Origin of the sequence: Microbacterium phoenicis (assembly GCF_047302325.1) — a bacterium.
GTDB lineage: Bacteria > Actinomycetota > Actinomycetes > Actinomycetales > Microbacteriaceae > Microbacterium.
This window is the reverse complement of sequence record NZ_CP154849.1, coordinates 1,239,011-1,294,603: the sequence shown is the minus strand read 5'-3', so window position 1 is coordinate 1,294,603 and position 55,593 is coordinate 1,239,011. Positions and strand designations below refer to the sequence as shown.

The 55,593-nt window shown below is 69.7% G+C and carries 53 protein-coding genes and 1 tRNA gene (2 of these 54 only partly in view); 25 read left to right on the top strand and 29 right to left on the bottom strand.

The features are described from left to right. The 3 genes from ABCU91_RS06315 to ABCU91_RS06305 form a co-directional block, all read right to left on the bottom strand. Positions 1-79, bottom strand: a tRNA-Ser gene (locus ABCU91_RS06315) (it extends 13 nt beyond the left edge of the window). Between the two features lie 74 nt (positions 80-153). After that, complete coding sequence (locus ABCU91_RS06310) at positions 154-930, bottom strand: isocitrate lyase/PEP mutase family protein (protein ID WP_413355194.1); 777 nt, start codon at positions 928-930, stop codon at positions 154-156. Positions 931-1,004: 74 nt separating this feature from the next. After that, a complete protein-coding gene (locus ABCU91_RS06305; protein WP_133398401.1) occupies positions 1,005-1,451 on the bottom strand; it encodes an SRPBCC family protein in 447 nt (148 codons plus the stop codon). Positions 1,452-1,594: 143 nt separating this feature from the next. Between ABCU91_RS06305 and ABCU91_RS06300 the strand changes: the two genes are divergently transcribed. Next, a complete protein-coding gene (locus ABCU91_RS06300) occupies positions 1,595-2,398 on the top strand; it encodes a hypothetical protein (protein WP_406922412.1) in 804 nt (267 codons plus the stop codon). Between the two features lie 6 nt (positions 2,399-2,404). Here ABCU91_RS06300 and ABCU91_RS06295 read toward each other — a convergent pair whose 3' ends face one another. Next, a complete protein-coding gene (locus ABCU91_RS06295) occupies positions 2,405-2,923 on the bottom strand; it encodes an N-acetyltransferase family protein (protein ID WP_413355193.1) in 519 nt (172 codons plus the stop codon). 95 nt (positions 2,924-3,018) lie between these two features. Here ABCU91_RS06295 and ABCU91_RS06290 point away from each other — a divergent pair, with 95 nt between their 5' ends. From ABCU91_RS06290 to ABCU91_RS06270, 5 genes are all read left to right on the top strand, one after another. Further along, positions 3,019-4,251, top strand: coding sequence for an ROK family transcriptional regulator (locus tag ABCU91_RS06290; protein WP_413355192.1), 1,233 nt, complete (start codon positions 3,019-3,021; stop codon positions 4,249-4,251). Between the two features lie 112 nt (positions 4,252-4,363). After that, entirely contained in the window at positions 4,364-5,725 is a 1,362-nt protein-coding gene (locus tag ABCU91_RS06285) for an extracellular solute-binding protein (protein WP_413355191.1), read from the top strand. A gap of 4 nt (positions 5,726-5,729) precedes the next feature. Next, positions 5,730-6,674, top strand: coding sequence for a carbohydrate ABC transporter permease (locus tag ABCU91_RS06280; RefSeq protein WP_413355190.1), 945 nt, complete (start codon positions 5,730-5,732; stop codon positions 6,672-6,674). Then, positions 6,671-7,546, top strand: a complete 876-nt coding sequence (locus ABCU91_RS06275) for a carbohydrate ABC transporter permease (protein WP_413355189.1) — start codon at positions 6,671-6,673, stop codon at positions 7,544-7,546. The genes ABCU91_RS06280 and ABCU91_RS06275 overlap by 4 nt, the downstream gene beginning before the upstream one ends. 47 nt (positions 7,547-7,593) lie before the next feature. After that, the gene (locus ABCU91_RS06270) at positions 7,594-10,587 is read left to right on the top strand and encodes an alpha-mannosidase (protein WP_413355188.1); all 2,994 of its coding nucleotides are present in this window, start codon (positions 7,594-7,596) and stop codon (positions 10,585-10,587) included. Positions 10,588-10,593: 6 nt separating this feature from the next. Here the strand turns inward: ABCU91_RS06270 and ABCU91_RS06265 are convergent, their stop codons facing one another. The 3 genes from ABCU91_RS06265 to ABCU91_RS06255 are packed head-to-tail and all read right to left on the bottom strand — an operon-like array spanning position 10,594 to position 13,481. Continuing rightward, a complete protein-coding gene (locus ABCU91_RS06265) occupies positions 10,594-11,673 on the bottom strand; it encodes a DNA glycosylase AlkZ-like family protein (protein WP_413355187.1) in 1,080 nt (359 codons plus the stop codon). Positions 11,674-11,705: 32 nt separating this feature from the next. Continuing rightward, positions 11,706-12,437 (bottom strand): sulfurtransferase, encoded by a 732-nt coding sequence (locus ABCU91_RS06260; RefSeq protein WP_413355186.1) that lies wholly within the window; start codon positions 12,435-12,437, stop codon positions 11,706-11,708. A gap of 36 nt (positions 12,438-12,473) precedes the next feature. Beyond that, positions 12,474-13,481, bottom strand: coding sequence for an SDR family NAD(P)-dependent oxidoreductase (locus ABCU91_RS06255; protein ID WP_413355185.1), 1,008 nt, complete (start codon positions 13,479-13,481; stop codon positions 12,474-12,476). A 78-nt stretch (positions 13,482-13,559) separates the two neighbouring features. Here ABCU91_RS06255 and ABCU91_RS06250 point away from each other — a divergent pair, with 78 nt between their 5' ends. Beyond that, positions 13,560-14,210 (top strand): hypothetical protein, encoded by a 651-nt coding sequence (locus tag ABCU91_RS06250; protein WP_406922422.1) that lies wholly within the window; start codon positions 13,560-13,562, stop codon positions 14,208-14,210. A 21-nt stretch (positions 14,211-14,231) separates the two neighbouring features. On the opposite strand, the gene ABCU91_RS06245 is transcribed toward ABCU91_RS06250, so the two are convergent. Beyond that, positions 14,232-15,170: an aldo/keto reductase gene (locus tag ABCU91_RS06245; RefSeq protein ID WP_413355184.1), complete on the bottom strand. Its 939-nt coding sequence runs from the start codon at positions 15,168-15,170 to the stop codon at positions 14,232-14,234. Between the two features lie 48 nt (positions 15,171-15,218). Then, complete coding sequence (locus ABCU91_RS06240; protein WP_406922424.1) at positions 15,219-15,581, bottom strand: winged helix-turn-helix transcriptional regulator; 363 nt, start codon at positions 15,579-15,581, stop codon at positions 15,219-15,221. Between the two features lie 109 nt (positions 15,582-15,690). On the opposite strand from ABCU91_RS06240, the gene ABCU91_RS06235 reads away from it, so the two are divergent. The 3 genes from ABCU91_RS06235 to ABCU91_RS06225 all read left to right on the top strand — a co-directional run bounded on the left by ABCU91_RS06235 (position 15,691) and on the right by ABCU91_RS06225 (position 18,417). Then, positions 15,691-16,551, top strand: a complete 861-nt coding sequence (locus ABCU91_RS06235; protein ID WP_413355183.1) for an NmrA family NAD(P)-binding protein — start codon at positions 15,691-15,693, stop codon at positions 16,549-16,551. Positions 16,552-16,628: 77 nt separating this feature from the next. Continuing rightward, entirely contained in the window at positions 16,629-17,669 is a 1,041-nt protein-coding gene (locus ABCU91_RS06230) for an LLM class flavin-dependent oxidoreductase (RefSeq protein ID WP_413355182.1), read from the top strand. Between the two features lie 94 nt (positions 17,670-17,763). Next, positions 17,764-18,417, top strand: coding sequence for a dihydrofolate reductase family protein (locus tag ABCU91_RS06225; RefSeq protein WP_413355181.1), 654 nt, complete (start codon positions 17,764-17,766; stop codon positions 18,415-18,417). Between the two features lie 19 nt (positions 18,418-18,436). Here the strand turns inward: ABCU91_RS06225 and ABCU91_RS06220 are convergent, their stop codons facing one another. The 5 genes from ABCU91_RS06220 to ABCU91_RS06200 are packed head-to-tail and all read right to left on the bottom strand — an operon-like array spanning position 18,437 to position 23,051. Continuing rightward, positions 18,437-19,282: a siderophore-interacting protein gene (locus ABCU91_RS06220; protein WP_413355180.1), complete on the bottom strand. Its 846-nt coding sequence runs from the start codon at positions 19,280-19,282 to the stop codon at positions 18,437-18,439. After that, positions 19,279-20,094, bottom strand: coding sequence for an ABC transporter ATP-binding protein (locus tag ABCU91_RS06215; RefSeq protein WP_413355179.1), 816 nt, complete (start codon positions 20,092-20,094; stop codon positions 19,279-19,281). The genes ABCU91_RS06220 and ABCU91_RS06215 overlap by 4 nt, the downstream gene beginning before the upstream one ends. Further along, on the bottom strand, positions 20,087-21,133 hold the full coding sequence (locus ABCU91_RS06210; protein ID WP_133398418.1) for a FecCD family ABC transporter permease: 1,047 nt from the start codon (positions 21,131-21,133) through the stop codon (positions 20,087-20,089). The genes ABCU91_RS06215 and ABCU91_RS06210 overlap by 8 nt, the downstream gene beginning before the upstream one ends. Then, the gene (locus ABCU91_RS06205) at positions 21,133-22,137 is read right to left on the bottom strand and encodes a FecCD family ABC transporter permease (RefSeq protein ID WP_133398419.1); all 1,005 of its coding nucleotides are present in this window, start codon (positions 22,135-22,137) and stop codon (positions 21,133-21,135) included. Before ABCU91_RS06205 ends, ABCU91_RS06210 begins: the two co-directional genes overlap by 1 nt. Next, positions 22,134-23,051: an iron-siderophore ABC transporter substrate-binding protein gene (locus ABCU91_RS06200; RefSeq protein WP_240741230.1), complete on the bottom strand. Its 918-nt coding sequence runs from the start codon at positions 23,049-23,051 to the stop codon at positions 22,134-22,136. Before ABCU91_RS06200 ends, ABCU91_RS06205 begins: the two co-directional genes overlap by 4 nt. A 114-nt stretch (positions 23,052-23,165) precedes the next feature. On the opposite strand from ABCU91_RS06200, the gene ABCU91_RS06195 reads away from it, so the two are divergent. Then, positions 23,166-23,990, top strand: a complete 825-nt coding sequence (locus ABCU91_RS06195; RefSeq protein ID WP_091351940.1) for an HAD-IIA family hydrolase — start codon at positions 23,166-23,168, stop codon at positions 23,988-23,990. Here ABCU91_RS06195 and ABCU91_RS06190 read toward each other — a convergent pair whose 3' ends face one another. After that, positions 23,991-24,488, bottom strand: a complete 498-nt coding sequence (locus tag ABCU91_RS06190) for a DUF427 domain-containing protein (protein WP_091351938.1) — start codon at positions 24,486-24,488, stop codon at positions 23,991-23,993. It lies immediately after the preceding gene. Between the two features lie 73 nt (positions 24,489-24,561). Here ABCU91_RS06190 and ABCU91_RS06185 point away from each other — a divergent pair, with 73 nt between their 5' ends. Beyond that, positions 24,562-25,185, top strand: a complete 624-nt coding sequence (locus ABCU91_RS06185; RefSeq protein WP_091351936.1) for a helix-turn-helix transcriptional regulator — start codon at positions 24,562-24,564, stop codon at positions 25,183-25,185. A gap of 35 nt (positions 25,186-25,220) precedes the next feature. Here ABCU91_RS06185 and ABCU91_RS06180 read toward each other — a convergent pair whose 3' ends face one another. Beyond that, complete coding sequence (locus ABCU91_RS06180) at positions 25,221-27,434, bottom strand: serine hydrolase (protein WP_413355178.1); 2,214 nt, start codon at positions 27,432-27,434, stop codon at positions 25,221-25,223. 106 nt (positions 27,435-27,540) lie between these two features. Here ABCU91_RS06180 and ABCU91_RS06175 point away from each other — a divergent pair, with 106 nt between their 5' ends. The 4 genes from ABCU91_RS06175 to cydC are packed head-to-tail and all read left to right on the top strand — an operon-like array spanning position 27,541 to position 33,331. Then, positions 27,541-28,968: a cytochrome ubiquinol oxidase subunit I gene (locus ABCU91_RS06175; RefSeq protein WP_091351934.1), complete on the top strand. Its 1,428-nt coding sequence runs from the start codon at positions 27,541-27,543 to the stop codon at positions 28,966-28,968. 9 nt (positions 28,969-28,977) lie between these two features. Beyond that, positions 28,978-30,012, top strand: a complete 1,035-nt coding sequence (cydB, locus tag ABCU91_RS06170; RefSeq protein WP_091351932.1) for a cytochrome d ubiquinol oxidase subunit II — start codon at positions 28,978-28,980, stop codon at positions 30,010-30,012. Between the two features lie 20 nt (positions 30,013-30,032). Beyond that, the gene (gene cydD / locus ABCU91_RS06165; protein WP_413355177.1) at positions 30,033-31,670 is read left to right on the top strand and encodes a thiol reductant ABC exporter subunit CydD; all 1,638 of its coding nucleotides are present in this window, start codon (positions 30,033-30,035) and stop codon (positions 31,668-31,670) included. After that, on the top strand, positions 31,667-33,331 hold the full coding sequence (cydC, locus tag ABCU91_RS06160) for a thiol reductant ABC exporter subunit CydC (protein ID WP_413355176.1): 1,665 nt from the start codon (positions 31,667-31,669) through the stop codon (positions 33,329-33,331). The genes cydD and cydC overlap by 4 nt, the downstream gene beginning before the upstream one ends. 3 nt (positions 33,332-33,334) lie before the next feature. On the opposite strand, the gene ABCU91_RS06155 is transcribed toward cydC, so the two are convergent. Beyond that, on the bottom strand, positions 33,335-34,873 hold the full coding sequence (locus ABCU91_RS06155; protein WP_413355175.1) for an SDR family oxidoreductase: 1,539 nt from the start codon (positions 34,871-34,873) through the stop codon (positions 33,335-33,337). A gap of 190 nt (positions 34,874-35,063) precedes the next feature. Here ABCU91_RS06155 and ABCU91_RS06150 point away from each other — a divergent pair, with 190 nt between their 5' ends. Beyond that, positions 35,064-36,515, top strand: a complete 1,452-nt coding sequence (locus tag ABCU91_RS06150; protein WP_413355381.1) for an MFS transporter — start codon at positions 35,064-35,066, stop codon at positions 36,513-36,515. Here the strand turns inward: ABCU91_RS06150 and ABCU91_RS06145 are convergent. From ABCU91_RS06145 to ABCU91_RS06135, 3 genes are read right to left on the bottom strand one after another with little or no spacing between them, the layout of a single operon-like run. Beyond that, positions 36,489-37,094, bottom strand: a complete 606-nt coding sequence (locus tag ABCU91_RS06145; RefSeq protein WP_133398424.1) for a GNAT family N-acetyltransferase — start codon at positions 37,092-37,094, stop codon at positions 36,489-36,491. The genes ABCU91_RS06150 and ABCU91_RS06145 overlap by 27 nt on opposite strands. Then, positions 37,091-39,013: a helicase HerA-like domain-containing protein gene (locus ABCU91_RS06140; protein ID WP_413355174.1), complete on the bottom strand. Its 1,923-nt coding sequence runs from the start codon at positions 39,011-39,013 to the stop codon at positions 37,091-37,093. The genes ABCU91_RS06145 and ABCU91_RS06140 overlap by 4 nt, the downstream gene beginning before the upstream one ends. A 4-nt stretch (positions 39,014-39,017) precedes the next feature. After that, a complete protein-coding gene (locus tag ABCU91_RS06135) occupies positions 39,018-39,674 on the bottom strand; it encodes a phosphatase PAP2 family protein (protein ID WP_413355173.1) in 657 nt (218 codons plus the stop codon). Between the two features lie 176 nt (positions 39,675-39,850). On the opposite strand from ABCU91_RS06135, the gene ABCU91_RS06130 reads away from it, so the two are divergent. Both ABCU91_RS06130 and ABCU91_RS06125 read left to right on the top strand, forming a co-directional pair. Then, the gene (locus tag ABCU91_RS06130; protein ID WP_406922445.1) at positions 39,851-40,561 is read left to right on the top strand and encodes a DUF3105 domain-containing protein; all 711 of its coding nucleotides are present in this window, start codon (positions 39,851-39,853) and stop codon (positions 40,559-40,561) included. Further along, the gene (locus tag ABCU91_RS06125; protein ID WP_413355172.1) at positions 40,558-41,244 is read left to right on the top strand and encodes a DUF305 domain-containing protein; all 687 of its coding nucleotides are present in this window, start codon (positions 40,558-40,560) and stop codon (positions 41,242-41,244) included. The genes ABCU91_RS06130 and ABCU91_RS06125 overlap by 4 nt, the downstream gene beginning before the upstream one ends. A gap of 67 nt (positions 41,245-41,311) precedes the next feature. Here ABCU91_RS06125 and ABCU91_RS06120 read toward each other — a convergent pair whose 3' ends face one another. The 3 genes from ABCU91_RS06120 to ABCU91_RS06110 all read right to left on the bottom strand — a co-directional run bounded on the left by ABCU91_RS06120 (position 41,312) and on the right by ABCU91_RS06110 (position 45,056). Continuing rightward, positions 41,312-42,283: a carbohydrate ABC transporter permease gene (locus ABCU91_RS06120; protein WP_307468125.1), complete on the bottom strand. Its 972-nt coding sequence runs from the start codon at positions 42,281-42,283 to the stop codon at positions 41,312-41,314. After that, positions 42,283-43,620, bottom strand: coding sequence for a carbohydrate ABC transporter permease (locus tag ABCU91_RS06115; protein ID WP_406922447.1), 1,338 nt, complete (start codon positions 43,618-43,620; stop codon positions 42,283-42,285). Before ABCU91_RS06115 ends, ABCU91_RS06120 begins: the two co-directional genes overlap by 1 nt. A gap of 110 nt (positions 43,621-43,730) precedes the next feature. Further along, positions 43,731-45,056 carry an ABC transporter substrate-binding protein gene (locus ABCU91_RS06110; protein ID WP_172824639.1) on the bottom strand — a complete coding sequence of 442 codons (1,326 nt, stop codon included), beginning with the start codon at positions 45,054-45,056 and terminating at the stop codon, positions 43,731-43,733. A gap of 267 nt (positions 45,057-45,323) precedes the next feature. Here ABCU91_RS06110 and ABCU91_RS06105 point away from each other — a divergent pair, with 267 nt between their 5' ends. Next, complete coding sequence (locus ABCU91_RS06105) at positions 45,324-46,364, top strand: LacI family DNA-binding transcriptional regulator (protein WP_413355171.1); 1,041 nt, start codon at positions 45,324-45,326, stop codon at positions 46,362-46,364. An 81-nt stretch (positions 46,365-46,445) separates the two neighbouring features. Here ABCU91_RS06105 and rplL read toward each other — a convergent pair whose 3' ends face one another. The 3 genes from rplL to ABCU91_RS06090 all read right to left on the bottom strand — a co-directional run bounded on the left by rplL (position 46,446) and on the right by ABCU91_RS06090 (position 48,751). Then, entirely contained in the window at positions 46,446-46,826 is a 381-nt protein-coding gene (gene rplL, locus ABCU91_RS06100) for a 50S ribosomal protein L7/L12 (RefSeq protein WP_018186979.1), read from the bottom strand. A 51-nt stretch (positions 46,827-46,877) separates the two neighbouring features. Continuing rightward, positions 46,878-47,366: a 50S ribosomal protein L10 gene (gene rplJ, locus ABCU91_RS06095; protein WP_091351904.1), complete on the bottom strand. Its 489-nt coding sequence runs from the start codon at positions 47,364-47,366 to the stop codon at positions 46,878-46,880. A gap of 401 nt (positions 47,367-47,767) precedes the next feature. Beyond that, positions 47,768-48,751, bottom strand: a complete 984-nt coding sequence (locus tag ABCU91_RS06090; RefSeq protein WP_413355170.1) for a type IV toxin-antitoxin system AbiEi family antitoxin domain-containing protein — start codon at positions 48,749-48,751, stop codon at positions 47,768-47,770. 251 nt (positions 48,752-49,002) lie between these two features. Between ABCU91_RS06090 and ABCU91_RS06085 the strand changes: the two genes are divergently transcribed. The 5 genes from ABCU91_RS06085 (at position 49,003) to ABCU91_RS06065 (ending at position 53,432) form a co-directional block, all read left to right on the top strand. Then, positions 49,003-49,680: a YqaJ viral recombinase family protein gene (locus tag ABCU91_RS06085; protein ID WP_413355169.1), complete on the top strand. Its 678-nt coding sequence runs from the start codon at positions 49,003-49,005 to the stop codon at positions 49,678-49,680. Between the two features lie 135 nt (positions 49,681-49,815). Further along, positions 49,816-51,489 carry an MDR family MFS transporter gene (locus ABCU91_RS06080; protein WP_413355168.1) on the top strand — a complete coding sequence of 558 codons (1,674 nt, stop codon included), beginning with the start codon at positions 49,816-49,818 and terminating at the stop codon, positions 51,487-51,489. 10 nt (positions 51,490-51,499) lie between these two features. Beyond that, positions 51,500-51,976: a MarR family winged helix-turn-helix transcriptional regulator gene (locus ABCU91_RS06075; RefSeq protein ID WP_307468096.1), complete on the top strand. Its 477-nt coding sequence runs from the start codon at positions 51,500-51,502 to the stop codon at positions 51,974-51,976. A gap of 146 nt (positions 51,977-52,122) precedes the next feature. Continuing rightward, positions 52,123-53,154, top strand: coding sequence for an NADP-dependent oxidoreductase (locus tag ABCU91_RS06070; protein WP_091351885.1), 1,032 nt, complete (start codon positions 52,123-52,125; stop codon positions 53,152-53,154). After that, positions 53,154-53,432 carry an acylphosphatase gene (locus ABCU91_RS06065; protein ID WP_133398433.1) on the top strand — a complete coding sequence of 93 codons (279 nt, stop codon included), beginning with the start codon at positions 53,154-53,156 and terminating at the stop codon, positions 53,430-53,432. Before ABCU91_RS06070 ends, ABCU91_RS06065 begins: the two co-directional genes overlap by 1 nt. A gap of 3 nt (positions 53,433-53,435) precedes the next feature. Here ABCU91_RS06065 and ABCU91_RS06060 read toward each other — a convergent pair whose 3' ends face one another. The 3 genes from ABCU91_RS06060 to ABCU91_RS06050 all read right to left on the bottom strand — a co-directional run. Further along, positions 53,436-54,221: an amino acid ABC transporter ATP-binding protein gene (locus tag ABCU91_RS06060; RefSeq protein WP_091351882.1), complete on the bottom strand. Its 786-nt coding sequence runs from the start codon at positions 54,219-54,221 to the stop codon at positions 53,436-53,438. Beyond that, positions 54,208-54,882: an amino acid ABC transporter permease gene (locus tag ABCU91_RS06055; protein ID WP_413355167.1), complete on the bottom strand. Its 675-nt coding sequence runs from the start codon at positions 54,880-54,882 to the stop codon at positions 54,208-54,210. Before ABCU91_RS06055 ends, ABCU91_RS06060 begins: the two co-directional genes overlap by 14 nt. Before the next feature lie 70 nt (positions 54,883-54,952). After that, on the bottom strand, positions 54,953-55,593 hold the 3' portion of the coding sequence (locus ABCU91_RS06050) for an amino acid ABC transporter substrate-binding protein (protein ID WP_091351878.1). It continues 157 nt past the right edge of the window; 641 of the gene's 798 nt are visible here — the last part of the coding sequence; its start codon lies beyond the right edge, outside the window; its stop codon occupies positions 54,953-54,955.

Sequence of the window (55,593 nt, the reverse complement as noted above, 5' to 3'; positions counted from 1 at the left end):
AGGATTTGAACCTGCGAGACGAGTTACCCCGCCTACATGGATTCCAGCCATGCTCCTTCGGCCGCTCGGACACGCTTCCAACGTGAGAGCCTACCACGCAGGCTCCGCGCGCCTCGCGCACCGGTCGGGCCGGCGGCATCCATCACACCGGGCTCAGTTGAGGGCTCGCGTGCTGTCGGGGATCACGCCGTCCCGGTACAGGTCGGCAGCGAGGTCCTGGTAGGCGGTCAGGGCGACGCGCTGGGTGAGCGGGCCGTACGAGATCCGGGCGACGCCGAGCTGCTCGTACTCCGCCGCGCGGAGGGCACCGGGAAGACCGATCACGCTCACGCGGCCGATGCCCTCGACGAGCCGCGCCGTCGTCTCGGCGTCGAGCTGGCCGGGCACGAAGACGACATCGGCACCGGCATCGATGAAGGCGCGGCCGCGGGCGACGGCATCCGCGATCGATTCCTCGAGCGGGCGGTCGCCGCCACGGACGAAGGCGTCGGTCCGCGCGTTGAGGGCGAAGGGGACCCCCTCGGCCTCAGCGGCCCGGACGGCGGCGGCGACCCGGGCGACGGACTCGTCGAACGGACGGAGGCGGTCTTCCATGTTCGCCCCGGCGATGCCGACACCGATCGCGCGCCGGACGGTGTCGCCCGTGTCGGCGTACCCGTCGTCGAGGTCGGCCGACACCGGCACGTCGCCCGCGGCGGCAACGATGCGCCCGACCATGTCGAGGGTCGTCTCGAGCGGGATACTGCCATCGTCGTATCCGAAGGATGCCGCGATGGAGTGACCCGCCGTGGCGATGGCGCGCGTCTCCGGAAGGGCCAGGACGGCCTTCGCGGAGATCACGTCCCACACGTTGACGACGCGGAGGATCTCGGGGGCGGCGTGGAGGTCGCGGAGGCGGCGAGCGCGGCCGTCGACGGAGAGAGTGCTCATGCCTCCACCGTGCCACGACGGCCCGGTGGAATGCACCACCGGGCCGTCGAGGAGCGATCGGACGCGCCGTCCGCTCAGCCCACGTCGCCTCTCCAGGCACCGGTCTCAGCGCCGCGGGATTCGATGAACTCCTTGAACTTCTGCAGGTCCTTCTTCACCGCATGGTCGTCGACGCCGATCGCGGCGCCGACGGTCTCAACGAAGCCCTCGGGCTTCCAGTCGAGCTGCACGGTCACTCGCGTTTCGGTGTCGCTCAAGCGGTGGAAGGTGACGACGCCGGCGTGATCTTCGTCGACGCTCTTCCATGCGACGCGTTCGTCGGGGTGCTGTTCGGTGATGTGCGCGGTGAACTCCCGCTCCGCTCCACCGATCTTCACATTCCAGCGCGTCGTCGTCTCGTCGATCTGGGTGATCGACTGCACGTAGCTGAGGAAGTGGGGGAAGGACTCGAACTGGGTCCACTGGTTGTACGCGGTCGACACGGGCACGGTGACGTCGACGGTTTCGATGATGCTGGCCACGGTTCTCCTCTCGTCGGAATGTGCGACCCATCATCGAGCGAGCCGACCGATCGGCAGCAGGGGCTTGCGTCTCCTGCGTCCGAACGATAGGCGGCGGGTAGGCTCGTCGGCGACTCCGCCACTCCGACGCAAGGAGCCGCACCGTGCGCACCTCTGTCCTGCCGCTGCCCGTCGCTGCGGTCGCCCTCACCCTCGCCTTCGCCGGGTGCACGGGTCAGACCACGCCCGCTCCTCCCGCGTCGTCGGCGAGCGGCGCGCCCGCCCCCTCTCCGACCGCGACGGAACCGGCCCCCTCTCCGACGACGGCGGCTCCGGCCGTGGAGACCCCGCCGGAGTGCGAGACCCTGGATCTCAGCGCCGGGACGGTCGCGGGCGCCGACCTCGGGCCCTGCATCCAGGCGACGCTCGTCCGCTACGACACGGGCACCCTGACCATCGACGGCGACGAGCTGGCGGGCACGGTCGTCTACCACTACGACCCCGCGTTCGAGTTCCGCGGTGATCTCGAGACCGGAGCGGGCCCTGCCTCCATCAGCTTCGTCGGCGGCGTCATGCTGCTCGATGAGGGCGACGGACCCGTCGTCGCCGACGTCGGCGCCTCCGACGCCGGATCCCAGGCCGCCGGCTCCACCGCCGAGGTGTACCGGGTGTTTTCCGACCCCGGTTTCATGGGAGACCTGATCGGTGCGGGCGAGAGCTGGTCGGTGTCCGATGCGCCGGAGGAGGTCGAGACCCCGGATGGCGGATCGGTCGACGCCTACCGTCTCGAGAGCGCCGCAGCGTACTCGTGGTACGACATCCCGATCGATTCCTACACCCTGTGGCTGACCGCCGACGGTCGCCCCGTCGCCGCCGAATCCACGACCGGCTTCCTGGGTCGCACGGCGACGGTGACGCAGCACCTGACGGGTCTCGGCGAGCCCGTCACGATCACGCCCCTGTCCTGAGACGCGTCAGCGGGCCGCGAGGGCGGTGAGCGCTTCGCCGGTCATGCGCTGCGTCGTCCACTCGTCCATGGCCTCGGCGCCGATCGAACGGTAGAACCCGACGGCCGGCGCGTTCCAGTCCAGGACCGTCCATTCGAGGCGCGGATATCCGCGCTCGAGCGCGACCGAGGCGAGCGAGGCGAGGAGTGCGGTCCCGTAACCGCGACCGCGATCGGCCTCGTCGACGAAGAGGTCCTCCAGCCAGATCCCGTGGCGTCCGGTCCAGGTCGAGAAGGTCAGGAACCACACGGCGATGGCGCGGATCTCACCGTCCCGCTCGATCACGTGCGCGAAGGCCTTCGGATCGTCGCCGAACAGCGTCGCCGTCAGGTCGCCGGTCGTCGTGCGCACGGCATCCGGTTCCCGCTCGTAGGCGGCGAGCGCATGGATGGCAGCGAGGATGCCGTCCTCGTCGCCGGGCGCGGCGACGCGCAGCACGGCGCCGTCATCGAGCGCGCGGGGGAGGAACGAAGATGCAACGGGCATGCCACGAATGTAGTGCGGATGCCGCGGGATCGCCCCTGATCGGGGCGGCACGCTAGTCTCGATCAACCGCCCTTTGGAGCAAAGCAGGTTCACTCATGGCCAGACGCGGAGCCAACCAACCCAGCGTCGGTGGATACAACGAGGCCGTCGTGCTGGACCAGATCCGTCGATCGCACGGATACAGCCGTGTCGAGTTGGCCGACGCGACCGGGTTGTCGGCGCAGACGGTCTCGAACATCGTGCAGCGACTGCTGGACGCGGGCATCGTCGAAGAGGCGGGCCGCACGAGCTCCGGACGCGGCAAGCCTCGCACGACCCTGCGCCTGGTCGGCAGCAGCCGGTACGCCGTGGGAGTGCACCTCGATCCGGGGCTCATCACCGTCGTCCTGTTGTCGATCGACGGCGAGGTCATCGCACGACACGCCCGCGCCACTCCCCTGGCTCAGGACCCGTCCGACACCGTCGAGGTCCTGACGCAGGACATCGAGATGACCCTCACCGGCTCGGGAATCGACCGGAGCCGCATCGTCGGCCTCGGCATCGCGGCCCCGGGGCCCATCGACGTCGAGCGCGGCATCGTCCTCGACCCACCCAACCTCGCCGGGTGGGACCGCGTGCCGTTGCGCGACGCGGTGGCGGGCGCAACCGGCCTCACCGTCCTCCTCGAGAAGGACGTGACGGCCGCGGCAGTGGCGGAGAAGTGGATCGCCGCTCCCGGCGGTGCGCAGAACTTCGCGTTCCTCTACGTGGGCACAGGCCTCGGCGTCGGGCTCGTGATCGGCGACGAGGTCGTCCGAGGCGGATCGGGCAACGCGGGCGAGATCGGACACATCGTCGTCGATCCCGACGGCCTGCCCTGCGGATGCGGAATGCGCGGCTGCGTCGCGGTGAGTTGCGCGCCCCTGCCCCTCATCGAGGAGGCCGAGCGGCGGGGCATCATCGATGCCCGGCGCACGGGAGACGATCCGACCGAGCTGGATGCCGCGCTCACCCGCCTCGTGGGATGCGCCGACGACGGCGACGCCGAGGCCCAGGCGCTCCTGGCCCGATGCAGCGAGCACATGGCGCGCGCGCTGGCCGTCGTCTCGAATCTGGTCGACGTCGACCGGATCGTGCTGGGTGGACCCTTCTGGGGTCGCCTCGAGCACGTGCTCGCCGAGACGGTGCCGCCGCGACTCGACGAGCTCCGCGCGGCGCGGGGCGTCCACCCGGTGACGGTGTCGGGCACCGAGCTCGGATCCGATGTCGGAGCGATCGGGGCGGCGTGTCTCATCCTCGATGAAGCCCTCACTCCGCGGCCGACCTCGTTGCTGGTGCCGACCGCGTGATGTCATTCGCGTCACGGTTGTCGCAGCGCCTTGACTCGGCTATGTCCACCGGATTGACTTACCGTGTCCGGACACGGAGTGCGGGCATCATCGTTCGGAGCAAGGGGGCCCCGTGAGACTTCGCAACGCCGTCACATCCATCGCAGCCGCATCGGCTGCCGTCCTGCTCCTCGGCGGGTGCACCCCAGGGGGGAGCGACGACGCCGGGGACACCGTCACGGTCGTCTACTCCAAGACCGATTCCTTCACCGTCCTCGACGAGCTGATGCAGACGGCGAAGAAGGAGTTCGAGGCATCCCACGAGGGGATCACCGTCGAACTGCAGCCGATCACCGCGACGGACGACGACTACAAGACCCGACTCCAGCTCTCGCTGGCCTCGCCCGACACCGCGCCGGACGTCTTCTACGAGGACACCTTCGCCGTCCGCAGCGACATCGAGGCCGGGTACCTCCTGAAGCTCGACGACAAGCTCGACTCCTGGGACGACTGGGAGATGTTCGACGACGCGGGCCGGACGGCCGGACAGGGCGAGGACGGCAGCACCTACGCACTCCCTCTGGGCACGGACACCCGCGTCATCTGGTACAACAAGGACGTCCTCGAGAAGGCGGGCGTCAGCACACCCTGGCAGCCCGAGAGCTGGGACGACATTCTGGCGACCGCCGCGCAGATCAAGGAGAGCGACCCCGACGTCGTCCCGTTCAACATGTACGCCGGCACCGGCACCGGCGAGGGCACCGTGATGCAGAGCTTCTACGAGCTGCTGTACGGCACGGGCGACGGGACGGGCCTGTTCGACGACGACTCCGGCAAGTGGGTGGTCGGCTCGCAGGGCTTCATCGACTCGCTGACCTTCCTCCAGACGCTGTACGACGAGGGATACGCCGTCAGCCCCGACAAGGCACTCGACCCCAACGTGTGGCAGGCCGTCTTCGGGGACTGGTTCCCGAAGGGCACCCTCGGCGCGACGGTCGAAGGCTCGTACACGCCGTCGTTCTGGGCGGAGGGAGGCGACTTCGCGTGGCCCGAGTACGCCGACACCATGGGCGTGGCGCTGTTCCCGACGCAGGACGGGCAGGAGCCCGGCGGCGTCAGCATGTCCGGCGGATGGACGCTCGCCGCCTCCGCGCAGACCGACGTGCCCGACCTCGCGTTCGAGTTCATGACGACGGTCGTCAACAAGGAGAACGCGCTCTGGTACGCCATCAACAACGCGCAGATCGCGGTCCGGACGGACGTGGCGCAGGAGCCGACCTACCTCGAGTCGAACCCGTTCGTGAAGGCGGTGACGGATGCCGTCTCGGTCACCCACTTCCGCCCGGCCAACAGCGACTATCCGCAGGTCTCCGTCGCCGCGCAGGAGGCGACGGAAGCCGTGATCACGGGACAGAAGTCGCCCGCCGAAGCCGCCGCCGCCTACGACGACGCCGTGCGCAAGATCGCCGGTGACGACGGAGTCGTCACCGAGTGACCGCATGACAACGACCCTCGCGCGTCAGCCCGATCCGGCCGCGCCCGCGCGGCGGCGCGCCCGGACGCGGGTGGGCGCTCGCGTCACGCCGGCCCGGGCGCTTCCGATGCTGCCGGCCGTCGGGCTCCTCGTCGTCTTCCTCGCAGGTCCCATCGCGTGGGCGGTCGGCGGGTCGCTCACCGACCGGGCCCTCACCGGCGTGAGTGCGGCGAAGCCCGAGTTCGTCGGCCTCGACAACTTCGCGAGGCTCTTCGCCGATCCGGTCCTCCCTCTCTCGGTGCTGCTGACCGTGCTCTTCGTCGTGGGGTCCGCGATCATCGGGCAGAACGTGCTCGGCCTGCTGCTCGCGGTGCTCTTCCGGGCCGGGAGCCGCGCCGTCGCGGGCACCGTCGGGGTGATCGTCGTGACCGCGTGGGTGCTCCCCGAGATCGTGGCCGCCTTCGTCGGGTACGCCTTCCTGTCGGCCAACGGCACCCTCAACGGGGCACTGTCGCTCATCGGGGTGGCCGGACCGAACTGGCTGTACGCGCTGCCGATGCTCGCGATCATCCTCGCGAACACGTGGCGGGGGACGGCGTTCTCGATGCTGATCTACCGAGCCGCCCTCGATGACGTCCCGCCCGAGGTCACCGAGTCGGCGATGATCGACGGCGCGGGGGCGTGGCAGCGGCTGCGGTTCATCACGCTCCCCATGATCACCGGCACCATCTTCACCAACCTGCTCCTGACGACGCTCCAGACGCTGTCGGTGTTCACGCTCATCTGGGTCATGACCAAGGGCGGGCCGGGCGACCTGTCCGCCACGCTCCCGGTGTTCGCCTACTCGCAGGCGTTCTCGTTCGGGGACATCGGCTACGGGAACGCGATCGCGATCGTCATGCTGGGTCTGGGCGCGGTGTTCTCACTCGCCTACGTCCTGTCGCTGCGCCGCCGAGGGGGCGTCTCGTGAGCGTCGCGACATCGCCTCGTCGGTCCCCGGTGGCACCCAGCGTCGCGTCGCCGCGGCGCGGAGCGACGCGGTTCTGGGCGAATCTCGTCCTCGTGGTGATCGGCGTGATCTTCGCCGCGCCGCTGGCGTGGGTCGTCCTGGCCTCGATCGATTCAGCCGCGACCTACCAGGTCGCGTGGCCCGCAGAACCCACCCTCGACAACTTCACGGACGTCCTCACCCCCGAATTGACGCTGCGCCCGCTCCTGAACAGCCTGCTGCTGTCGACCGGTGCGGCCGCGGTGACGGTCGTGGCATCCGTCCTCGCGGCCTATCCGCTCTCGCGCTATCGGTCCCGCTTCAACGCACCGTTTCTCTACTCGGTGCTGTTCGCGAGCTGCCTGCCGATCACGGCGATCATGGTGCCGGTCTACAGCCTGTTCGTGCAGATGCGCTTGATCAACCAGCCGTGGGCGGTCGCCCTGTTCCTCGCCGCGAGCGCGCTGCCGATGGCACTGTGGATGACGAAGAACTTCATGGACTCGGTCCCGGTCAGCCTCGAAGAGGCAGCGTGGGTCGATGGGGCGAGCGCGATGCGCGCGCTGCGCACCGTCGTCGTCCCGCTCATGCGCCCGGCGCTCAGTGTCGTCTTCGTCTTCGTGTTCCTGCAGGCGTGGGGCAACTTCTTCGTCCCCTTCGTGCTCCTGTTGACCCCCGACTGGCAGCCGGCAGCGGTGTCCATCTACTCGTTCTTCGGCCAGTACGGCACCGTCGCCTACGGACGCCTGGCCGCGTACTCGCTGCTGTACTCGATCCCCGTACTCGGCCTCTACCTCATCGTCACCCGCGGCCTCGGGGGCTCCTTCGCGCTCTCCGGTGCCGTCAAAGGCTGACCCGCACAGCCCTTCTCCCGCCGAACCTCTCCCGAAAGACGTTCTCCATGCATCGCAACGACCGACTCGCACTGCAACGGGTCGACCGGCTCGCCGGCGACCGACTGATCCCCGCGCTCTACCGCGACACGGCTCCGCTGGACATCACGGCGTGGGAGGTTCCGGGTGAGCCCGTCCCGTTCGCCGAGGCGGTCGCGCAGACCTACGCCCCCGTCCCGGTGGGCACCGCGTGGGGGCGCCCGTGGGGCACGGTCTGGTTTCACGTCACCGGCAGCGTGCCGGCATCCTGGCGCGACACTCCGGGAACGCGTCCCGAGATCGTCGTCGACCTCGGGTTCGACTCGTCCGGTCCCGGCTTCCAAGCCGAGGCTCTCGTTTTCCGCCCCGACGGGTCGATCGTCAAGGCCATCGAACCCCGCAACGCCGCCGTGCCGATCGACGGCGACGTGATCGACCTGTGGATCGAGGCGGCCGGCAACCCCAGCGTCGCCGGAACCTTCACCTTCGCCGCGACCCCCCTCGGCGATCGCGCCACCGCCGGCGACGAGCCGATCTACCGGCTGCGACGGCTCGAGCTGGGCCTGCTCGATCAGACCGTGTGGGAGCTGCAGCAGGACATCTGGACGCTCCGCGGCCTCGTCGACGAGCTCGAGCCGGATCGCACTCGTCACGCCCGCGTGCTCGCGGCACTCGGCCGCGCCGTCGACGCGGTCGACCCCGATGACGTCGCCGGCACCGCCGCGGCGGGTCGAGCCGAGCTCCGCGCCGTGCTCGCAGCCCCGGCATCCCCGTCGTCGCATCAGCTGACCGCCGTCGGTCACGCCCACATCGACTCGGCCTGGCTCTGGCCCATCCGCGAGACCGTGCGCAAGGTCGCGCGCACGTTCTCGAATGTCCTCGACCTCATGCGCACCGAGGACGACTTCGTCTTCGCCGCGTCGTCGGCGCAGCAGTACGCCTGGATGAAGGAGCACTACCCCGAGCTATTCGGACGGATGAAGGATGCCGTCGCCGCCGGACGCTTCGCCCCGGTCGGGGGCATGTGGGTCGAATCCGACACGAACATGCCGGGTTCCGAAGCCCTCGCGCGTCAATTCGTCGAGGGCAAGCGGTTCTTCCTCGAGGAGTTCGGCGTCGAGCCTCTCGAGGTCTGGCTGCCGGACTCGTTCGGATACTCCGCCGCGCTCCCCCAGATCATCACCGCCGCCGGGTCGCGATGGTTCCTCACGCAGAAGATCTCGTGGAACGAGACGAACCGGATGCCGCACCACACCTTTCTGTGGGAGGGCATCGACGGAACCCGCGTGTTCACGCACTTCCCTCCGGTCGACACGTACAACTCGGAGTTGTCGGCGGCCGAGCTCGCCCTCGCCGAACGCCAGTTCGCCGAGAAGGCGGATGCCTCGCACTCCCTCGTCCCGTTTGGGTGGGGGGACGGGGGCGGCGGTCCGACCCGCGAGATGATCGCGGCGGCGCGGCGCACCGCAGACCTCGAGGGTTCGCCGCGCGTACGCCTCGGGTCACCCTCGCAGTTCTTCTCCGAGGCCGAGGCCGAATACACCGACCCGCCGGTCTGGTCGGGTGAGCTCTACCTCGAATACCACCGCGGCACCTACAGCGCGCAGGCGCGCACCAAGCGCGGCAACCGCCGGAGCGAGCACCTGCTCCGCGCCGCCGAGCTGTGGGCGACCCTCGACGCGGTCCGCACGGGTGCCCCGTACCCCGCCGAACGGCTGCGGTCCCTCTGGCAGACGGTGCTGCTCCACCAGTTCCACGACATCCTGCCCGGTACCTCGATCGCCTGGGTGCACCAGGAGGCCGAGGCGACCTATGCGCGCGTCGCCGCCGAGCTGCAGGAGATCATCGACAGCGCGGTGCGTTCGCTCACCGGCGAGGGCGATCGCGCCCTCATGGCGAATGCGGCCCCGATCACGCTGGCGGGAGCCCCGGCGCTGGGCGTCGCGGAGGCGGCATCCGTCCTCCCCGTCGTGCCCGAACGGGACGGTGACGGATGGTCGTTCCGGCATGAGCGATTCCACTGGGCGATCGACGGTCGCGGGCTCGTCATAGGCGCCGTCGACCTCACCACCGGCCGGGAGCTCATCGACCCTGCGTTCCCCGCCGGCGTGCTGCAGCTGTTCCGCGACACGCCCCGCGAGTGGGACGCCTGGAACATCGACGCCGAGGACGGCGCCCTCGGGACGACCCTCGCCGACGTCGTCGAGATCGTCGCGGACGGTGCAGACCTCGTCGTCCACCGGCGGTTCGGCTCTTCGGAGCTGGAGCAGCGCTACCGCGTCGACCCGCTCTCCGGCGCACTCGAGATCGCCCTGCGCCTCGACTGGCACGAGCGGCAGAAGATGCTGAAGATCGCCTTCCCCCTCCGCGTGCGCGCCGAGCGGGCCGAATCCGAGATCCAGTTCGGTCACGTCTCCCGCCCGGTGCACGCGAACACGACATGGGATGCCGCCAAGTTCGAGACCGTCGCGCATCGATGGATCCGCGTCGTCGAGGGCGGGTACGGGGTCGCCGTCGCCAACGACTCGTCCTACGGCCACGACGTGCAGCGGGCGCCCGGCGCGGACGGTGGCGCACGGACGGTCGCCCGCGTGACGCTCGTTCGGGCTCCGCTGTTCCCCGACCCCGAGGCCGACCAGGGAGCGCACGAGTTCCGGGTCTCGCTCCTGCCGTCCGCGACGGTCGCCGACGCGATCGGCGAGGGGCTCCGTCTCAATCTGCCCCCGGTCGCCGTACGCGGCGCCGATGAGGTCGCGCCCCTGCTGACGCTGGACGACCCGGGTGTCGTCGTCGAGGCGGTCAAGTTGGCCGACGACGGTTCCGGCGACGTGATCGTGCGGCTCTACGAGGGGCTCGGGTCGTCCCGCACGGCGCGAGTGACGGCAGGATTCGCGGTGACGGCCGTCACGCAGACCGATCTGCTCGAGCGGGAGATCGAGTCGACGGCGCTCCGCGAGACGACCGGGACGGTCCGCCTCGACCTGTCGCCGTTCCAGCTGGTCACCCTGCGCCTGGCGCGCTGACCCGTCTCACTCCAGTCCGCGGACCGGGACCCCGAGCCATTCGCCGAGGTCCCGGATCTCGGTGTGCACCATCTCGCGTTCGTCCTCGTCGAGCGGGGCCAGCTCGTGGACCGCGGCGACGACGAGGGTCTCCTTCTTCTTGTCGAGCGCAGCGTCGAGGAGCGCGACGAAACGGTCGCCGACGAGGATCGGATGCGCGAAGTAGCCGTAGACCCGCTGGTGCTTGGGCTTGAACTGCTCGAGGACGAAGGTGAAGTCGAACAGCTCGGTCAGGCGCGGCCGGTCGAAGAGCATCCGGTCGTACGGGTTGAGGATCGCCGCGCGCCCGCCCGGGTCGTCGTCCAGGGCCCCGATCGCCTCGGGGTCGACGCGCCAGCGCCACGAGCTCCCCTCCACCTCGGCTTCCTCGCCGGCCGTGCCGACGCCGGACCACGGCGACTTCTGCCGCGCGATGCCGAGGGCCTGCAGGCGCCGACCTGCCAGTGCCTCTTCGGCGTCGGACGGGCTCATCGCGGCATCCGTCGCCCCGTAGACGCGCTCGGGCAGGTCCCACACCCGCTGCCGTCCGAGGCGACCACTGATCGCGACGTCGCCGAGGTACGACATCAGCTCGAGCATGCGCGGCACCTGGTTGGCGCCGTACCAGCCGCTCTCGTTCTTCGCCTGGACGGCGCTCGTGTCAGGGATCTCCGAGGCCTGCAGCGGGCCGTCGCGGTCGAGGCGGCGCAGGATCTCAGCACGGAACGCCGCGTTCGCCTCGAGATAGGCCGCTGTCGAGGCGCTCAGGCGGCGGTTCGGCATGATCGCGCGCAGAGCCGGAAGGAGGGATGCCGGGCGGAAGTGCCCGTCGTACTCGAACAGCAGCCGGTCGCCCTCGACGGCCTTCGAGAGCTGGCCCGGCTCGTACGCCCAGCCGATCCGCGACCAGCAGATCGACTGCTCGCTGGGAGCGATGACGGCGGTCGGGTCGATCTTGATCGCGGCGATCTGCTCCGCCACCTCGACGACGTCGCCGGGACGGTCCGCGTCGAGCAGCTGCGCACGCACCGCGATGCGGCGCGCCTCGTCCCTCGTGAGCCGGTGCATGGCACGAGGCTAGCGCCGACGTCCGACGCGGGTCAGCCCGTGGGCTGCAGCGACGCGTCGACGGTGCGACGCTCGTCGAAGACGAAGCAGTCGCCCTCGAACCCGTCGGCGCCGACGTGCTCGAAGTAGCCGAGGATGCCGCCCTCGAGCTGACGCGCGTCGATCCCGTCCTCGCGGAGGACGAGCGCGGCCTTCTCGCACCGGATGCCGCCGGTGCAGAAGCTGACGACGGTCTTGCCGACGAGCTCGTCGCGGTGCGCCGCGGCGGCTTCGGGGAACCCGGTGAACTTCTCGATCCGCCAGTCGAGGGCGCCCGAGAAGGTGCCGTGGTCGACTTCGAACGCGTTGCGGGTGTCGAGCAGCACGACCTCGCGCCCGTCGTCGTCGACGCCGGCCTCGAGCCAGCGGCGGAGCGTGTTCGGATCGACGGCGGGAGCCCGGCCGGCGTCAGGACGGATCGCGGGGCGGTCCATCCGGATGATCTCGCGCTTGTGTTTGACGAGCATCTTGCGGAACGGCTGCTCGTCCGACCAGCTCTCCTTCGTCGTGAGCGGGGCGAAGCGCCCGTCCGCGCGCAGCTCGTCCACGAACCCGCGCACATCCTCGGCGGGTCCCGCCAGGAAGAGGTTGATGCCCTCCTCCGCGACGAGGATCGTGCCGCGGAGTCCGCGCGCCTCCGCCCGCTCGTACAACACAGGACGCAGCGACGCGGGGTCGGCGATGTGCGTGAAGAGGTAGGCGGAGATGTTCAGGACGGATGCCACCCCACCAGCGTAGAGGCGGGGCGGCATCCGCTCGGATCATTGCGCCGACCAGCCGCCATCACTGGCCAGCACCACGCCGTTGATGTTGACGCCGTCGTCCGAGAGCAGGAACGTGATCGATGCGGCGAGCTGCTCCGGGGTGGCGACGCCGGGCATCGTGCCGTGGAACGCACCGAGGCGCTGCTGGCCGTACTCCGAGACGTTCGGGGGGAAGGGGATGCCGGTGGCCACCCCGCCGGGGGCGACGGCGTTGACGCGCAGACCCTTCGGCCCGTACATGACGGCCGCGCTCTTGGTGAGCCCGACGACGGCGTGCTTGCTGGTCGTGTAAGCGTTGCCCGAGGCGCTGCCGCGAAGGGCGGCCTCGCTGGCGACGTTGACGATCGAGCCGGCGCCGGCGGTCAGCATCGCGGGGAGCACGGCGCGGGTCAGCTTGAACGGACCCGTGACGTTGACGGCGATGACGCGGTCCCACATCGCATCGGATGTCTCCCCGAGCGGCGAGAAGTCGTCGTTGATACCGGCGACGTTGGCGAGCGCGTCGATCCGCCCTCCGGCCGCGGCGACGATGGCGTCGATGGATTCCTGCGTCGTGACATCGCCCGCCACCGTGACGATGTCGGCATCCGGCATCGATGCGGCGAACTCGGCGAGGCGGTCCGCGGAGATGTCGGTGGCGATCACCCGGGCGCCTTCTCGGGCGAGACGCCCGGCGGTGGCCCGACCGATGCCGGATGCCGCGCCGGTGACGATCACGGTCTTACCGGCGAACCGGCCGGCCGAGGTCGGCTCGGCCCCGCCGATCGATTCGCTCTGGGGGATGACACCGCCGTTCGCCTGTCGCACGAGGTCGTCGACGGCGATCTGGGGCATGGCCCCCTGACTGAGGACGATGAGCTGTTGCAGCGGGAGTCCCCGCACGGGCGCGAGGGACTCCGCGGTTCCGCCCCCGGCGGCGATCAGCCCGCGCAGGAGCGGACCGCCGACGTCGCTGTCGAGCCAGTCGCCGATGCTCGTGGCGGCAGTGAGAACCTCGTCGGTCATGGTCGTCCCTTCCTCTGAGCGGATTATTCCCGCCCGGGAAATGATACTCTCGGCGGCGCCACCGCGAAAGGGAGTCTCATGACCGGAACGACCCGCCGCGGTCGCGGCACGCGAGCAGGGCTCGACCGCGAGCGCATCCTGAACGCGGCGCGGGACCTCGACCCGGCGACCCTCACGATGCAGCAGGTCGCCGACGCCCTGGGGGTCGACCGCAAAGCACTCAACCACCACGTGACGGACCGCGAGAGTCTCCTCGAGATGCTCGCGGTGGATGCCTTCCGTCGCCGCTTCTCGTCGTCGGAGCTCGATCTCGGCTCGACCTGGCAGGACGCGTGTCGGGGCTACGCGGGAGCGCTGGTGTCGAGCCTGATGGACATCGGCGCCTGGGTCGACCATCTTCCGTTCACGACGCCGGACGACCTCGCCATCATCGACCCCGCCGAGGAGCTCGCTGCTCGGCTGCGCGCGGCGGGCTTCAGCCTCGAGACGACGAGCCGCGGCATGCATCTGCTGATGAGCATCTGCCAGGGCTTCGCGCGGGAGGTGGTGACCGCCGGCTACTCCGCGCAGGATCCGCAGGTCGCGCACCTCCGCGACGCGCTCGGCGCGTCGACCGGGGGCTATCCCGTCCTGCGCGAGCTCATCGACGCCGAGATCGACAACCACGGCGAGGCGCAGTTCCGCTTCGACGTGGACGCGTTCATCGCGGGCATGGAACGCCTGCTCTGACCGCGCCCACGTGCGTCGGGCTCAGCCGACGAACGGAGCGGACGCCGCGTCGAGGGCGGCGACCTCGTCGGCGGCGAGCTCGAGCGTCGCGCCGGCGATGAGACCGTCGACCTGGTCGACGCGCGACGCGGAGGCGATCGGGACGGTGCCCTTCGCGCGGAGCCAGGCGAGGGCGACGGATGCCGGGGCCACGTCGTGCGCCGCGGCGACGTCATCGAGCACCGAGAGCACCGCGAGCCCTTCGGGGGTCGCGTAGGCCGCCGCCGATCCGGCACGGGGCGAGGACTGTCCCGACGCGTCGGTGGAGCGGTACTTGCCGGTGAGGAACCCGCTGGCCAGGGCCGAATACGGAACCACCGTGAGGCCGAGCTCCTCGGCGGCGGGCTTGACGCCCCGCTCGATGGCACGGTCGACGAGGTTGTACCGGGGCTGGGTGACGATCGGCTCCGCGACCCCCTGCTCGCGGGCCAGGCGCACCCACTCCCGGGTGTTCTCGGCGGAGAAGTTCGAGATCGCCGGGTAGCGGATGAGGCCGTCGGAGACGAGCGCGCCGAATGCGGCCACGGTCTCTGCCAGCGGAGTCGCGTCGTCTTCGGCATGGGCGTAGTAGACGTCGATCGTGTCGACGCCGAGGCGCTTCAGCGACGCCTCGGCACCGGCCCGCACGGTGCCGGCCGACAGTCCTGGGAACTCCGGGTGCTTCGACACCTTCGTCGCCACCACGACGCCCGACGGCCGCCGAGAAGCGAGCCACTCGCCGAGGATCGTCTCGCTCTCACCGCCGGAGTTGCCCGGCGCCCATGCGCTGTAGACGTCCGCCGTATCGATGAAGTCGCCGCCGGCCGCGGTGAACGCATCGAGGACGGCGAAGGAGGTGTCGCGGTCCGCGGTCCAGCCGAAGACGTTGCCGCCGAACGACAGGGGGAACACGGTCAGGTCACTCGTACCGAGAGCAGTCATGGATCCGATCCTGACACGGCCACGGATGCCGCGGGCCGAGGGCTCGGGTCAGCGCGCGACGATCTCTTCGGCGTTCACCTGGATCCAGCTCATCAGCGGCATGACCCGTTCCATCAGTTCGACGCCGCGCGGCGTGAGGGAGTACTCCACTCGCGGCGGAACCTCGGGGTACGACGTCCGTTCGACGATGCCGTCGGCGGCGAGGGTGCGGAGAGTCGTGGCGAGCATCTTCTCGCTGATGCCGTCGACGCTGCGTCTCAGCTCACCCCAGCGACGGGTGCCGTCGGTGAGCGCCAGCAGCACGAGGACGCCCCACTTGCTCATGACGTGGTCGAGGACAGTTCGCGAGGGACACGCCTCGCTGAAGATTCCCGGCGACTCGCGTTGCATCTGCTCGAAACTGACCGACACCACAGCAGCTTACCTGAAAGTGGGTACCCCCGGCGAGGAATGCATCGCCGGGTTGGGGTGGTTCTGTCCGGTGTCGCGCACTTCGCTCGATCACCCGAAAGGACTCGCCATGACCATTCTCGTCACCGCCGCCGGCGGACAGCTCGGCCACCTCGTCGTCGACGCACTCCTCGCCCGCGGCGCCTCGCCCGACAGCATCGTCGCCGGTGCACGCACCGTGGCGAAGGCCGCCGACCTCGCCGACAAGGGCGTGCGTGTCGTGCCGCTCGACTACACCGCACCGGAATCGATCGCCGCCGCCCTCGAGGGCGTCGACAGCGTTCTGCTGATCTCGGGATCGGAGCCGGGCAGCCGCGTGGCGGGGCACGTCAACGTGATCGACGCGGCCGTCCGCGCCGGCGTGACGAAGCTCGTCTACACGAGCCTCTCGCACGCCGACACCGCCGACCTCGTCCTCGCCCCCGACCACAAGGCGACCGAAGAGGCCATCGCGGCCAGCGGCATCCCCGCCGTCCTGCTCCGCAACAACTGGTACATCGAGAACTACGCGGGCGACCTCGCCGGCGCCGCCCAGACCGGCGTGCTCTCGGCCGCCGTCGGCGATGCCGCCGTGGGTGCCGCAGCGCGCGTCGACTACGCCGCGGCAGCCGCGGTCGTCCTGCTCGAGGACGGCCACATCGGCCGGACGTACGAGCTCGCCGGCCCCCGCGCGACGTACGCCGACATCGCCGCGGCGATGGGTGAGGTCCTCGGGCGCGAGGTCGTCTACGCCCCCGCGACGCCCGAAGAGCTGGCGGCCCGCCTGGCGTCGTTCGGACTCGACGAGGGCACGGTCGGTTTCGTCGTGGCCCTCGACGCCGGCATCGCGAGCGGCGCGCTCGACGCGACCGAGACCGATCTGACCGACCTCATCGGCCGTCCCACCACGTCGTGGGTCGACGCTCTTCGCGCGCTGGCCCCGGCCGCCTGACGCTTCCCCGCAGCGTCTCTGGCCGCGGCATCCATATTCACCGGAATGGATGCCGCGGCCGCTGCGTTGTCATGGGCATGCAGAGCTTCGGAACGCTGTCCTTCGGCCACTACGGCCCTCTCGGCGGGGGCCGGGAACTCACCGCGGGCGATTCGCTGAAGCAGGCGATCGATCTCGCCCAGGGCATGGATGCGCTCGGGGTGAACGGCGCCTACTTCCGCGTGCACCACTTCGCCCGGCAGCAGGCCTCCCCCATGCCGCTGCTCGCCGCGATCGCCGCGCGGACCTCGCACATCGAAGTCGGGACCGGCGTCATCGACATGCGATACGAGAACCCGCTGTACCTCGCCGAAGAAGCGGCGGCGCTGGACCTCATCAGCGACGGCCGACTGGCCCTCGGCGTGAGCCGTGGCTCACCCGAGAGCGTCGTCCGCGGCTACGAGACGTTCGGCTACACCGGGTCCCAGGACCCCCGCGGCGCCGACCTCGCCCGCGAGCACTTCGACCTTTTCCTGCGCGCGATCGACGGCGAGGGTCTCGCCGAGAGCGACCCGCACAGCCCGTTCGGCGGCGGACACGGTCTGCAGCGCATCGAACCGCACTCCCCCGGGCTGCGCTCGCGCGTGTGGTGGGGCGCGGGCAACCGTGACTCGGCCGAATGGGCGGGCCGCATGGGCGTCAACCTGATGTCCTCGACCCTCCTCACGTCGGCCGACGGGCGTCCGTTCGACATCCTGCAGGCAGAGCAGATCGACGCCTTCCGCACCTCGTGGCGCGAGGCCGGTCACGCCGGTACGCCGCGGGTCTCGGTGAGCCGCAGCATCTTCCCGATCACCACGGCGGAGGATGCCATGTACTTCGGCGGACGCTCCGACGGCGACCAGATCGGCATCATCGACGGGATGCGCTCGACGTTCGGCAAGACCTACGCCGGCACCCCCGATGAACTCGTCGAGCAGCTGCAGCACGACGCCGCGGTGCGGGAAGCCGACACCCTCATGCTGACCATCCCGAGTCAGCTGGGCGTCGCGTTCAATCTGCGCCTCGTGGAATCGTTCGCGCGCTACGTGGCGCCGTCGCTGGGCTGGGTGCCGACGAACGCGGTCGCGACCGCCTGACGCCGGACCCGTGCGGATCGAGGCTCGACGCGAACGACGGTGCTGCGCAACACTGATTCCACCGGCGTCCGCCGGCAACGGCGGAAGGCACAGCATGGCCCGGGTTCGCGTCGACCTCAACATCTCCCTCGACGGTTTCGCGACGACGACGGACCAGACCCCGGAGAATCCGTTCGGTGACGACTGGGGCCGACTGACGCGTGACTACACCGCCACCCGGACGTTCCGGGAGCGCGTCCTCCACGACACCTCGGGCGAGGGGACCACAGGAGTCGACGACGCGTACGCCGCTCGCTACTTCGACGCTGTGGGTGCGGAGATCATGGGCGCGGGGATGTTCGGCCTACACGAACACGGAGACGATCCGGATTGGCGCGGGTGGTGGGGAGACGAGCCGCCGTTCCGCATCCCGGTCTACGTTATGACGAACGCGACGCGACCCTCGATCGAGTTCGCCAACGGAACGACCTTCCACTTCCTCTCCGCGACACCGCGCGCAGCCCTCGAGCTCGCCGTCGACGCCGCCCTGGGCGGCGACATCCGCATCGGGGGTGGCGCCGAGACCGTTCGGGCGTTCTTGCGCGAGGGCCTCGTCGACGACCTCCATGTCGCGATCGTGCCGATCCTGCTCGGGCGCGGCATCCGCCTCTGGGATGATCTGCGCGGACTGGAACAGGGGTACCACGTGACCTCGGAAGCCGCTCCGAGCGGCGTCGTGCACACCACCTTCCGACGCGAGACGGTCTAGGCGAAGATCGCTCTCTCGCTCAGCCGATGAGCGGACCGCCCTCGCGCCAGTAGCCGAGAAACGACACCCGATCCTTCGGCACGTCGAGGCGCCCGGTGCGCAGGCGCCGGAGCGAGGTGACCGTGCCGGACTCCCCCGCCAGCCAGACGTAGACCTCGTCCCGCGGCAGATCCGCCGTGGCACTCGCCCACGCTGCGACAGCGCGCTCGAGTCCGCCTGCATCCTCCCGATCGATGCGTCGCACGCGGTGAGGCGAGACGACGTGCGGTGACAGCAGGTCGTCCGCGGGGGCCGCGGCATCCACCAGCACATCGGCGACGACGCCGCCCCGCAACGCCGACACGATGTTGCGCGCCGCGGGGTACGCGGTCTCGTCGGCGACGAGCAGCACACGACGCGCGGAACCGGGATGCCAGTGCACGCCGTATCCCGTCCAGCCCATGCGGCGGTCGGGTCCGGTCACGACGAGGCGGTCACCGGGACGAGCCGACGCCGCCCACGCGGAGGCCGGACCCGCAGGAGTGTGCAGGTACACGTCGACGTCGATCTCGCCGACGTCCGCCCGGATGGCCGCCGGCGTGTAGGTGCGGAGGACGTTCCGCTCGGACTCGTCGAGCTCCTTCCACCGGGTGTACCAGTCGGACGGATGCGGCGTCGGCTCCTCGAGCAGGCCGAAGTCCGCGAGCCCTCCGTCCGGCAGCGGCAGCACGAGCTTGATTCGTTGGTCGAGACCCCACTCCGCGAAGTTCCGCAGCGCGTCGCCTCGCAGCGTGATCCGGATGAACCGCATGCTCAGCCTCACGGTCGCGGCGACCTCCACCTCGAAGGCGCTGTATGCCCAGGGGCGTTCGAGGACTGCGGTCATGGTCGGACCTCCGCGGTGTGGGGCGCCCGGAGCGGGACGACGAGCGGCCCTCCCGTGACGGGATCGGGGATGACGGTGTTGGCGAGGCCGAAGACGGCCGTCACGGTCTCGCTCGTGACGACCTCTGCGGGCGACCCCTCGGCGATGACCCGCCCGTCGCGCATGGCGACGACGGTCGTCGCATAACGGGCCGCCTGATTGAGATCGTGCAGGACGGCGACGATCGTCCGCCCCTGCTCGTGGAGCGCCGCGAGGAGCTCGAGCAGCTCGACCTGATGAGCGACATCGAGATACGTGGTCGGCTCGTCGAGGAGCAGCACCTCGGTCTGCTGGGCGAGGACCATCGCGATCCACACCCGCTGGCGCTGGCCGCCCGACAAGGCATCGACGGGGCGGTCGGCCAGCTCGGTCGTCCCCGTCGCGGCGAGGGCGTCGACGACGGCCGACTCGTCCGCCGGTGACCAGGGCCGCAGCATCCCCCGATGCGGGTATCGACCCCGGGAGACGAGGTCGCGCACCGTGATCCCGTCAGGTGCGACGGCGGTCTGCGGCAGCAACCCCACCCGTCGCGCGAGTGTCTTGGCGGGGATCTGGGCGATCGACCGACCGTCGAGGACGACCTGCCCCTCCTCCGGAGCGAGCAGGCGCGCCAGGCCCCGCAGGAGCGTCGACTTGCCGCACGCGTTCGGGCCGATGATGACGGTGAACGAGCCGGGTTCGATCTGCAGGGAGAGCTGCTCGACGACACGGGTGTCGGCGTAGGCGAACGAGGCCCGGTCGACGGCGAGGGAGGCGGGAAAGCGATCAGGCACGACGACGGATCTCCAGGACGATGACGGACAGAAGGTAGAGGCCGCCGACCGAGACGGTGACGACACCGACCGGGAGGGGCGTCGGCAACGCATGCTGCGCGACGAGGTCGGAGGCGAGGAGCACGACTGCTCCGAAGAGCGCCGACAGCCCCAGCGGCAGCGACGGTGTGCGCGCGAGGCGGCGGGCGACCTGCGGGGCCGCGAGCGCGACGAAGGCGACGGGACCGGCGACGGTCGTGGCGGCCGAGACGAGGCCCACACCCAGGAGCAGAGCCACTGCCCGCACGGCGTGTGGACGGGCGCCCGTGGCGGACGCGAGGTCGTCACCGAGCTCGAGCTGCCGCATTCGCGGGACGAGGCAGAACGCCCCCACCGCGATCGGGAGGGCGGCCACGAGCGCCCCCGCGACGGGACCCGCTGCGACTCCGTTGAGCGACCCCGCGCCCCACGCCGACGCGAACATCGCGGTCTCGAGCTCGACCTGCAGCAACAACCACGTGTTCATCGATGCGAGCATCGCCGAGACCCCGATACCGACCACGATGATGCGGAAGCCCTGCAGACCTTCTCGCGAGGCCAGCACCTGGATCGCGACGGCCGTCAGGAGTCCTCCGACGAGCGAGCCGGCGACGAGGGCCTGCCAGCTCGCCGAGACGAGCACGAGGGTGAGCAGCATGCCGCTGAACGCGCCGCTCGATAGCCCCAGGATGTCGGGGCTCGCGAGCGGGTTGCGGGTGACGGTCTGGAAGAGCGCGCCTGCGATACCCAGGAGCGCCCCCACCCCGACCGCCGCGATCACGCGCGTCAGCCGCCAGTCGACGACCACGGTGTGTTCGATCCCTTCGCCTCCGCCCGCCAGGATCGTCGGGATCCGCTCGAGCGGCACGGGGAAGTCTCCGAGGATCAGCCCGAGCGTCGTCAGCGCGACGAGCACGACGGATGCCGCGGCTCCCACCGCGAGCACGCGGCGCGGTCGTGCGGCGGTGGGCCGAACCGGTCGCATCACCCGGCCCGAGCGGCCCATGGTGGTCGCCACCATCACAGAGCCCTCGCCGTCCGTCGACGCGCGAGCGCGATGAGGAGCGGCGCGCCGACGAAGGCGACGACGATCCCGACCGGGACCTCGGCGGGGGCGATGACGACGCGGCCGAGGACGTCGGCGCCGAGCACGAGGATGGGCCCGGCGAGAAGCGACATCGGCAGAACCGCCCGATGGTCGGGCCCCACGATCCACCGCACGGCGTGCGGGATCATGAGGCCGACGAACGAGATCGGCCCGGCGATCGCCGTGGCAGCTCCCGCGAGCAGGGTGACGGCCACGATCACCCCGACCCGGATGCGGCCGACGTCCACTCCCTGGGCGCGCGCGACGTCGTCACCGAGCGCCATCGCGTTGAGTCCGGGGGCGAGGACGAGCGCGAGGAGCGCCCCCGCGGCGGCGAAAGGCGCGATGGCTGCGAGGTCCTCCAGGCCCGCACCGAGCAGGGAGCCTGCGTTCCACCCGCGCATCCGGTCGAAGGCGTCGGGGTCGGTCAACGTGATGGCCGTCGTGATCCCCGAGAGGACGGCGCCGAGCGCGACGCCCGCGAGGACCAGGCGCACGGCCCCGCCCGTCCCGCTCGCGCCGATCACGTAGACCGCCATCGTCACCAGCAGCGCGCCGGCGAACGCCGGCCAGACGATCTCCCCCGCACCGGACAGACCGAACAGCGATACGCCGAGAGCGACGGCGAACGCCGCCCCCGCGCCGACCCCGAGGAGCCCCGGGTCGGCGAGGGGGTTGCGCGTGAACGCCTGCATCAGTGCTCCGGCCGCCCCGAGCGCCGCGCCGGCGACGAGGCCGACGACGGTGCGCGGCACCCGCAGGTCCCAGACGACGAACGCCGTCTCACTCGTCCCCCGGCCGGCGAGCGCATCGATCACCGCGGGCGGGGCGAGCGGGTTGGCGCCGAGCGCGAGCGAGGCGATGACGGCCACGGCGAGGATCAGCGCGACGGCACCGACTCCGAGGATGCTGCGCCCCGGACGTGCGGCAGCGGTCACCGGTTCGCGGAGAGGTACCGCTCGATGTCACCGAGGACGGCGGCAGCACCCTTCGGGCCGACTCCGGACACCCAGGTGCTCGTGTCGACCAGCGTGGCGTCGGGGAATGCGGTCGCGACGGCGGCGGGGATCGCGGAACGGTCGGCGACGTCGGCCGCCGTGACGAACACGTGGTCGGCCCTCGCGGATGCGACGTTCTCGGGCGACAGGTCCGCCTGCAGGCCGTCCTCCCACTCCTGGTCGGGGATGCTGAAGCCCACGCACTCGAGCAGGCTGCCGGCGAACGACACCGGGCCGTACAGGCTCAGCGTGGTCTCGTCGCGGGGCCGGATGAGCTGCACCGTCTGACCGGCGACGTCGTACTCGTCGCGGATGCGGGCGCACTCGTCGTCGACGCCGGTGAGGAGCTCGGCGACCTCGTCCTCGCGCCCCAGCGCCTCGCCGATGAGCGACGCGTTCTCGCGCCAGGGATCGGCCTGCGAGGCGATGAAGACGGTCGGCGCGATGGCGGTCAGCTGCTCGAAGAGCTCCGAGTGCCGGGACTCTGTGCCGAGGATCAGATCGGGCTTCAGTGCCGCGATCGCCTCGAGATCCGGCTCGGGGACGGTTCCGACGGGGGTGACGTCCTCCGCACCGAGGTACGCGGGGATCGAGGTCACATTGCCTGCGACGGCGGCACCGACCGGGGTGATGCCGACCGCCACCGCGGTGTCGAGCTCCAGGGGCTCGAGCGTCACGACACGGGCGGGCTCCTCGGGTACGTCCGTCGCACCGCGGGCGTGCTCGACGGACCGCGTTCCAGAGGCCGCCGAGGCCCCGGCGGGCTCGGGCGCGGTGGCGGCGGTGCAGCCCGCCAGGGCGAGCGCGATCATGCCGGCGGCGGAGGCGAGGACCAGTCGTGAACGAGGGGACATGTCGGGATGAGCCTTTCCTTGGAGCTAGGTAAGGTTAGCCTAACCACAAGAGCGTCGCGGGTTGGACCACCCGGCCCGCCGTGCGAGTCAGGGTCGCGGGCGTAGTGTGGACGCATGCGGACCCGCGCGGACATCGAGTGCTGGCTCACCGATATGGACGGTGTCCTCGTCCACGAGAACACGCCGATCCCCGGCGCTGCGGAGCTCCTCGAGCAATGGCGCGACGACGGCACCCCGTTCCTCGTCCTCACCAACAACTCGATCTTCACGCCGCGCGACCTCAGCGCGAGGCTCCGCGCGTCGGGGCTCGTGGTGCCCGAGGAGTCGATCTGGACGTCGGCGCTGGCCACCGCGGACTTCCTCGCCTCGCAGAAGCCGGGCGGCACGGCCTTCGTCATCGGCGAAGCCGGCCTCACGACCGCACTGCACGAGGCCGGTTTCATCATGACCGAGACGAGCCCCGACTACGTCGTCGTCGGCGAGACTCGGAACTACTCGTTCGAGGCCATCACCAAGGCGATCAGGTTCATCGGCGCCGGGTCGCGCTTCATCGCCACGAACCCCGACGCCACCGGTCCCTCCATGCAGGGCGTCCTCCCCGCGACCGGAGCGATCTCCGCGCTCATCACGAAGGCGACGGGCAAGGAGCCCTATGTCGTCGGAAAACCCAACCCCATGATGTTCCGATCGGCGCTCAACCGCATCGGCGCCCATTCCGAGAACACCGGGATGATCGGCGACCGCATGGACACCGACGTCGTCGCCGGCATCGAGGCAGGGCTCCACACCGTGCTGGTGCTCACCGGCATCAGCGACGCCGCGGAGATCGAGCGCTACCCGTTCCGACCCGACGAGATCCTGAGCTCCGTCGCCGACCTCGTCCGCGAGGAGCCCCTTGAGAGCGACTCGCCGGACGTGCAGCCTTCGCTCGGGCTCTGATCACCACCCCATCGAACCCGGGGCACCCTTGAACGGCCCGGCCACCTGAGACGTGATCCACCCGCCGTAGAACCGACCCGGTTGCGGGGTGACGACCTCGCCCGCGACCGTGCACTCGTCCATCTCCTGTGCGTAGACCGCCACGCGGTCGGCGAGCTCCTCGTATCCCGGCTCGGGGCTCGGGTAGTTCCATGCCGCGCCGGGCACAGTGCGTCCGCCGCCGTGGACGTCGAGGTACCGCGCGGCGCCCTTGAACTCGCAGAACGATGCTCCCTGCGCCCGAGTCAGTGCGCCGGGCACGAAGTCCGCGATCGGCAGGTAGTAGACCGGTGGGTGGCTCGTCTCCAGGACCCGCAGGGCTCCGGTCGTCGAGGCGATGCGCTCTCCGCCGAGGGTGATCGTCACGGTGCCCGGGACGGGTTCCACGCGAGGGGGCCGGGGATAGTCCCAGACGCTCTCCTGTCCCGGTCCGACCGGGTCGGGTGTGGGATGCCGCATGTCCTCCAGATTAAGGGCGGAATCCCACTCAAGGGGCGCCCCCGCAGGCCGAGCATCCCGCGATAATGGACCCATGACGGCCCGGCGCCCGACGGCCTACAACGCCATCTCCACGTCCTCGCGAGTGGAGATCCTCCACTTGCTGCAGACGACCCCGCAGCAGACCGTCGGCGAGCTCGTGAAGGCGACGAAGCTCCACCCCAATACCGTCCGCGAGCACCTGCAGCGCCTCATCGAACGCGGATTCGTCGCGACCGAGATCGAGAAGCGGACCGTTCGGGGCCGCCCACGCGTCTTCTACCGCGCGGTCGACGGGGTCAGCGTGTCGAGTCCCGAGCATCGGCGCAAGGTCCAGGCCGCCGTCGAACGGGGCGACCTCATGCGTCGCGTCATGCCGGATACGGCCGGATCGCTCACCGGAGAAGAGCAGCACCAACTCGACGCCCTCGTCGAACAGCTCCTGGACGGCGGGTTCGACCCGGAGATCGACGAGGACGGCCTCACGATCGACCTCACGCCCTGCGTGCACGCCGCCGACCAGGCCGACAACCGCGAGACGCTCTGCGATGTGCACCTGGGGCTAATGCAGGGCGCTCTCAGCGAGGCAGGCGGGCCGCTCGCCGTCGATGGGATGCGCTCGTCGTGCGATCCGCAGCAGTGCGTCATCCAGCTGCTCCGCCGTCGCCCCGAGGCCTGATGCCGACGCCCGGCTGACGCCGCAGCCCGCGGGAGTCAGTAACGCAGGTTGGTGCGGACGTGGTGGTAGTACAGCCACGCGTAACCGCCCCGCCAGTGCACCTTGTACCAGTGGCGTCGGGAGTCCGACACCTGCAGTGGCGTTCCCGACGGAATGGTGCCGGCGATGGTGCCCCCGGCCGAGCTGCGGTACCACGGGGTGTTCCGCACGGTGCGCACGTGAAGGTCGGAATGGGTCACGGCCGCTCCGAACGACCCGTTGAAGTGCGAGTACACGGTTCGCGCGATGTCCCGGATGCCGGCCTTCGACGCTCCGGGGGCGCCGATGACGGTGACCACGAACCGACTCGACGAGCTGCGGACCACGGCCGAGTCCGCCTGCAGCAACCCACCCGACACCCACAACGATCCGGGCTTGGACGCCTGGTACGCAGAGGCCGGCAGGCCGTTCGGCAGTCGCGAGCGGAAGAGCTGGGTGTGCATCAGGTTGAGCATGTGCCGGGTGTGCGTGGCGTTCAGCAGACGCCCCTCCTCCAGCCGCTTGAGCAGGTTCGTGAGGTCGTCGGAGGTCGTGCGGTTGCCCGCGTACAGCACGTCCTGCCCGCGCAGGACCTGCCCGTATGCGGTCCGGGAGTACCCTGCGGCCGCGATCTCCCTGTTCAACTGCGACAGGCCGATCCAGTGCACGAGGTCGGTGTGGCAGAAGTTGTCGGACATCCAGATCATCTCGCGCAGGCACTCACCCACTGTGAGACCCGACCCGAGCCGCGTGGACAGCGAACCCGCACCCCGCTCGATCCGCTTGTACGTTCCCCACGCGGCGAAGAGCTTCATCATGCTGGCGGGCTCGCGGCGCGTCGCGCCGCCCATGCTCACGGTCTCGCCGAGACCGCCGACCTCGCGAACGGTCACCGTGTACGACGAGGAGGAGTTCCGGTTCAGCGCGGACTGCAGCGAGGAGCGCAGCTTGTCCTGCCGGGTGGTGCGCACGGCGGTGCACCCCTTGCCCGTCTCGACCTCGGCGCGCAGTTGCGCCGTCGGACCGACGACGAGGACTTTGTCGCCCCGTCGCTGGAGCACCGCGGCGGAGGCATCCGACAGGCAGCGCTCGCCGCTGAAGTAGAGCGGCTGCCCCGTCGTGGCAGCGAGTGCGGTCGCGGCGGGTGAGCCGAATCCGGTCGCCTCGGCGGAAGCGGTGACCACCCCGCGGGTCGTCGTCGAGGGGTATTCGGCGGTCGCGGAGTCGGCGATGCCGGCGCGGTCGGCGCCGGCGAGCCTCGCGACGGTGAACCCCTCGCTGCGCAACGCGTTGCCGTAGGACGTGGGGAGCCCCGACGTCCCGTTCATGAAGACGATCTGTCGTGCACCGACGGCGCGCAGCGTGGCGAGTGCGCCGGGCGACGGCGGCCGCGCACCTTCGACCACGAGGAATCCGCTACCGGTGGCCGCGGCAGTCGCGGCCGCCACCGGTGCCGCAGCGAGCTGGCGCACGTCGACGAGGTAGACGGTCTCCGCGGTGGGGGTGGCCGCGACGAGTGCCTTCTGCGACAGCGACATGGTCGTGCCCGCGTCGACGCGCACCGAGGTGCGCCCGGCCGAGAGCCGGCTCACGACGGCATCCGAGACGGCAGCGCGCGAGCCCATCACGACGATCCGATCCGGCGCGAGACGAGTGATCTCCGACGCCGTCGCGGCGGGGACCGACCCGGTGTCCACGAGCAGCATCGGTCCACCGACCGAGCCCGCGACGTAGGCCGCGAGCTGCTGATCGGCAGCGCGCTGGGACGAGACGATGACGACCGTGCGCGCACCCCGGGGGTAGACCGCTTTGCTGATCCCGGCGGCGAGCGTGTACCGGGTGCTGCCGGTGAGTCGTACCGACGACGGGAGGACAGGGGTCGTCGCCTCTCCCAGTGCGGCGGCTGCTGCGGCCGAGGAATCGCGGGCGGCCGGAGGGGCGGGAGCCGGGCTGGGCGACGGCGACGGGCTCGGCGACGGCGAGGGCGAGGGCGAGGGCGAGGGCGAGGGCGAGGGCGAGGGTTCCGGCGTGGGCGTGGGCGTCGGGGTCGGCGACGGCTCGGTCGTCGCCGTCGGCGAAGGGGATGCCGTCGGGGTCGGTGAAGGCTCGGGCGCCGCACCTGCCACGGCGGGACCGGCCGTCAAGACGAGCACCGCGGTCACCCAGACCGCAGTGAAGGCTGTCGTCCGCCGCAGCATCGCGGGAACACGGGAACTGTCACCGCGAGTCATGTGGTCCACCGTAGGCGGAGGGCGCGGTGTTTTGCACGGCCCGATCCGATTCGGCGGGGAACCGGGCGTCGTACGGTCGGACCATACCCGTGGAAGGACCAAGCCCGTGGACTTTCTGGACCCGCTCATCCTGGCTCGCCTGCAGTTCGGACTGACGACGCTCTACCACTACCTGTTCGTGCCGTTGACGCTCGGCATGGCGCTCACCGTCGCGATCTTCCAGACGATCTGGCACCGCACCGGCGACGTGAAATGGCTGCATCTCACCCGCCTGTTCGGCAAGATCTTCCTGATCAACTTCGCGATGGGCGTGGTCACCGGCATCGTGCAGGAGTTCCAGTTCGGCATGAACTGGTCGGACTACTCCCGCTTCGTCGGCGACGTGTTCGGCGCTCCGCTCGCCTTCGAAGGGCTCATGGCCTTCTTCTTCGAGGCGACCTTCATCGGATTGTGGATCTTCGGGTGGGACAAGCTGCCCCGCCGCATCCATCTGCTCACCATCTGGGCCACCGCGTTCGGGTCGATCCTGTCGGCCTACTTCATCCTCACCGCCAACGCGTTCATGCAGAACCCGATCGGGTACCAGCTGAATCCCGAGACCGGCCGGGCGGAACTGAAGAACTTCTTCGAGCTCCTCACCAATCCGGTGGCGCTCGCCGCCTTCCCGCACACGATCTTCTCGGCGTTCATGTTCGCCGCCGCCGTCATCATCGCCGTCGCCGCGTGGCACCTCCGCCGCGGCCAGCACGTCGAGACGATGCGGCCTGCACTCCGCTACGGCATGTGGTTCATGATCATCTCCTTCGCCGGCACCGCGATCAGCGGCGACCAGCTGGGACTCGTCATGGTCGAGACCCAGCCTATGAAGATGGCCGCCGCCGAGGCGCTGTGGAACAGTGCCTGCGGCGCCGACGCGTCCTTCTCGATCTTCTCCATCGGCACCCCGGACGGCACCGCCGAGGTCTGGTCGCTCCGCGTCCCCTACTTGCTCTCGTTCCTCTCCACGCACACGCTCGACGGCTGCGTCGAAGGCCTCAACGACCTGCAGTCCGAGTACACCGCGCAGTACGGCGCCGGCATCGACTACATGCCCGAGATCTGGGTCACCTACTGGTCGTTCCGTTGGATGATGGGCTTCGGTGGCATCGCCACCCTCATCTCGGTCGCCGGCCTCTGGGTCACCCGCAGGAAGGCGACGCGTCCCGTCGCCGGGTGGATGTGGCGCGTCGCCATCTGGTCCGCACCGCTCCCGCTGTTCGGCAGCCTCGTCGGCTGGATCTTCACCGAGATGGGCCGCCAGCCCTGGATCGTCTTCGGCCTCATGCACACCTCCGACGGCGTCTCGCCCAACGTCCCCGCCTGGACCGTGCTCATCTCCCTGATCGCCTTCACCGCGATTTACGCGGCGCTCGCCGTCGTCGAGTTCCGCCTCATCCTGAAAGCCGCGCAGAAGGGCCCGGATCCCCTGCCCGGTCCCGATGACCCCGACCCTCGGGACCTGCCGGTCGATCAGACCCCCTCGACGGTCTACTAGGAGCACGCCATGGATCTCGCCTACCTCTGGTTCTTCATCGTCGGGGTGTTCTTCGTCGGCTACTTCGTGCTCGACGGCTTCGACTTCGGCGTCGGGATGAGCCTGCCGTTCCTCGGTCGCGACGAGGTGTCGCGACGCCAGGTCATCAACACGATCGGTCCCGTGTGGGACCTCAACGAGACCTGGGTCATCGTCGCCGGCGCCTGCCTGTTCGCCGCGTTCCCGGAGTGGTACGCCACGCTCTTCAGCGGGTTCTACCTGCCGTTGCTGCTCATCCTGCTCGCCCTGATCCTGCGCGGCGTCTCGTTCGAGTACCGCCATCAGCGCGAGGGACTGGCCTGGAAGCGCGGCTTCGACCGGATGATCGTGATCGGCTCGGTGGTTCCGGCGCTCCTGTGGGGCGTCGCGTTCGGCAACATCGTGCAGGGCGTCCCGATCGACGCCGACAAGAACGTCACCGGCACCCTCCTCGACCTGCTGAATCCGTACGCCCTCTGCGTCGGCATCACGACGCTCCTCCTGTTCTTCCTCCACGGCGTGTACTTCGTCGGACTGAAGGCCGACGGTCAGGTGAAAGAAGACGCCCACCGTCTCGCCCGCCGTGCCGCCCTGCCGACGATCGTCTTCGCGGCGGCGACCGTCGTCTGGACGACGCTCATCTCGATGGAGCGCGACGCTCCCCTGGTGGCTGCCGTCATCGCGTGCGGCGTCATCGCCGCGCTCGCTCTGCTCGCCTCGGCCGTCGCGAACGTCCGCCACCGCGACGGGTGGGCCTTCGCCCTGGGAGCGGCGACCATCGTCACCGCGGTCCTGATGCTCTGGTTCGCCCTCTTCCCCTACGTCATGCCCTCCTCGACCGACCCGGCGAACTCGCTGACGATCGAGAACGCGTCGAGCACCGACTACACGCTGACGGTCATGACCTGGGCGGCGGTCATCTTCCTGCCCGGAATCCTCGCCTACCAGGCCTGGACCTACTGGGTGTTCCGCAAGCGCATCACGCGGGTGCAGATCGAGAAGGCGGATGCCGCGGCCGCTCACTGAGCACGCGGGAGGAACGCGCCATGCCAGATGAGGCCACGCCGAGGCAGCCACCGGTCGACCCGCGGCTGTGGCGGTACGCGACGGCATCCCGCTCGTTCTTCGTCGCCATCGCGCTGCTGTCACTCCTGCAGACGGCGGCGATCATCGGCTTCGCCTTCTTCACGACCCGCGCGATCGTGGATGCGATCGCCGGGGCCGATATCGCGGGGACCCTCGTCGCCCTGGCCGGTGTGGTGCTCGCCCGGTCCGTCCTGTCGCTCCTGCGCGAGCGGGTCGCGGCCCGGGCGTCCGCCCGGGTCGAGTCGCAACTGAGGGAGGCGGTGCTCGACGGCGTCGCCCGGCTGGGCCCGGGTTGGACCGCGACGCGCAGCACGTCGCACCTCGCGCTCGTCGCGGGTCGGGGACTCGACGCGCTCGAACCGTACGTCGGCCGGTACCTGCCGCAGCTCGTGCAGACCGTGATCGCGACGCCGATCATCGTCGCGGTGATGTGGTCCGCCGATGCGATCTCGGGGCTCACGGTGCTCCTCACCCTCCCCCTCATCCCGATCTTCATGATCCTCATCGGCCTCGCGACGCGCTCCGTGCAGCGACGGCAGTGGGACACCCTCGCCCGGCTCGCGACACGGTTCTCCGACACCGTCCAGGGGCTGTCGACGCTCACGGTGTTCGGCCGTCAGCGTCGCGCTGCCGACGCGATCGAGCGGGTCACCGACGACTACCGCCGCGAGACGATGACGGTGCTGCGCGTGTCGTTCCTCTCGGGTTTCGCGCTGGAGTTCCTCGCCTCGATCTCGGTCGCGATCGTCGCAGTTGCCATCGGGTTCCGTCTGATCGACGGCTCGCTGACGTTGAGCGTGGGCCTGTTCGTCCTCCTCCTCGCGCCCGACGCCTTCCTGCCCCTGCGGCAGGTCGGCGTGCAGTTCCACGCCTCGAGCGAGGGTGTCGCGGCAACGCGGGACGTCTTCGCCGTGCTCGACGAGGCGGCCGCGGCATCCGCTGCTCCTGCGCCGGGAGCCGCGCCGACCAGGCCGGATCACACGCTGCGAGTGCTGGACGTGCGCGTACGCGACCTGCCGCCCGTGACCCTGGACGCGCGCTCGGGAGAGATCGTGCTGATCGAGGGGCCGAGTGGGGCCGGCAAATCGAGTCTCGTGCAGGCACTCCTCGGGTTCGCGCCCACGACGGGTCGCATCGAGTTCGACGACGCCCCGGTCGCCTCCCTGGCACCGTCGTCGTGGCTCGGGTGGGCGGGCCAGCGCGCGGGTCTGGCCGCCGGCACCATCGCGCAGAACATCCGCCTCGGCGACGACGACATGCCCGCCGAAACGGTTCGCGAGGCCCTCGGGCTCGTGGGTCTCGGCGACCTCGATCCCGACCGGATGCTCGGGGTGCAGGGGGCGGGACTGTCAGGAGGTCAGGCCCAGCGCGTCGCCGTCGCCCGAGCGCTCGCCCGCCACCTGCGCGGCCACGCTCCCGTGCTCGCGCTCGACGAGCCGTCTGCCGCTCTCGACGCCGCCGCAGAGAGCCATCTGTGGCGCTCGCTGCGTCAGGTGGCGGATGCCGGGGCGCTGATCCTCCTGGTCTCGCACCGCGAGAGCGCCCGGGCCATCGCCGACCGCGTCGTGCGCCTGAGCGCGGCGGAGGTGGCCTCGTGACGACCACGAGCGAGGTGCTGAGCGACGCGATTCCGACACCGCGGCGGTTCTGGCGGGCGCTCGCGTCGGGGTTCCTGTCCGAGGCATCGGCCGTGGCGCTCCTCGCGGTGAGCGCGTGGCTGATCGTCCGCGCCTCGGAACAGCCGCTCGTCATGTACGTCACGATGGCGGTCGTGGGCGTTCGCGCCTTCGCCCTCTCGCGGGCCTTCTTCCGCTACACCGAGCGCCTGTCGAGTCACGACGCCGTCCTCCGACAGCTCGCCCGAACGCGTACCGGCCTCGTGCGACGGCTGCTCCCGCACGCCCCCGCCGGTCTCACCTCGTCCTCCCGCGGTGACGCCTCCGCCGCGCTCGTCGACGACGTCGACGACCTGCAGGATCTGCCTCTCCGCGTGATCCTGCCGCTCGTGTCGTCCGCCACCGTGGCGGTGGGATCGGTCATCCTCGTCGCCCTCGTATGGTGGCCGGCCGCCCTCACGCTGCTGGGGTGCCTCGTCGGCGCCGCGCTCGCGGCGCTCGCGTGGGGCTGGGCGGCGGGCGCCCGTGCCGAGCTGTCGATCGCCCCCCTGCGCGCCCGGCTCCGCGACGTCGTCCTCGACCACCTCTCCCGCCTCGACGTGCTCGTCGCCTTCGGCGCGGAGGACGCCTCGCGCGCCGCGGTCCGGAAGGCGGATGCCGCCCTCCGCCGCGCGGTCCTGCGGCGGGCGGGCGCCCAGGCGGGCACGGCGGCGCTCGTCTCGCTCGCCGCGGGCGGCGCGACGGTCGCCGCCCTCCTCGTCGCCGCTCCCGCCGCGGGGGGCGGCGGCCTCTCCGGCCCGGCGCTCGGCGTGGCGGTTCTCGTTCCGATGGCGGTGTTCGAGGTGTTCACGGCCGTTCCGCTCGCCGCATCCGCATGGCGGCACGTGCGGGCCGCGGCATCCCGTGTCGCGAAGGTTGTCCCGGCGACGGTGCCCGCCGAGATCCCGGCACAGGGAACGTCGACGGGCGAGGCCCCGTCGCTGGGCGACGGGCTCCGGCTGCGCGGCGTCGACGTCCGCTGGCCGGGCGCGACCGAGGCCGCGCTCACGGGCGTCGACCTCGACGTCCGCCCCGGCGAGCGCCTCCACATCGTCGGCGCGAGCGGCGCCGGCAAGTCGACGCTCGCCCACGCCCTCGTGAGGTTCCTGGCCGTCAGCGGCGAGTACTCGATCGGCGGAAGACCGGTGGACGAGATCGCGCCCGACGACCTGCGCCTGACCGTGGGACTGTGCGAGCAGCATCCGATGCTCTTCGACGAGGACATCCGGCAGAACCTGCTCTTCTCGCGCGACACCGCAACCGACGCGGAGCTCGAGGCTGTGCTGGGGCGGGTCGGGCTCGGCGACTGGCTTCGCGCGCGTGGCGGACTCGATGCCCGGGTCGGCGAGCGCGGCGCCCTCGTGTCGGGCGGTCAAGCCCAGCGCATCTCGCTCGCGCGGGCGCTTCTGCGCGGGTTCCCCGTCCTGATCCTGGACGAGCCGACCGCGGGGGTGGACCCTGAAGCGGCCGATGCGCTCCTCACCGATCTGCTGGAAGCCGTCGACGATTCGCACGCGGTCGTGCTCATCTCGCACGCCGCGGTCCCGGCATCCCTCGTCGACCGCACGGTGCGGGTCGCCGGCGGACGGCTGACGAACCCCTGAGCCTCAGCCTGTCGGGGCCTCGCGCTCCGCCGCCGCGGCGATGCGGTTCGCCATACCCGCGAAGATGAACCCGTGGAAGGGGAGGACGGCGAACCAGTAGAGCCGACCGGCGAGCCCGGTCGGGAAGAAGACGGCACGCTGGTCGTATCGCGAGCCCGAGCCGTCGGGCGTCGCCCGCAGCTCGAGCCAGGCGAGTCCCGGCACCTTCATCTCGGCGCGGAGCCTGAGCAGATGCCCCTCCTCGACGGCTTCGACCCGCCAGAAGTCGATCGCGTCCCCCGCAGCGACCTTGCCGCGGCTGCGACGGCCGCGCTGCAGGCCGACACCGCCCACGAGGCGATCCATCCAGCCGCGAACGGCCCAGAGGAACGGTGACGAGTACCAGCCGTTCTCCCCGCCGATTCCGACGATGACGCGCCACAGCTGCTCGGGGCTGGCCGACGTCTTCGCGGACTGCTCGTCCGTGAAGACGAGCCGGCCCGCCCACTCGGGATCGCTCGGCAGCGGGTCGCTGGGAACCGACGAGACCTCCGCGTCCTGCCAGCTGGTCTCCACGGCGTCCGCTTCGACCTTGCGGAGAGCCAGCCGCACCGACTCGCGATACGGCGTGAGTCCGCCCTCGGGGCGCGGCAGCAGGTCGTCGACGTCGTGGTCGTCCATGATGCACTCGTTCTGCAGCGATGCGATGAGCGGACGGGCGATCGAGCGCGGCACCGGCGTCACGAGGTTCACCCAGTGCGAGGCGAGCCCGGGAGTCAGCACGGGCAGGGCCGCGATCGCCCGCTGGCGGAGCCCGGCCTCGACGGCGTACCCGTTCATCATCTGGCCGTAGCGCAGCACATCCGGGCCGCCGATGTCGACCGCCCGGTTGACCTCCGGATCCACGTGGGCCGCGGCGAGCAGATAGTGCAGCACGTCGCGGACGGCGATCGGCTGGATGCGGTTGCGCACCCACTTCGGCGCCGGCATGTACGGCAGCACGTCGGTCAGGTGACGGACCATCTCGAACGAGGCCGAACCCGACCCGATGACGACACCGGCCTGCAGGACGAGCGTCGGCGCACCGCTGTGCAGCAGTGTCTCGCCCACCTCGACCCGCGAGCGCAGGTGGGGACTCAGCTCGACGCCGTCCGGGTGCAGACCCCCGAGGTACACGATCCGTCGAACGGATGCCTCTGCCGCCGCATCGGCGACGGTCTCGGCCGCGCGCAGATCCTTCGTCTCGAAGTCGTCGCCGCCACCCATCGAATGGACGAGGTAGTACAGCACGTCGACATCGTCGACCGCCCGGGTCACGGCATCCACGTCTTCGGCAGCGCCCTCGACGACCTCGACATCACCGCCCCACACGAAAGCCGCGAGTCGCGCCGGCGTGCGGACGAGGACCCGCACGCGGTATCCCGCCGACAGCAGCCGCGGGACGAGCCGCCCGCCGAGGTATCCGGTAGCACCGAGGACGAGTGCACGAGGCGCGGACCCGTCCGGTCGGGGCTGCGCGACGAGGGCCGGTTCACGGCCGGTGGGGGCGGAGAGCTCGCTCATGTCGCCACGATAGACCGGTCTGGTGAGGGGCCGGCCCCCGCTCAGCGGGCTGCGTTTGTCAAGAGACACGCAGCCGGATGCACGGGGACGATCCGATACGTACCGTGGAGAGATGGCCAGGTCATCCCGCCCCTCGGTACCCCCGTCCTCCGAAGCACTGACCCGCTCGGCGCCGCCTCCCCGGCTGGCGGTGGACGACGTTGTCGTCGTGGATACCAAGCGCGTTCGTACCGCGATCGGCGGAACGGTCGTCGGCAACTTCATGGAGTGGTTCGACTTCGGGATCTACGGCTATCTCGCGGTGACGATCACCGCGGTGTTCACGGCCGATCTTCCGGAGCCCTGGGGTCTGCTGGCGACTCTGTTCGGGTTCGCGATCTCCTTCCTGGTCCGACCCATCGGCGGGCTCGTCCTCGGTCCGCTCGGCGACCGCATCGGGCGCCAGAAGGTGCTGTTCTTCACGATGGCGATGATGGCACTCGCCACAGCGCTCATCGGCGTCCTCCCCACCAGCGCGCAGATCGGCTTGTGGGCCATCATCCCCCTCTACGTCCTGAAGATGATCCAGGGCTTCTCGACGGGCGGGGAGTATGCGGGAGCGACCACCTACGTCGCGGAGTTCTCCCCCGACAAGCGGCGCGGCTTCTGGTCGTCATGGCTGGACCTCGGGTCGTACGTCGGCTTCGCCGCCGGTGCGTCCGTCGTCGCTCTCACGACTATCATCACCGAGTCGGTCTGGGGCGAGACCGCCATGACCGATTTCGGATGGCGGATCCCGTTCCTCGTCGCGATCCCCCTCGGGATCGTGGCGATCTGGTTCCGCCTCAAGATCCCCGAGACCCCTGCCTACGAGAACACCGCCGGGACCGACGAGCAACCCGACCGCGACGATCCTCTCGCGCGTCACGGCATCATCGGCATCCTCCGTCATCACTGGCGCGAGGTGCTCATCGGCATCGCGATCGTGGCGGCGACCAACACGGCGGGTTACGCGCTCACCAGCTACATGCCGACGTACCTCGAGAAGGAGGTCGGCGTCTCGAATCTCGGCGCCGCGGTCGCCACCGTTCCCGTTCTCCTCGTCATGTCGGCATGTCTGCCGTTCATCGGTCGGTTGAGCGATCGAATCGGGCGCCGCCCGGTGTACATGATCGCCGCCGGGTCGACGATCATCCTCATGATCCCGGCCTTCGCGATCATGCAGATCGGCCAGGAGTGGGCTGTCTTCGTCGCCCTCGGCATCGTCGCGATCCCCGTGGCCTTCTACGTCGCTGTGTCAGCCTCGACATTGCCGGCACTGTTCCCGACGGCTTCTCGCTTCGGCGCCATGGCGATCGCGTACAACGTCTCGGTGTCGCTGTTCGGCGGCACGACGCCGCTGTTCAGCCAGGCGCTCATCGACCTGACCGGGAACACGTTCATGCCGGCGTTCTACATCATGTTCTTCGCGCTCCTCGGGGGCATCGCACTGCTGTCGATGAAGGAGACCGCGAAGCGCCCCCTGCTCGGGTCGGTGCCGACGGTCGAGACGCGTGAAGAGGCGGTCGAGGTCGTCGCACGCCAGGACGAGGACCCGCTCATCGACACGTCGACGATGCCGATCCCCGTCCACCGATCAGAGGTGGACTCCGTACGCCCGTGAGCCGGGCGATGAGGGCAGCGGCGTGAACCCTAGTCGGGTGTAGAACGCCATCGCTCCGGTGTTCTCGGCCGAGGCGACGAGGTGGAGTCCTGTGATGCCCCGCTCAGTGAGCGCAGCGAAGAGCGTCTCGATCAGTCGTCGGCCCGCACCCCTGCCCTGCGCCTGCGGCAGCAGGTCGATGTGCAGATGGGCGGGAAAGTCGTCCGCGTACCGCTCGGGCTTCTCGCCGCGCCCGTAGGCGTAGAGCAACGTGCCGTCCTGTCGCGTCACCTCGGTCTCGGGCTTCGGCCAGCGATGCGCGAACCGGGGCCACCACTGCGTCCGGAACCACTCCTCGAATGCATCGGTGTCGTCTGTGGCCACGACGTAGCCCACCGCCGTACCGTTCTCGTCCTCGACCACGAAGGCGAGATCGGGGTGGCGTTCAGCGTAGGGCAGCGCCCAGATGTGCCCCCAGATCGCGTCGTCCTCGAAGATGCCCGTCGCGTCGCCCCCGGCATCCGCGGTCCGCAGACAGATCTCCGCGAGCGCCGACTCGTCGCCGGGACGGAACGGACGGATGCCGCCGCCCCCGCTCATCGGCGACGTCCGTTCCCGAACACCCCGCGGATGACGCTGCCGATGATCGACTGGGTCGTCTTCGACCCGAGGATCTCCTCGAGGGGGGAAGGCTCTCGCTTGCGGCTCGTGCGGGTGCTCCCGCCCGTCGTCCGGAGGATCCGCTCGTACTCCCGCTGGGCGTCGCGTCGCGCCTTCTGCTGCGCTTTGTCCGCAGCGGCCTTCTGCTTCGCGTACTCGGCGTCGGCCTTCGCCTTCTCGGTCACCGCCTTCGCGGCGTCGGCGGCGGCGTCCGCGGCGGCCATCTTGGCGCCGAGGATCTCTCGCGCGGACTCCCGGTCGACGGGGGTTCCGTAGGTCGCGAGGAGGGGCGAGGCGGCGACGACGGCCTGCACGGCCGCCGCGGGCGTCGGGGACATGAGACCCTGCGGTGCACGCAGCCGGGTCCAGGCGACCGGAGTGGGGGCGCCCTTCTCGTTGATGACCGTGACGATCGCCTCGCCGGTGCCGAGCTCCTGCAGGACGCGTTCGAGGTCGTATCCCGACGTCGGGTACGTGCTCACCGTCGCGCGGAGCGCCTTCGCATCGTCGGGGGTGAAGGCGCGGAGGGCGTGCTGGATGCGCGACCCGAGCTGGCCGAGCACGTCGGCGGGGACGTCCTTCGGCGTCTGCGTCACGAAGAAGACGCCGACGCCCTTCGACCGGATGAGGCGCACGGTCTGCACGATCGCGGCGGTGAACGCCTTCGAGGCGTCGCGGAACAGCAGGTGCGCCTCGTCGAAGAAGAACACGAGCTTCGGCTTGTCGGCATCCCCCACCTCGGGGAGGATCTCGAAGAGCTCCGCCAGCAGGTACATGAGGAACGTCGAGAACAGTTCGGGCTTGTCGGCGATCCCCGGCACCTCGAGGAGCGAGATGACGCCGCGCCCGTCGGGGCCCGTCCGCAGGAAGTCGTGCACGTCGAACTCCGGTTCCCCGAAGAAGACGTCGGCGCCGCCGTCGGCGAAGGTGATGAGCTCACGCAGGATCACGCCCGCCGTCGCGGACGACAGGCCGCCGAGGTCCTTCAGCTCGGGCTTGCCCTCATCGCTCGTCAGGTACGAGAGCACCGCCCGGAGGTCCGAGAGGTCGACGAGCGGGAGTCCGTGGGCGTCGGCGTAATGGAAGACGAGGCCGAGACTCGACTCCTGCGTCTCGTTGAGCCCCAGGACGCGGCTGAGCAGCAGCGGCCCGAACCCGGTGACGGTCGCGCGCACGGGAACCCCGGTGCCGATGCCGCCGAGGGCGAAGTACTCCGTGACGGATGCCGCCGGTTCCCACGCCTGCCCGATCGCCTCGGTGCGGGCGAGGAGCTTGGGGTTCGACTCGCCCGGCGTCGCGACGCCCGTGAGGTCGCCCTTGATGTCGGCGGCGAAGACGGGCACGCCCTTCGCCGCGAGCTGCTCGGCGAGTCCCTGCAGCGTGCGGGTCTTGCCGGTGCCGGTCGCCCCCGCGACGAGGCCGTGCCGGTTGGTCATCGCGAGCGGGATGCGGATCTGCGCTTCCCGGACGGGTTCGCCGTTGACGAGGGCGCCGAGGTCGAGGGTCGTCTCGTCGAAGGTGTAGCCCTGGACGATCCGCGCGACCTCGGAGTCGTCGAGCGGACCCGCCGCGACCGGGGACGCGGCGGCATCCGGCGCCGCGGCGTGCTCGGCGTCCGTGATCTCGGTGGGCGGCGTCTCTGCAGGCGGCGCCCCTCCGGGCGGCGTCTCTGCAGGCGGCGCCCCTCCGGGCGGCGTCTCTGCGGCCGCTGTCTCGGTGGGCGAGGCGTCCGTCTTCGATGCCTGGGCGCGGGCGGCCGCGAGGGCGGCCTGCGCACGGGCGAGTTTCAGCTCCGCCGCGGCGGCAGCGGCCTCCGCTTCGAGACGGGCGAGTTCGGCAGCGGCTTCGTCGGCGCTCATGCCGTCAGCCTAGCGAGAGGCGCCGCTCGCGTTCCCGGACGACGGGGATCGTGAGTGCCGCCGCGACGAGCAGGGTCGTGGCGACCCCGAGAACCATCGCGCCCAGGGTGTCGGTGAGCCAGTGCGCGTGCACCTGCGTGCGGCTGAAAGCCATGAGCAGGGTCCAGGCGATCCCCACCACGGCCACCCACACCCGCGGGAAGAGGATGACGGCGACGGTCGCGATGACGGCGGCGTTGGCGGTGTGGCCCGAAGGGAAGGAACCGTGGTCCGAGATGACGAGCATCTCCTCCGGTCGCACCCGCCCGAACAGGCCCTTGAGCAACTGGACGAGGAGGGCACCGACGATGGATGCCGCGAGGAAGAACAGCGCACCCCACGGTCGCTTCGCCAGCGCGAGCAGCGCGGCGCCGACGAGCGGGACCACATAGGTGCCGACGACGCCCGCTCCCAGGATGTTCATGAGGAAAGACACGGGACGGATGCCGGGCAGGAACGTCGCCACGTAGGTGTTCCACCACGCATCGAGATCGATGAGCTCGGAGTCGGTGGATTCGACCGCGATACCGGTCGCGACGGCGGCGACGAGGAGGATCGCGCCGATGACCGCCAGGCGCAGGCCGATGCCGATCTCGTGTTCGTGTGTGGGCACTGTCGTCATGGGCTCATCCTGTCCGACGTCGCGTCGCCGCGACTGCCCCTTGCGCGCGGGCGCCCCGGTCCTCCCACGTCACGAGACGCTATGAAGGAGGCGCGACCAGGGATTCGGCAGATGCAGGCGAATAAACTCGAATCGGCGCGCCCGCGCCTCCCCACCCCGACCGACGAGGCCACCCCATGACCCCGAACGATCCTGCCGGAAAGCGGACGAGCGGCAACCCCGCGACGCAGGCACAGCTCAACCTGACCGTCAAACAGCAGCGCGAGCAGCAGAAGCAGCAGAAGCTCGCCGAGTATCAGCGTCAGCTCGCGAAGCGTCGCCGCACCAAGGCCACGTGGTGGATCGTCGGCACGACCGCAGCCATCGTCGTCATCGGGCTCGTCGCCGCCTCCTACTTCCTCACCCCCCGTCCGGTCTCGATCGCCCGCGGCGACGGTGACGGTGCCGGCATCAGCGGCGTGCAGACGTTCGAGCACACCGCGAACCACGTCGAGGGAGTCGTCGACTACGAGCAGACGCCGCCGGCCGGAGGCGACCACAACGCCGTCTGGCTCAACTGCGGCGTGTACTCGCAGCCCGTTCCGAACGAGAACGCCGTCCACGCGCTGGAGCACGGCGCCATCTGGATCACCTACGACCCCGCGCGGGTCGACGCGGCCGGCATCGACGCGCTCAGGGCGGAACTCCCCCGCGACTACACCGTCCTCTCGCCCTACGAGGACATGGACACCCCCATCGCGGTCAGCGCGTGGAACGCGCAGCTGAAGGTCGACTCCCCCGACGACGAGCGCATCGGCGAGTTCATCAAGGCGTACTGGCGCAACACCAACGGCCCCGAGCCGGGTGCGGCCTGCACCGGCGCGCTGGACGCTCCCGGCAAGCAGTGATGACCGAGACCGTCGGCGACGAGCCGGGCACCGAGCACACCCTCCCGCCGTGGTGGGTGGTGCTGCTCGTCGGCCTGGCCGTCGCCGCGGTCGCGTTCGCCATCGGACGCTTCTCGACGTTCGGGATCGCCGGGTCCACGCCCGCTGAGGGCTCCGCCGACGCCGGGTTCGCCCGCGACATGCAGGTGCACCACGCTCAAGCAGTCGACATGGCGATGACGATCTACGCCGAGACCGACGACGCGGAGCTGCGCGCCCTGTCCTACGACATCGCGACGGGCCAGTCGTCCCAGCGCGGCGAGATGCTCGACTGGCTCGTGAAGTGGGGCCTGCCGGCGTACGGCGACGAGCCGATGGCGTGGATGGCGGCATCCGGGACCTCCGGCCACGCCCACGGCGGCGCGTCCGGAACTCCGCAGACCGACGAGGAGATCCGCGATGCGATGGGCATGGCCTCCGACGAGGAGCTGAGCGACCTGCGCGCCGCGACCGGCAACGACGCGGACTGCCTGTTCCTGACGCTCATGATCCGCCACCATGAGGGCGCGATCCCCATGGCCGACGCCGTCCTCGAGCTCGGCTCCGACGAGCGCGTGCAGGTCGTGGCCGAGAACATGAAGAAGGGTCAGACCTTCGAGATCGAGGCGATGACCTCGATGCAGCAGCGCCTCGGCTGCAGCTGACACGCACGAACGACAGGAGGGGGATGCCGGTGGCCACCGGCATCCCCCTCTTCGTCCGTTCGGGTGATCAGCCCTTCGTCGCGCCGGCCAGCAGGCCGCGGACGAAGAACCGCTGCAGCGCGAAGAACACGATGAGCGGGATGAGGATCGAGATGAACGTTCCCGCCGACTGCAGGAACCACTTGTTGCCCCAGGTCCCCGACAAGGAGTTGAGGGCCTGCGTGATCGGCAGCGCGCCGGGCGACGCGAAGATCGTCGCGACGAGCAGGTCGTTCCAGACCCAGAGGAACTGGAAGATGCCGAACGAGGCGATCGCGGGAGCGGCCAGCGGCAGGATGATCCGGAAGAACACCTGACCGTGTCCGGCGCCGTCGACGCGGGCGGCCTCGATGATCTCGCCCGGGATCTCGGCGATGAAGTTGTGCAGCATGAACGTCGCCAGCGGCAGCGCGAAGATCGCGTGCGCGATCCAGACGCGGGCGAAGCTGTAGTCGACCTCGTTCAGTCCGAAGCCCGGGAAGATCGGCACGTCGTTGATGCTCAGGCCGTCCGAGAACAGGCTGAGCAGCGGCACGAGCGCCATCTGCAGCGGCACGATCTGCAGGGCGAAGACGAACACGAACAGCGCGCTGCGTCCCTTGAAGTCGATCCACGCGAACGCGTACGCCGCGAGGGCCGCCATGACGATCGGGAAGACGGTCGCGGGGATCGTGATCGCGAGCGAGTTCACGAACGCGGAGGCGAGAGTCGTCGACGTCCCGCCCGAGTTCAGCGCCTGCAGGTAGTTGTCGAGCGTGAACTCCGGGTCGGTGAACGCCGTCCACCATCCGCTGGTCTGGGTGTCGCTGCCGGGGCGGAACGAGGTCACGAACAGACCGAACGTCGGGATCGTCCAGAAGATCGCGATGATGGCGGCCGCGATCGTGGCGCCCTTCGACGTGAGCTTCTTGTGGGCGATCGCTTCGTTCTTGCGGGTGTCGCGCGCGACCTGGCGCGCGGTGCGGTTGTCGACCGGTGTGGTCGGGGCTGCGACGGTCATCAGCGGATTTCCTTCTGCTTGGCCATCGATCGGGCGTTGTAGATGATCAGCGGCAGGACGAACAGGAACAGCACGACGGCCAGCGCGGACGAGTGTCCGAAGCTCTGGAACCGCTGCTGCTGGTTGACCATCTCGAATCCGAGGACGGTCGTGTCGTCGCGACCGCCGGTCATGACGGCGACGATGTCGTAGACCTTCAGCGACGCGATGGTCACCGTGGTGAGCACGACGATGAGCGACGAACGGATGCCGGGCACCGTGACGTTGCGGAATCGCTGCCACGCGTTGGTGCCGTCGAGCTCCGCCGCTTCCATCTGCTCGACCGGGACCGCCTTGATCGCCGCCGACAGGATGACCATCGCGAAGCCGGTCTGGGTCCAGATGAAGACCACGAGCAGCATGAGCGTGTTGATGATCGGTTTGATGGCGAGCCACTGCACGGGATCGCCGCCGAAGGCGGTCACGATCGCGTTCAGGAGACCGATCTGGTCGCCCTGGCGGGCGTCGTACATGAACTTCCAGATGATGCCCGCGCCGACGAACGAGATGGCGACGGGCATGAAGACCAGGACCTTCAGGAGCTTCTCGCCGCGTGCGCGATCGATGAAGACCGCGTAAGCCAGACCGATGGCCACCGAGACGGTGGGCGCCAGGAGAGCCCACAGCAGGGTGTTCACGATCGACGCCGTGCCGGTGGGGTTGGTGAACACCCAGATGTAGTTCTCCAGGCCGACGAACTCGTCACCCGTCTTGTTGAAGAATGACTTGAAGATCGTGGCGATCGCCGGGTAGACGAGCCCGAGGATGAGCATGATGCTCGCGGGGGCCATGAAGAGGACGAGCTGGAACAGGTAGCCGGCGCCCTGACGGGAACGGAAATCTGCGAAGAACAGGAGCGCTCCGACGAGCAGCGCGATGGCCACGACGTAGACGACGGCGTTGGCGTACGGACGCAGCAGCAGGAAGGCGAGCACCGGGATCACCAGGCAGGCGACGAGCCGCATGATGAAGTACCCGCGACCGGGCCGGGGGGCGAACTCGATGAGGACGAGGATGATGCCCACCACGATCCCGAACACCACGAGGATGACGGGGATCTGGATGAGGGGGTTCAGCGCGCCCAGCCACAGGAAGAAGCTGTTGAGCGAGAAGCCGATGGTGATGCGCGAGGACTCTTCGCTGGATGCGGTGAAGGCGAGCAGGAACGCGACGAGCGCGATGAGGACGAAGCCCGCGGCGACGACGATCTTCGTGATCGAGCGCCCCTTCGGGTCTTGAGCGTGCGTGGTGACGGCAGGTTCGGTGTCGACAGGCCTGTCGACGGTCGTCTGCGACATGCGGGTTCCCTTCTGGGTACGGCGGCGTACCCGTGCGGTGCGGACGGGAGAAGCGGGGCCGGGCTTGTGCAGCCCGACCCCGCTCGGCTCAGCCGATCGTCAGGCGACGATCAGTTCTCGTAACCGGCCTGGATGTCGGAGAGCACCGAGTCGGTGTCCTTGCCGTCGATCCAGTCGACCATGCCCTTCCAGAAGGAGCCCTGACCCACGGTGGCGGGCATCAGGTCGGAGGCGTCGAAGCGGAGGACCGTGGAGTCGTCCTGCAGCGTCGTCATCGCTTCCTTCAGGAACTCGCTCGAGGCGAGGTTGGGGTCAGCCTTCTTGTTGGCCGAGATGACGCCGCCGAGCTCGACGCGAGCGTCAGCGAACTCGGGCGATGCCATGAACTCCAGCACCTTCTGCGTCGACTCGTCGTCCGAGAAGCCCGCGACGAACTCGCCGCCGCCCTCGATCTGGAGCTCGCCCTCGGTGTAGCCGGGCATGATGAACGCGTAGACGTCACCCTCGGGAGCGACCTCGGGGGTGTTGCCGTCGGCGGTCTTCACGTCGAGGAAGTTCGCCGACAGGAACGAGGCCTGGTGGGTGAGGGCGCAGTCGCCGCTCGCCACGGCTGCCGCCACGTCGCCGAACGCCGTCGCGTTGATGCTCTTCACGTCGCCGTAGCCGGCGTTGACGTAGTCCGGGTTGAGGAGGATCTCGCCGACCGCGTCGAAAGCCTTCTTGATCTCGGGGTCGGTGAACTTCACGTCGCCGGCGACCCACTGGTCGTAGACGTCGGCGCCGGACTGGCGCAGGACGAGGTCCTCGACCCAGTCGGTGCCCGGCCAGCCGGACGCCGCCTCGGACGCGAAACCGGCGCACCACGCGGGCTTGCCCGTGGTCTCGACGATCTTGTCGGTGAGGGCGATCATGTCGTCCCACGTCTTCGGGACCTCGACGCCCCACTCCGCGAACTGCTTCGGCGAGTACCAGACGTACCCCTTCAGGTTCGCGAGCATCGGTGCCGCGTAGAAGGTGTCGTCGAAGGTGCCGTACTTCTTCCAGTCGGGCGACCAGTTCGCGTCGACGGCCGTCTCGACCGCCTCGGGGGCCTTCAGCACCTTGCCGGTGTCGACGAGGGTCTTCAGCAGACCCGGCTGCGGGACGACCGCGATGTCGGGAGCGTCGCCACCGGTCACCTTCGTGACGATGTTGCCCTCGAACGACTTGTCGCCGACGTACTCGACGGTGATGCCGGTGTCCTTCGTGAACTGATCGAACGACTTGTTCAGGGCGTCTGCCTCGCCGCCCGTGATGCCGCCGGAGATCCGGACGGTCTTCTTGGCGTCTCCGCCGCCGTCTCCGCTGCCACCTTCCGCGCACCCTGCCAGCATCAAGGCGGCCGCGCCTAGAACGGCGACGGGGGCAAGAAGACGGTATCGCTGTGACAATGCCATGTACTTCTCCTCTTTCGGGATCATCGTCCACCCAGAGGAGCCTTGGCCGCATCCTTGGGGAACCGATTCCAGGACAACCTACTGGGGCGGATGCCCTCCGCACAACAGCGAAATATCAAGGTTCTGCAACTGTCGTTCCGTGCGCTACGATTCGCATGGGAGCGGTACCACTGCGAAACCATGGAACCGGTTCCTTTTTCGGCATCCCACCGGCTACGCTGAGTCCTCGTTCCGCAGTGGCGTCGAGAACCTGGTCGAGGAGGACCGATGAGCACCATCGCCGACGTGGCGCGCGAAGCCGGCGTCTCGAAGGCGACGGCGAGCCGCGCGCTGACCGGCAGCGCTCAGGTCTCCGCCGCAACCCGGCAGCGGGTCCTCGACGTCGCGATGCGCCTCGGCTATGTGCCCTCCACGAGCGCCGTCAGCCTCGCCACCGGCCGCACCCGCAACGTCGGGGTGATCCTCCCCCACGTCAACCGATGGTTCTTCGCCGAAGTGCTCGAGGGCATCCAATCGGCCCTTCTCGACCGGGGCTTCGATCTCACCCTGTACGACGCGACGCCGGGCAGCGCCGGCCGCGAGCGCGTCTTCACCGACTTCCTCGCTCGCAAGAGGTTCGACGGTCTGATCGCGGTCGGGCTCGAACCGGCGGTGAGCGAGCTCCAGGCACTGCTGTCGCTCGGCCGCCCGGTCGTCAGCGTGATCGGCACCGAGGAGAGCACGAGCCTCGTCACCCTCGACGACGGCCACGCGGCGGCGCTGGCCACATCGCACCTCGTCGATCTCGGACACCGCCGGATCGCCTTCCTCGGAGGCACGTCCGCCTCCCACTGGCCGCACGTCGAGTCGGCGCGGTACGAGGGCTACGAACGGGTGATGCGCGAGTTCGGTCTCGGCGAGTACGTCACGAGGACGCCTGCGGAGTTGTCGATGCCCGCCGGGTACGAAGCGGCGGTCGACCTCCTGAGCGACTCGTCGCAGCGGCCGACGGCGGTCGTGGGAGCCTGCGACGAGGTGGCGATCGGCGCCATCATCGCCGCCCGACGTCTCGGCATCCTCGTCCCCTCGGATCTCAGCGTCGTCGGCATCGACGATCACGTCAACGCCGAGATGTTCGCTCTCACCACCCTGCGGCAGATCCCTCGAGAGCAGGGTGAGACCGCGGTCGACCTGCTCATGCGCCACCTCGACGATCCCGCCCTCGAGCCGGCCACGGTGGCCATCCGTCCGCGTCTCGTGGTGCGCAACTCGACCGCGACGCCGTCGGGGTCGACGCCCGCGGCCGTCCGCGACTTCTCGCGCGCCTGAGCAGGGCTCAACCCGACGCCGTTAACGCCGGAAGGCTCCGGATGCCGCGGCATCCGGAGCCTTCCGGTGAAGGGAATCGCCTTACTTGACGGAAACCGTCGCGCCGGCGGCCTCGAGGGCCTCCTTGGCCTTGTCGGCAGCTTCCTTGTTCGCGCCCTCGAGCACGGCCTTGGGAGCACCGTCGACGACGGCCTTGGCCTCGCCGAGGCCGAGCGAGGTGAGCTCGCGGACGACCTTGATGACCTGGATCTTCTTGTCGCCGGCAGCCTCGAGGATGACGTCGAAGGAGTCCTTCTCCTCAACCTCTTCAGCAGCAGCGCCACCGCCGGCACCGGCAACGGCGACGGGGGCAGCAGCGGTGACGTCGAACTTCTCCTCGAACGCCTTCACGAACTCGCTGAGCTCGACGAGGGTGAGGCCGGCGAACTGCTCGAGCAGCTCCTCGGTGGAAAGCTTCGCCATGATGTATCTCCTAGATAGATGGGGGTTTGTGTAAAAGAGCTCGCTCGTCGCTTACGCGGCGTCAGCGGTCTCCAGCTTTTCGCGAAGCGCGTCGATGGTAGCGGCAGCCTTGCCCATCGTCGCCTTCATCATGCCCGCAGCCTTCGCCAGCAGAACCTCACGGCTCTCGAGCGAGGCGTACTTGTTGACCTCGTCGGCAGTGAGGGCGTTGCCCTCGAAGATGCCGCCCTTGATCACCAGAAGCGGGTTGGCCTTGGCGAAGTCACGCAGAGCCTTGGCAGTGGCGACGAAGTCACCGTGCACGAAAGCAACGGCCGAGGGACCCTTGAGGTCCTCGTCCAGCGCCGTGATCCCCGCGTTGTTCGCGGCGATCTTGGTCAGCGTGTTCTTCACCACGGCGTACTGCGCGTCCTGACGGATGTTGTTGCGCAGCTGCTTGAGCTGGGCAACCGTCAGACCGCGGTACTCGGTCAGCAAGACGGCGTTCGAGTCCTCGAAGTTCTTCGTGAGCTCGGCGACCGATGCATCCTTCTGCGCCATGGTCACTCCTTGATGTGTACGAGACGCTCCGCAGTGGCGGAGCATCGACCTCGACGGTCGGGCTGCATGAGAAAAGCTCCGGCGCAAGCGCACGGAGCTTTGGGCCCGGTTTCCCGGAAGTCTGTCGTACACCTGCGTGGGCCCCTGCGATGCAGAGCTTCGATCGTGTGCGCGGAGGCACAGCGATGACCGACGGTCTTTGGCTTGTGCTCCAGTGTACGCGCCGGCGGCACGCCCGCCAAATCCCGGCATCCTGGTGTGCGTGAGGGGGCTCGCGCTCGCGTGCTCAGATCATGTCCTCTCGCCGAAACCACACGTCGTGAGCGCGCACAGTGTGTGTTCTCGGCGAGAGGACATGATGTGAACCGAGGCACTGCGGGATGCGGGCGCGTCGGGAGGACCTAGAGCGGTGAGCGGATGCCGAAGGCAGCCAACCGGGAGCGGAGGGTTGCCGGCGTCGCGATGTGCTCGCCGGTGAGCCTCACGAGACGTTTTCCGGTCACGCCCCGGATCCAGTCCTCGCGCTGCTTCTCTGCGAGAAGGACATCCTCGAGCCCACGGCCCTGCCGCATCCCTTCATCCCGGTACTTCGCGACTCCGTCGAACTCCAGAAGGATTCCCTCATCCTCGATCTCGAGATCCACGCGAAACTGCTGACCGTCAGGGCCGTCGACGGGAACCTGGATGCCGATGCGACGGAAGCCGAGCTGCCGAAGACGCAGTCGGGTCACGCTCTCACCGGGAAGTTCAGCTCGGGGATCCGCCAACTCCATAATGCGGATCGCGCTACGGACGCCTCGGACCCCGCTCGACGCGGCGCATCGCTCGAGCAGCCGCTGGCGGAGGCCCGCGTGAGAGAACGAGCCGGCCCTCTCGCTGTCGACCACGAGCCGAAGAGCAGCATCCGCTGCCGCGAGCGCGGAATCGGCGGGAAGCGTCCGCGCAACGTCCCACACGGTGCGCTCGAGGGAAGAACACCGGACCGAACCGATCTCGTGGAGGTCGGCGTCCGCCAGCCGGTCGGCGTGACGCCTGACACGGAGCCGGCTCGACATGCGCGCATCACCGGGCATGCTGATGTGCACCGCCGCAGGACGGTGTCGGTACAGGGGCAGATCCCACAGAACGGCGGCGGAGTCGTATGAGACGACACCCGGGCCATGCCGCATCTCCGCCACCGCTGCGGCGATCTCCACACGATGCACGGATTCCGGCCAGAGGTCTGCGATGTCCTCAGCCCGGACGTACCGATTGCGCTGGATCCGAATGAGCCGCCCCTTCTCGACGGAGTGGGTGATCATCCGCGACGTCCATCCCCCGTCGAGGAGCGTCGAGCGTGAGAAAACGAGCGCCGCAGCGGCGTCATACGAAAGGTGATGTCCCACCGTCGCAGGCTGACCCACGGCATCCGTCTGACGGACGGGATGTCGCGCACTGGTGAGTCGGCCGCGCGAGCGACGCGCTGGGGAGGAGTCCCCGCGCGGGTCGACATCATGTCCCCTCGCCGAGATCACACGTCACGCACGCTCAGAGCATGTGTGTTCGGCGAGAGAACATGATCGCGACACAGGCTACGACGACGACGCGCGCGGGGGGGCTGAGCCGACGTGCGGGAGGGGCGACTTAGGATCGACGGGTGACTCCCGAACTCGCTGCCCGGATCGTCGCGGATTCCCGCGACCGGGTCGCCTGGATGCGGGCTCGCTCCCGCGGGATCACCGCCACCGACGTCGCCGCGCTCACCAGCGAGCGTGCGATCGCCCGCGCCGCCGAGGCCAAGCTCAACGGCTCCGGCTTCAGCGGCAATGCGTACACGGACCACGGTCGACGCCGCGAGCCCGAGATCGCCGCATGGGTCGCGGCGACCCACGGCATCCTCCCCTCGTCGGCCCTCTTCCACGCAGAGGTCGAGAAACGTCACCTCGCGACCCCTGACGGGATCATGGCGGATGCCGCGGGCCGCGTCGTCCTGGCCGAGATCAAGACGACCAACAAGACTTGGAAATCCATCCCCCGCACCTACCTCCGCCAGGTGTGGTGGCAGCAGCACGTCCTCGGTGCCGAGCGCACGCTGGTCGTGTGGGAGGAACACCAGGACTTCGTCCCGCTGCGGGACGAGCCGCGCTGCGCGTGGATCGACCGCGACGAGGTGGAGATCGGGTCGCTCATCCGTCTCGCGACCGCTCTCATCGACGAGCTCTACCACCGTACGACGGGCAACACTCCCCCGCGCCGCGAGCAGGCCGCGCCGGTCAGCCGTCGCGAGCAGCTCCGCGAGCGGGACATCTTCCGCGCCCTCGCCCTCGCGGACTGATCAGCCCCGCGCCTGACCGGGTCCCCGGTCCCGTCGGCGCGCTCCCTCACGCCCCGATAGTTGACAGAGATCAAGCAACAACATATAGTTGACTTCTCTCAAACTTTGACCTGTGTCAACCATCTGGAGCTGTACATGACCACCACCACACCGACCCGGCGTCGGGTGCTCGCCCCGCTGTCGGGCCTCCTTCTCGGCATGTTCGTCTCGATGATCGCCTCGACCGTCGTGTCGACCTCGCTGCCCGTGATCATCCACGACCTGAACGGCGACCAGAGCGCCTATACCTGGGTCGTCACCGCCACCCTGCTCACCACCGCCATCTCGACACCGATCTGGGGCAAGCTCGCCGACCTCATGGGCCGCAAGACGCTCTACCAGATCGCCCTCGTGATCTTCGTCCTCGCGACCGCCGCCGCCGGCTTCGCGCAGGACCCCGGCACGCTCATCGCCTTCCGCGCCGCGCAGGGCGTCGGCGCCGGCGGCCTCGCCGCCCTCAGCCAGGTGCTGATGGCCGACATCATCAGCCCCCGCGAGCGCGGTCGTTACATGGGCCTCTTCGGCGCCGTCATGGCCGTCGCCACCGTCGGTGGACCCCTTCTCGGCGGCGTGATCACCGACGGCTTCGGCTGGCGCTGGAACTTCTTCGTCTCGCTTCCGATCGCCGTCGCGGCGCTCATCATGGTGCAGCGCACCATCCCCGCATCCGCTCCCTCCACCCGCCGGGCGAAGATCGACTACATCGGCATCGTCCTGCTGTCGACGGCCGTCTCGCTCCTGCTCATCTGGGTCACCAGCGCCGGTCGCGACTACGACTGGTGGAGCACGGAGACGGTCCTCATGGTCGGCGGCGCAGTCCTGTCCGCGATCCTGTTCGTCATCGTCGAGCTCCGCACCTCCGAGCCGCTGGTCCCGCTGACGCTGTTCCGCGACCGCACCTTCACCCTGTCGGTCGTCGCCTCGATCGCGACCGGCATCGCGATGTTCGGCGCATCGGTCTTCCTCGGCCAGTACATGCAGATGGCGCGCGGCGCGACGCCGACCGAAGCCGGCCTCATGACGATCCCGATGATCGCGGGGCTCCTGCTGTCCTCCGTCGGCGTCGGTGCTCTCATCACGCGCTACGGGCACTGGAAGCCGTACCTCGTCGTCGGCAGCATCCTGCTGACCGCGGGCGCGGCCCTCCTGTCGACAATCCACTACGACACCGACTTCTTCCTCGTGTCGGTCTACATGTTCCTGCTCGGCGCCGGTGTCGGTATGACGATGCAGAACCTCGTCCTGGCCGTCCAGAACAGCGCCAAGCCGAGCGAGATCGGTGTCGCCAGTTCGGGCGTCACGTTCTTCCGCAGCCTGGGCGGCACGATCGGCGTCTCCCTCATGGGCGCCGCCCTCGCCTCCCGTGTCGCAGACCTGTTCACCGGCGCGCACGACCGCCTCATCGAGACCCTCACCGCGCTCGGCCCGTCCGGCGCCGCGTGGGGTGAGCAGCTCAGCTCGGGCACGCTCCCCCGCGTCTCGGAGATGCCGGAGCAGCTGCGGGTCATCGTCGAGGACATCTACGCGCAGGGCATCTCCTCCGCATTCCTCATCGCCGTGCCCTTCGGCATCCTGAGCATCCTCGCGGTGGTCTTCCTGCCGAACCGGTCGCTCAGCACGATGACCACCTCCGAGCGCCGCAACGCCTCGGAAGCGGACCTCGCGACCGTGTCGGTCCCCGCCGGCATGGACAGCATCACGGCAACCGGAACCGTGCCCGTCCCGGACGTCGAGGCCGATGCCGAGGCCGAGGCGACGACCCGCCGATAACATGGAAACGATGTCCACGCAGTCGGATCGAGAGGCGCGCACCCTGGCGGTGCGCGCCCTCGAGGGCGAGTTCAGCGATCTGATCGCGCTGTTCCGCCGGCGGATCATGGAGAACGCCAACAGCGTCAGTCCCGGCATGCTGCCCGGCGCCTACAAGGTCTTCACGACGATCGCCCGCCATGAGCCGATCACGCAGTCGGCCCTCGCCGAGATGCTCATCCTCGACAAGGGCCAGCTGAGCCGCACCGTGCGCGAACTGACCGATCTGGAGCTCATCGAACGCACGCCCGACCCGACCGACGGCCGGTCGAGCCTGCTGACCGCGACCGATCACGGCCGAGCCCGGCTCGCGGCTGCTCGCGGGCCGCAGGAGGGCGCCCTGCTCCAAGCCCTCAGCGACTGGCGCGTCGAGGACATCGAGAATCTCGCGCATCTCCTGCACGCCCTCGTCGCCGGATCGCGGCCCGACGGCGGCCCCACCACGTAGGCCGCCGCCCGATCGGTCCCCCGCTCAGGCGGCTTCTCGACCCGGTGATGCCGACGTAACACCGCCGAGACAATCTCGCGGTTGACTGGTCATCCACCGAGCACCTCCAGCGCCCGCCGTCGAGCACTGGTGAGAAGGAGCAGCCGATGCGATTCCGGCCGCTGCGATCCGCAGCCCCCACCACGAGCGAGGTGGTCGAGGTGACCGCCCCTCCCCCGGCCATGCGTGCCGTCGTCTACGACGCACCCGGCGACGCGGACGTCCTGCGCGAGGCTCAGGTCCCGGTGCCCGAGCCCGCGATGAGCGAACTCCTGGTGCGCGTCGTGGCCGCCGGGGCGAACCCCATCGACGCGAAGACCCGATCCGGCCGAGGCGTGACGGGGCAGATCCCCGAGTACCCCTCCACGCTCGGGTTCGATTTCAGCGGCGTGGTTGTCAAGAGCCCGTACGAGGCGCACCCTCTGCAGCCGGGCGAGCAGGTCTTCGGCATGGTGCCGTTCCCCCGCTCGGGCGGCACGTACGCCGAGTACGTCGTGGTCCCCAGCCTCTCCGTCGCACGCAAGCCCGCGGCACTGTCGCACGTCGAAGCCGCCGGGGTGCCTCTTGCCGCGCTCACCGCGTGGGGTCTCGTCGTCGAGACGGCTCACGCTCACGAGGGGCAGCGCGTGCTCATCCATGCCGGATCCGGCGGCGTCGGACACTTCGCCGTCCAGCTCGCCGCCTACTTCGGCGCGCACGTCACCGCGACCGGATCGGCGGCCAACCTCGGCTGGCTCCGGGAGCTGGGGGCATCCGTCGTCGTGGACTACTCGACCACGCGCTTCGAAGACGTCGTCGGAGAGGTGGACGTCGTGATCGACCTCGTCGGCAACGTCCACGACGACACCGGCACGCGCTCTCTCGGAGTCCTGCGGCCCGGTGGCCTCTACGTCATGGTGCCCACGGGCGCGTGGCCCGGATACGCGGATGCCGCGGCTGCCGCGGGCGTACGCGCGACGACCTACAAGGTGGTGCCCGACGGAGCGGTGCTGGCGACGCTCGGGCGCCTGCTGGACTCACGGTCGATCCAGGTGTTCGTCGACCGCGTCTTCGACCTCGCCGACGCCGCTGCCGCGCATCGCGAGGTCGAACGCGGCCACGTGCGCGGCAAAGTCGTCCTCACGGTGGCAGACGCGTGATGCGCCGCATCCGCTTGGTCGTCCGCGGCGTCGTGCAAGGTGTCGGGTTCCGCTACTCGATGCAGCACATCGCGCGCGGCGCCGGCGCGACGGGCTGGGTCCGGAATCTCGCGGGCGGCTCCGTCGAGGCCGAAGTGCAGGGGGATGCCGCCGCGGTCGAGTCCGTGGCGGACTGGGCTGCGATCGGACCGCGCAGCGGAGTCGTCGACGATGTCGCGATGACCGAGCTGACGCCGGTGACGGACGAGGACGGGTTTGAGATCCGCCGGGACGCCTGAGAGTCAGTCCTCGAGAGGCCGCAGGATCCGGTCGAGGAAACGGCGGGTCCGCTCGTTCTTCGGGGCGGTGAAGATGTCACGAGGGTGCCCGCGTTCGACGATGACGCCGTCGTCGAAGAAGACGACCTCGTCCGCGACCTGACGCGCGAACTGGAGCTCGTGCGTCACGATGACCATCGTCCACCCCTCGTCGGCGAGTTCCTTGAGGACGAGGAGCACCTCGCCGACCAGCTCGGGATCGAGCGCGCTCGTCGGCTCGTCGAAGAGCAGCAGATCGGGAGTGAGCGCGAGCGCGCGGACGATCCCCACGCGCTGCTGCTGACCGCCCGAGAGCTCGTGGGGGTACGCGTCCCGCTTCTCGGCGAGACCGACGCGCTGCAGCAGCCGCTCGGCCTCGGCGATCGCGGCATCCTTGGCCACGCCATGGGCGTGCACCGGCCCCTCGATCACGTTCTCGAGCACCGTGAGGTGCGGGAAGAGGTTGTTCTGCTGGAACACCATCGCCGACCGGTCGCGCAGCGCCGCCCGCTGCGCTTTGGCCGCCTTGCCCTTGACCGGCTCGGCGAAGTCGTGGCGCTGCCCGTCCGAGAAGACGACGACGCCGGCGTCGGGCGCCTCGAGGCCGTTGAGGCAGCGGAGGACCGTCGTCTTGCCGGACCCACTGGGTCCGATGAGGCAGACGACCTGCCCCGGCGAGACGGCGAAGTCGACGCCGTCGAGGACGACGTTGTCACCGAACGACTTCCGGAGCCCGGTGACGGCGAGAAGGGGTGCGTCAGTGTGCGACACGGCGGTCGAGCCTCCGTTCGATGCGGTCCTGCCCGAACGACAGAACCAGGCAGAAGAGCCAGTAGATGAACGCCGCCTCGATGTAGATGACGAGGAAGTCGAGGCTGAACGCCGCAATGTTCTGCGCGACGCGGAACATCTCGGCGACGGTGATCGAGGCGACCAGCGACGTGTCCTTCACAAGCGAGATGAACGTGTTCGACAGGGGCGGCACAGAGACGCGCGCCGCCTGAGGGAGGATAATGCGCCGCAACGCCGTCGCCCGCGAGAGCCCGACCGTGAACCCCGCCTCCCACTGGCCCTTGGGGACCGAGAGGATCGCGGCGCGGATGACCTCGGCGGCGTATCCGCCCACGTTCAATGACAAAGCGATGACCGCCGCGAGGTACGCGTCGATCCGCACCCCGATCTGGGGCAGGCCGTAGAAGATGACGAAGATCTGCACGAGGAGCGGCGTGCCCCGGATCGCCGAGATGTAGAAGCGGGCGATGCCCGAGAGCACCCGGTTGCCGGAGATCCGCATCAGCGCCGCCGCGATGGCTAGCACGAGTCCGATTGCGAACGAGATCAGCGCGAGCGGGATCGTGACCGTGACCCCGGCGCTGAACATCGGCCAGAACGAGGTCAGGATCAACTGCCATGTATCGGCGTCCACCGGCATCCTTTCGCAGAATAGGGAACGGGCTCGGCGGTCGCGTCACCGCGCCGCGCCGAGCCCGTTGGGGCTGATGTCACTCGGTGACGTCGGCTCCGAAGTACTTCTCGCTGATCTCGGCGAGGGTTCCATCTTCGCGCAGGTCGGCCAGCGCGCCGTCGATCTTCTCGATGAGCGCCTTCTTGTTCTTCGTCGTGACGACTGCGCTCTTGGCGGGGTCGGTCTCGGCCGCGATCTTCAGACCCGTCGGTCCGTCGGTCTTCTCGTAGTCGAGGAACGTCAGCTTGTCGTTGACGGTCGCCTCGACGCGGTCCTGACGCAGCAGCTCGACGGCCTGCGCCCAGCCCTCGATCGGGGTCACGTCGGCGCCGGCCTCCTCGGCGAGCTTGTAGAAGTTGCTCGTGAGCGACTGCGCGGTCTTCTTGCCCTTGAGGTCGGCGAAGCTCGAGATCGAGTCGTCGCTGTCCTTGACCACGACGACGCTCGGCGAGACCGTGTACGGCTCGCTGAAGAGGTACTTCTCCTCGCGCTCGGGGTTGATCGAGACCTGGTTCGCGATGACGTCGACGCGCCCCGCGTCGAGACCGGCGAAGATGCCGTCCCACTGCGTCTCCTGGAACTCGATGTTCAGGTCGAGCTTCTTCGCGACGGCCTCGATGATCTCGACGTCGTAGCCGACGAGCTTGCCGCTTTCGTCGTGGTACGTGAAGGGCCGGT

What these genes read in the sequence shown, in the direction of transcription:
- ABCU91_RS06310 (WP_413355194.1), bottom strand. Translation starts at nt 930, where the DNA reads ATGAGCACTCTCTCCGTCGACGGCCGCGCTCGCCGCCTCCGCGACCTC.
- ABCU91_RS06295 (WP_413355193.1), bottom strand. Translation starts at nt 2,923, where the DNA reads ATGCCCGTTGCATCTTCGTTCCTCCCCCGCGCGCTCGATGACGGCGCC.
- ABCU91_RS06290 (WP_413355192.1), top strand. Translation starts at nt 3,019, where the DNA reads ATGGCCAGACGCGGAGCCAACCAACCCAGCGTCGGTGGATACAACGAG.
- ABCU91_RS06280 (WP_413355190.1), top strand. Translation starts at nt 5,730, where the DNA reads ATGACAACGACCCTCGCGCGTCAGCCCGATCCGGCCGCGCCCGCGCGG.
- ABCU91_RS06270 (WP_413355188.1), top strand. Translation starts at nt 7,594, where the DNA reads ATGCATCGCAACGACCGACTCGCACTGCAACGGGTCGACCGGCTCGCC.
- ABCU91_RS06265 (WP_413355187.1), bottom strand. Translation starts at nt 11,673, where the DNA reads ATGCACCGGCTCACGAGGGACGAGGCGCGCCGCATCGCGGTGCGTGCG.
- ABCU91_RS06255 (WP_413355185.1), bottom strand. Translation starts at nt 13,481, where the DNA reads ATGACCGACGAGGTTCTCACTGCCGCCACGAGCATCGGCGACTGGCTC.
- ABCU91_RS06250 (WP_406922422.1), top strand. Translation starts at nt 13,560, where the DNA reads ATGACCGGAACGACCCGCCGCGGTCGCGGCACGCGAGCAGGGCTCGAC.
- ABCU91_RS06245 (WP_413355184.1), bottom strand. Translation starts at nt 15,170, where the DNA reads ATGACTGCTCTCGGTACGAGTGACCTGACCGTGTTCCCCCTGTCGTTC.
- ABCU91_RS06235 (WP_413355183.1), top strand. Translation starts at nt 15,691, where the DNA reads ATGACCATTCTCGTCACCGCCGCCGGCGGACAGCTCGGCCACCTCGTC.
- ABCU91_RS06230 (WP_413355182.1), top strand. Translation starts at nt 16,629, where the DNA reads ATGCAGAGCTTCGGAACGCTGTCCTTCGGCCACTACGGCCCTCTCGGC.
- ABCU91_RS06225 (WP_413355181.1), top strand. Translation starts at nt 17,764, where the DNA reads ATGGCCCGGGTTCGCGTCGACCTCAACATCTCCCTCGACGGTTTCGCG.
- ABCU91_RS06220 (WP_413355180.1), bottom strand. Translation starts at nt 19,282, where the DNA reads ATGACCGCAGTCCTCGAACGCCCCTGGGCATACAGCGCCTTCGAGGTG.
- ABCU91_RS06210 (WP_133398418.1), bottom strand. Translation starts at nt 21,133, where the DNA reads ATGGTGGCGACCACCATGGGCCGCTCGGGCCGGGTGATGCGACCGGTT.
- ABCU91_RS06200 (WP_240741230.1), bottom strand. Translation starts at nt 23,051, where the DNA reads ATGTCCCCTCGTTCACGACTGGTCCTCGCCTCCGCCGCCGGCATGATC.
- ABCU91_RS06195 (WP_091351940.1), top strand. Translation starts at nt 23,166, where the DNA reads ATGCGGACCCGCGCGGACATCGAGTGCTGGCTCACCGATATGGACGGT.
- ABCU91_RS06190 (WP_091351938.1), bottom strand. Translation starts at nt 24,488, where the DNA reads ATGCGGCATCCCACACCCGACCCGGTCGGACCGGGACAGGAGAGCGTC.
- ABCU91_RS06185 (WP_091351936.1), top strand. Translation starts at nt 24,562, where the DNA reads ATGACGGCCCGGCGCCCGACGGCCTACAACGCCATCTCCACGTCCTCG.
- ABCU91_RS06180 (WP_413355178.1), bottom strand. Translation starts at nt 27,434, where the DNA reads ATGACTCGCGGTGACAGTTCCCGTGTTCCCGCGATGCTGCGGCGGACG.
- cydB (WP_091351932.1), top strand. Translation starts at nt 28,978, where the DNA reads ATGGATCTCGCCTACCTCTGGTTCTTCATCGTCGGGGTGTTCTTCGTC.
- cydD (WP_413355177.1), top strand. Translation starts at nt 30,033, where the DNA reads ATGCCAGATGAGGCCACGCCGAGGCAGCCACCGGTCGACCCGCGGCTG.
- ABCU91_RS06155 (WP_413355175.1), bottom strand. Translation starts at nt 34,873, where the DNA reads ATGAGCGAGCTCTCCGCCCCCACCGGCCGTGAACCGGCCCTCGTCGCG.
- ABCU91_RS06145 (WP_133398424.1), bottom strand. Translation starts at nt 37,094, where the DNA reads ATGAGCGGGGGCGGCGGCATCCGTCCGTTCCGTCCCGGCGACGAGTCG.
- ABCU91_RS06140 (WP_413355174.1), bottom strand. Translation starts at nt 39,013, where the DNA reads ATGAGCGCCGACGAAGCCGCTGCCGAACTCGCCCGTCTCGAAGCGGAG.
- ABCU91_RS06135 (WP_413355173.1), bottom strand. Translation starts at nt 39,674, where the DNA reads ATGACGACAGTGCCCACACACGAACACGAGATCGGCATCGGCCTGCGC.
- ABCU91_RS06130 (WP_406922445.1), top strand. Translation starts at nt 39,851, where the DNA reads ATGACCCCGAACGATCCTGCCGGAAAGCGGACGAGCGGCAACCCCGCG.
- ABCU91_RS06120 (WP_307468125.1), bottom strand. Translation starts at nt 42,283, where the DNA reads ATGACCGTCGCAGCCCCGACCACACCGGTCGACAACCGCACCGCGCGC.
- ABCU91_RS06115 (WP_406922447.1), bottom strand. Translation starts at nt 43,620, where the DNA reads ATGTCGCAGACGACCGTCGACAGGCCTGTCGACACCGAACCTGCCGTC.
- ABCU91_RS06110 (WP_172824639.1), bottom strand. Translation starts at nt 45,056, where the DNA reads ATGGCATTGTCACAGCGATACCGTCTTCTTGCCCCCGTCGCCGTTCTA.
- ABCU91_RS06105 (WP_413355171.1), top strand. Translation starts at nt 45,324, where the DNA reads ATGAGCACCATCGCCGACGTGGCGCGCGAAGCCGGCGTCTCGAAGGCG.
- rplL (WP_018186979.1), bottom strand. Translation starts at nt 46,826, where the DNA reads ATGGCGAAGCTTTCCACCGAGGAGCTGCTCGAGCAGTTCGCCGGCCTC.
- rplJ (WP_091351904.1), bottom strand. Translation starts at nt 47,366, where the DNA reads ATGGCGCAGAAGGATGCATCGGTCGCCGAGCTCACGAAGAACTTCGAG.
- ABCU91_RS06080 (WP_413355168.1), top strand. Translation starts at nt 49,816, where the DNA reads ATGACCACCACCACACCGACCCGGCGTCGGGTGCTCGCCCCGCTGTCG.
- ABCU91_RS06075 (WP_307468096.1), top strand. Translation starts at nt 51,500, where the DNA reads ATGTCCACGCAGTCGGATCGAGAGGCGCGCACCCTGGCGGTGCGCGCC.
- ABCU91_RS06070 (WP_091351885.1), top strand. Translation starts at nt 52,123, where the DNA reads ATGCGATTCCGGCCGCTGCGATCCGCAGCCCCCACCACGAGCGAGGTG.
- ABCU91_RS06065 (WP_133398433.1), top strand. Translation starts at nt 53,154, where the DNA reads ATGCGCCGCATCCGCTTGGTCGTCCGCGGCGTCGTGCAAGGTGTCGGG.
- ABCU91_RS06055 (WP_413355167.1), bottom strand. Translation starts at nt 54,882, where the DNA reads ATGCCGGTGGACGCCGATACATGGCAGTTGATCCTGACCTCGTTCTGG.